Here is a 53,695-nt window from a genome sequence, read left to right as displayed (position 1 = left end):
GCGTCCCGGTGCCGGGCGGATGCCGGGAGTCCCGCAGCACGGTCCGTCTCCTCCGTTTCGTCGTCCGGGTGCGCGGCTCCGGGCCGGGATCGACCGGTCGGTGCGCTGGTGCCGTCCTCCTGCGAGCGGGTGCGCGCCCTCCCGAGCAGCCAGCCCACGCCGGCGCCGCACCCCATGCAGGCCGCGATCCAGAACAGCTGACGGGTGAGCGCGGCAACGACCACCCCGACGGCCAGCCCGCAGAGCAGGCCCGTCTGCAGCGGATCCAGGCGCCTGCTGCGCGGGGTGCCGGTCATGGATCCATCATCCGCCGCCCGCGCCGTCAGGTCACCACGCACCCCGGCCCGGAGAAGCTCCAGCGCGACCCCGACGAGGACGCCGAGGTCGATGGAGTGCCCGTTCCGGGTGAACAGCGCCAGCACCGCTCCGGCGGCAGCGCCGAACGCCGCACCGCGCACGACGTGCCGTGCGACCGGCACCCCGGAAGAGGTCCAGGGTGAATCAGGCCCCACGGGGAGTTCCCGGCAGCGGCGCGGGCGGCAGCCGGCCCGGACGCACCAGCGGCAGGGCGAGGATGAGCACCTCGAGAGCGACGATGCTGTCGTCGGGCACGTCGATCCCGTTCCGGGTGGGGCTCAGGCGCCGTCGGCATCCGGGTCGCGGTCCTCCCCGCGGGGACTGGGCGGGACGTCGTGCTGCCGGCGACGGGTGCGCAGGAGGATCGTGACGACCAGGCCGATCACGCCCAGGCTCACCAGGACGAACAGCACGATGCTGGTCGGTGAGCCGGGCTCGACGAGGCCGGCGGCGGCGGGGACGACGATGCTCATGCTCCGAATCTACTGCGGCGCCGGCGTCGAGGCACCCCGATCAGCGGACACCGGGAACCGTCGTGTCGACCTCGAACGGCCGGATGACGTGGACGGGGCGGGCGACCAGGGCACGGCCGAGCACCAGGGCGTTCGTCAGCCCGTGGGTCAGCCGGTGTCGCAGCGGCACGAAGCCGGCCGCCCCGTAGAAGGCCAGCAGCTCGTCGAAGCCCTCCCGCGGATCGGCGGGCACCGGCCGCAGCACCACCCAGGTGTTGCCGGCCGCACGTGCGGCACCCAGGAACTGCTCCAGCAGGGCCGCCCCGACGCCGTGGCCGCGGTGCGAACGGGCCACGACGAGGGTGTCGAGGTAGCTGCACCGCCACTCCAGCGGCGGCTCCGGCTCCACGACGAAACTCTGCCAGGTCGCCGAGGTGTGGTTGCCGTGGCACAGCCCGACGACGTCCCGGTGCGTCACCGCGACCGTGGTGGTCCCCAGCCACGCTGGGAACTGCGCGCGGGACAGCTCCCGGCCCGGGGCGACCTGCCGGTAGAGCTCGGCGGCGGCCGGGTAGTCGGCGGTGGCGGCGGGGCGGATGTCGATGCCGGGGGAGGACATGGGGCGATCGTAACGGCACCGGCCGCTGACCTGTAGGGGTCCTCGAGCTCTGCCGGCGGCCCCGGCGGCGTCAGTCCTCGACGAGGATGCCCAGGTGGGCGGCCAGCGCGGGGGCCAGCTGCTGCAGCTGCAGGTGGTTGAGCGCCGCGCCCTGCAGATGGGCCAGGCCGGTGATCTCCGGCAGGTCGAGCGCGCGCAGGTCGACGTCGACCAGTGTGGCGCCGGAGACGTCCAGGACCGCCAGCTCGGAGCCCGGGAACGCCAGTCGCTCAGCGCGTGCGCCGGTCAGATCCAGCTCGCCGATGACGCAGTCCTCGAACACCACGTCCCGCACCGTGGCGCCGCGCAGGCTCACGTAGCCGAGCTTGCACCCGGTGATCCGCACGGTGTCCCAGGTGCCCTCGATGCACTGCAGCACCCCGAGCCGGGAGTCCTCGAGCAGGACGGTGCGCAGCGTCGCGTAGGCGGCCGAGACCGTGGGGACGTCCAGGCGCGTGAGCTGCGAGTCGGTGATCCGGCCGTCGGTGAGCTCCAGCTCGTGGACGTTGAGCCGCGTGAACGAGCAGTCGGTGAATCCGACGTCGGACAGGTCCGTCCCGGTGAGGTCGTCATCGCTGAAGGCCAGCGCCTCGTAGGTGCCGTGGGCGAGGACCTCGATCCCGTCGGCGGCGGAGAGCTCCGGGAGCCGGGGCGAGCGCAGTCTCGGGGGAGCAGGGGTGTTCCGTCGGGCCATGCCGTTCACCGTAGTGCCTGCCGCGGCCGGTGTGGGGTGTCCGCCGCCAGGCCGCGGGACGACCGGCGCCGCGCCGTTCGAGGGCGGCGGCGAGCCGGCGTCAGCCGGTGGGCCGGTCGGCGTGCACGGCCGTCAGGTAGCGCTCGCTGCGGCGGGCCCGGACTGCCGGAACCAGCGCGATCAGCATCAGCAGGACGGCGGTCACCGCCCACCAGGTCTCCGCGCGGACGACCCAGATGCCGATGACCCCCACGATTCCGGCCAGGGTCAGCGCCGCCGTCTCCAGCTGCCCGCACGCCAGGGCGCCGGCGGCGGTGCGGGTGCGCGGGTCCGCCGGGAGCCGGCCGGAGTCGGAGGCGATCCGGATCCATCGCCGCAGCGCCGGCTGGTCCCGGTGCGCGTCGAGCCGAGGACGCGGTGCCTGGACGAGGTGCTGGACGAGCAGGGCCACGCCCATCAGCAGCGCCGGGGCGAGGGTGATCCATCCCGTGCGCGCGTTGCCGGTCTCGTCCACGCCCCAGTGCACCAGCGCCGGCGGACCGCCCACCAGCAGCGCGGCCGCCGGCAGCGTGCGTGCGAGGACCTGAGCGGCCGTGGGCACCGGGAGGCCTTCGTGCTGCTCGTGCTCGGGATGATCGGGACGACGTGTGCCATCGTGCATGTCTCGACGCTACCGCCGACAGCCGACGAGCCGGCCCAGGTCCGGGGAATCGGCGCGAGGCCCCCACCGCGCCGGGGCGCGGCCAGGGGCGTCGCGACCTTTACCCGGTCGAGCTCCTGGCCGGTCAAGCTGCCTGGCGCGCGTCAGGGCTGGCTGATCCAGGCCAGCGCCGCGGTGCGCTCGTCGAGGCGGAACCGGCGCGTGGGGACGTGGAGCAGCTCGGTGGTCCACTCGGAGACCTTCGCCTCCCAGTCGACGTCGGTGACCACCGCCAGCCGCTCGAGCTTCTTGATGTAGCCGGCCGACTTCAGGTCCAGCCACAGCGCCCTCGGGGAGATGTCGGCGAAGTCGATGTCGCCCCGGACCGCGACCATCCGCACGCTGTCGTGCTCACGGACGACCTCGTCGAGGACCTCGCGCATGTGCTGCATGTCCGCGGCGGTGATCCCGCCGTGGGCGTTGATCGTGACGATGTTGGTGCCGGACTGCACCGTGGTCTCCAGCATGGCCGGCTCTCCTCCCGGGTCGCGGCGGAGCGGATCTGCGGGTTCCAGGCTAGGACCGGCGGTGCCGGCGCTCAACAGATGGCCGAGCCGTGACGCCCCGGGACATGAAGGCGCCCACCGGTGGCTCGGTCCCGGCGGGCGTCCGGTGCGAGCAGCTTCCGCCGCTCATGGGTGAGGGCGCCGGCGTCCTCGTGGATCGCGAGGCGCCGGCCGGTGGGCACGCGGGCGTGCGGGCCGTGACCCGGGGCCAGCACCTCGAAGTCCACCCCGGAGAGCAGCGCGCGGCGCGGGGCAGGGGCTCCTTCGGGCCGATCTGCTCGCGGGCCGTGCCGGTGATGTTCGGGACCTCGGCGGCCGCGGAGTGCACGGGCACCCCGGCGGCGATGTAACGGTCGAGGGTGCCGATGTGGTCGCCGTGGGCGTGGGTGACCACCACGGCCTCGGGCAGACCGGTGGCGCCGGCGGCGTCGATGGAGGCGTCGACCAGGCGCCGGTCGCCGGGGTAGCCGCAGTCGATCAGCGTGTAGGACGCACCGTCGCGGAGGATCAGCCAGTTCCATGCCGGGCCGGGGACCAGGGTGGTGCCGGCTCCGAGGTCGTGGGTGTTGGCGGCGGTGGTCCAGCGGCTCATGGGGTTCGGGGCTCCTGGGGGACGACGGGGTGTTCCGGCTCCAGTCTGCGCCCCGTTCGCTCCTGCTGGCCGGAGGGCGCGTCGTCGGGAGGCTCGGCAGGCCGGCGGACCGGCCTCCCCGGGTCGGCCGGGACTGAGCGCTGCGCCTCGTGCGCACGCTTCTGGAGGAGTTGGCTCGGGCCCGCCGTGACGCTGCGGCCGGCGTGCGGCGGTTCCCGGCCCGGACTCAGGCCGTACGCCGCAGGGCGAGCACGGTGGAGTCGTCGTCGAGACCGGCGGACCTGGCGTAACCGGCGCAGCGCTCGACCAGCTCGGCGGCCGTGGCCGCCGAGGCGCTGGCCGCAGCGGCGCTCTCGATCGCCTCGTCGATGCCGGTGAAATAGTCGAGGAACCCGTCGGAGACCACCAGCAGGGTCTCCCCGGCCTCCAGCGCCGTGGTGTGGATCCGCCACTGCGCCCCGGGCACCGCGCCCAGTGGCGGTCCCGAGGTCTCCAGGCGCCTGTGGGTGCCGTCGGGGCACAGGACGAGCGCCAGACCGTGACCGGCGTCCACGTACTCGAGCACCCCGGTCGTGGAGGACAGGCGGGCGGTGAAGACGGTGACGAAGGCTCCGGCCTCCTCCAGCAGCGGGTCCAGGGCCCCGGTGGCCCGGGCGATTGCCTGAGCCGGCTCGTTGTACTGGAAGGTCCCGCGCAGCACCGCGCGCGCCGAGGCGGAGAGCAGCGCTGCCGGGATGCCTTTGCCCATCACGTCGGCCAGCGTCAGCTGCAGCCGGTCCCCGTTGCGGAACCAGTCGTAGAAGTCCCCGCCGATCGACTGCGCGGCGGTGCACCGCCCGGCGATCTCCCACCCCGGAAGCGCCGGATCGGTCTTGGGCATGAGCATCTGCTGGATCTGCTCGGCGCGGTCGAGCTCTCCCTGGGCGGCGAGCTCACGTTCGACCCATCCGGCCAGCTCGGCCAGCAGGCGCTGCTCCCGTTCACTGAGCTGCCGGGGCTGATGGTCGACCAGGCACAGCGAGCCCACGGCCTCCCCACCGGGGGCGTGCAGGGGCTGCCCGGCGTAGAAGCGCACCGGCGGATCGGCGGTCACGAAGGGATTGCCGCGGAACAGGTCCTCGGCGGTGGCGTCCGGGACGATCAGCGGCGCGTCACGGGCGACGGTGTGGCTGCACAGGGAATCGGTGCGCGGGGTGTGCACGAGGCCCGGCAGCCCGGCTTCGGCCTTGGTGAACTGGCGCTCCGCGTCGATCAGGTTGACTGCGGCGGCCGCCACCTGGAAGACCTCCTGGGCGATGCGCACGACGCGGTCGTAGCGCTCCTCCCGGGGCGTGTCCAGGATCTTGAGGTCGTGGAGAGCCGCGACCCGCGCCTGCTCCTGGTGATCAATGTGCATGTGCATACGCCCCACGCTACCGACCGATGTCGCGCGTGCCATGCCGCCACGTCGGCGTTCCCGGCATGGGCCTCGCCTCGGCGGCGCCGGCGCGCTGTCGTGTGCCACGTGGCCCGGGCGCAAAGCCCGGGCCGGTGTCGCACCCTGCGCTGTGAGCCGGACCGGCGGTGGGGTGGACGGTAGTTCGGTGTCACTGCTCTGGTGGTGACTGGCTCGACTCTCGCAGCCATGCCGAGGCGGCGGCCACGCTCCCGGCCGGGGAGCTTGGACGGCAGGTCGTGTTGATCCGAGGTGGTGATCTCGCAACTCGTGGGGTGCGAGACGTCTTGTCGAGCTTGAGGTGACCGTCCCACTGCCTTGGTAGTGGGACGGTTGGCGACGAGGTCCCATCTTGGGGACTGTGGATGGCGAATGAAGTCCCATAAGTCAGGCCCATAATGACGTACCGTTTGGGCCCAACAGAGCCGACTTTCGGTGCGCTGATGTTATGGATATGGGGCTGTGCACGGGTGTCGACGCCCAAACAGCACCTCGACCGGCAGATGGATGCGCTCCGGCAGGGCGGGGTCGCGGCGGAGCGGATCGATGTGGACGAAAGGTCCGGGCCACCACGCACTGGCCTGAACCGTTCTGCGTCTGCGTCACGGTGTGACGCCGGGTGTGATGTCGAGCATGCCTACTTAGTGGTGAATTCACGCAATTCCGATCCACTCCGGCGGCCGTCATGCCACCGACGTTGCCAGACAGGGGCCTGTCATGACTGCGCATCCCTCCACCCGCACGGCACGGATCGCTTCTGTCCCGGAGGGGTGGACGATCTACGACGAGCACGGTGAGCCGGCCCCCGAGGGATCATGGGCCGCTGCCGGCTCGCACCCCCTGGCGTGCCCGCTCTACGAACCCAGCAAGGACGGTCTGGTGGTGCACGTGGAAACAGTGGACCTGGATCGCCAGGGCGTGCTCGACCTCATCGGGACCTTGACGCGGTGTCTGGAAACAGCCGACCACGCCCATCAGTCACACGGATGGGCATGGGCCCGCTTCGACACCGAGTAGGCCCAACGGCGGCGGAGCGACTCCCATCTGCGCAGGCAGCGGAGGTCGGTGCGTCCCCCCCCCCGCTGGGCCGACAGATCCCACCGCACACCGGCAAGCTACCGTGGAGTGGAACGCATGCGGCGGTTACCCGTTTCGTTCATGGGGCCGGTGTGAGTACACGTGCGGGGAGAAGGTCGCCCCGGCCAACACCAGGTTGATCGCAGGAGGGGCGTGCTGCCATCAGGGCTGGTGGCGATACGCCCCTCATCCTCGCGGCCGCCCATCATTCGCCCCCGCCACGGTCGTTCCGCACCGTGGACAGGTGCCGAGAAGCCCTTATAACAAGCGTCTGTGCAGATTGCTTCACACATGGCCTCTGAGGGGCCTGCGAGCTGCAGGGAAGGGCGTGATCGTTCCGCCGGCCAGGGACCCGTTGCGCCGGTGACAGGTCCTTCGCACATACGCCCCGTCGGTGCCACACACGGCGTCGACGGGGCGCCCTGTGTGCGGGATGCCTGTGGGCGCCGGAGCCTGCTCCCGGTTGAGCTTGTCCTGGAGGGCGCCGGCGGCCTTCTCCACCCGGTTGGGCACCTCGGCGTTGATGTTGGCGGACATGTCCGCCAGCAGGTTCCCGGAGGCGGTGACGTAGGAGCCCGACCACGGGTTGCCCATCGAGTCCACCGGCCGTGCCCCGGCCCCGGCGACGATGGCGTGCTGCAGGTCGGTGCCGCCGATCACCGCCGCGACCGCCGGGTCGGACTGCACCGCCGCATGGATGCGGGTCGTTCCTTCTCGATCCGCGGCCATCGCAGGAAAGACCAGCGGGGGTGTTCCCATGGCGCTGGTCTGCGTTTCTCCTGCTGCACCAGTGGCAGTGAGTCGGGTTCTGTCTTCCAATGACAGGCGAGGGGATGAGGTGCCAGGTCGGGGCCGCGCACCGAGCTACTGGCGGCGCGTGGAGTCCCTCCTGCTCATCGGACACCTGCCCGGCCTGCGGGACGCCGCCCTGCGCCTCGTGGACTTCACGGTGCCGCGACCGGCGTCCGGAGACCGATGAATCACGACCGCAGCCGGGTTCGGGTGGAGTGCTGGGACCGCCGGTGCGGGGAGGGCCCTCGGGGGCCGCGCTGTTCCGTCGCGGGCGTCGTGGGCCGGTCCCGGGGTCTGCGTCGTCACGGCCGAGGGTGCCCGTCCGGCGGACGGGCACCCTCGTCAGTCACATCACTGACTCAGCCGCGGGGGCGGGGGTCCTAATCGTCGTCCTGCTCGAAGAGGACCTTGACCCCCTTCTTGTCGACGGTCTTGACCGTCTTGTCGGTCCGGTCGGTGTACTTGGCGTCGCGGTAGTAGTGGTGCCAGTCGCCGCCGTCGGCCTTGTCCTTGGCGATGGAGGCGGCCTCCTTCAGCTCCACGTCGTAGTACCGCTTGGACTCCCACTCACCGTGGTGGCGGTACTTCACGATGACGTCGACCTCGCCGTTCTTGCGCGCGTCGTCGTCGTCCTGCTTGAAGAGGACCTTGAGCCCCTTCTCGTCGACGGTCTTGACCGTCTTGTCGGTCCGGTCGCTGTACTTGGCGTCGCGGTAGTACTTGTGCCAGTCGCCGCCGTCGGCCTTGTCCTTGGCCATGGAGGCGGCCTTCTTGAGCTCGACGTCGTTGTACTCCCTGACCTTCCACTCGCCGTGGTGGCGGTACTTCACGACGACGTCGACCTCGCCGTTCTTGCGCTCGTCCTCGTCGTGGTGGCTGTGGCCGCCGTCGTCATGTCCGTTGTCGCCCCCCGCGAATGCCGGAGCGGAGAAGCCGCTCACCACGAGCATGCCCGCCAGGGCTGCGCCGGCCAGAGTGTGCCGCAGATCTTTCATGATTTTCCCCCTAGTTGATGAACCCGGTTCCCCAAAGCGAATCAGGTGGGATCAGGCTAGGAGCGGCACAATCATGTGCACAAGTAAAATTCACAAAGTTAAGAATTGCCTGTGCGAACACCGGAGGAGAGGTCGGGTAGGCCGGCGAGTTCCCCTGGTGGTTCGCCTCCGTTCCGGGGTCTGGCGGGCGCGCACGTGCCGCGGACGCTGCTGCAGGTTCCATCCGACGTCGCAGGTCGGAGAGGACTTCGGTGAGGGGGTGGGTCGTGGGAGGAAGCCGTCGGTCGTCGCGCCGGCCTCCTGACAGCAGTCCCGCGGCGTCGCCGGATCCCGTGCCGACCGGTGGCATCTCACGGGGAGAATGCGATGTCGTGCTGGGCGCGATGCCGCGTTCCGCTAATCACAAATGCAAATCCAGGAATTTGCAAAGAAAGCTGGCTCTTTGGCACGTGAAATATGCATCGTCCGGCTTCGGGTGCACGAGAGCCCCGTTTCCGGCATGGGAGCCGGAGGGGCTCTGATGTGTGGTGCATCCGAAGGTGTCCGGTGTCAGCGGATAGGAAACAGCTGCCCCAGGACATCGGAAACACCGCTCCTACCGTGCGGGAGCGGAGAGGAGCCAAGCGATCATCCTGGCGGTGGTCACCGGGACGATGGCCCAGGCCCAGCACGCCCGCTGGTTTTGGGGCAGCCGCTCCTGGGCGCCGAGACCGGTGGCCCGCTACCGCGCCGAGGGCCAGGCGGCTTTCAGGCCCGGCTCCCGGGCGGTCCAGCACCACCCCAACGAGGTCCCGATCCCGGCGGTGCAGGCGATCCTGTCCACCCGTCGGGCCCTGGTGGCCGCCGGTCATGACGCCGGCCCCAAGAGTCTCACCGTCCACGGGGTCCGGGCCGCTCGAGGCCGATATGCTGCTGCGCGATGCCGTGCAGGACGCCCGGCTGATCGGGTCTCCTAGGCCAGGGTTGGCTGGGCGTTGAACACCTCTCGGCGATGTGCCGACGAACGGTCCACCGACTGACCCTGCATCCGGTGAGGTTCATCCGCGGGCGAGACGGAGTCTTAGCAGCTGTCGGTGCGTTGGTGCGTCGCGCAGGCCAAGGGATGCGAGACGTCTCGTGCTAGAAATTTTGTCCCGCATGATTCCGCGGCTCCGGGTGTCTCGCATCCTTGTGCTTTATCCATGCCCCTAGAATCGATACTCAACGTCAGTTGCGAGACGGATGAGGTGGACGTGGGGAAGCTGATCGGGTATGCGCGTGTGTCGACGCGGCAGCAGGACGCAGACCGTCAAGTGTCTGACCTTCTGGCCGCTGGCGTGCGGCGCGATGACATCTATACCGACCATGGAGTGTCTGGGAGCCGTGCGTCACGTCCGGCCTTCGACAAGGCGGTGACAGCGCTCGAGGATGGTGACACCCTGGTGATCACCACGCTGGACCGGTTGGGGCGGTCAACACAGAACATGCTGGCTTTCGCCGAGGCGTTGCGGGGGAGGGGCGCCGGGCTGCGGGTGCTGAACCTCGGTGGGGGAGACGTGGACACCGCCACCCCGATGGGGTCGATGGTCTTCACCGTCATGGCCGCCCTCGCGCAGATGGAGCTGGAGATCAAGCGGGAACGGATCACCGACTCGGTGGCCAAGCGCCGGGCCGCCGGCAAGGATCTCGGCGGACGGCGCCAGACCTTCACCGACTCCCAGATCCGCAACGCTCTGCGTCTGGTCGAGTCGGGCGAGCCGGCCACCCAAGTGGCCCGGGACCTCGGCATGTCGCGGGCCACCCTCTATCGGCGGATCCGGGAGCTGCCGCAGGCGACGACTGTCTGAGTACGTCTGGCCTGTGGACATCGTGATGCGTATGACGCACCTGTGCGGACCTTTTCATCGCACGGGGTAAACGGGCATGACAACCACGCCTGGTTGCTTGAGCTCCGGGTGAGTTCATCCGAACCCGCTCGAGATCTCCTATGCGCCGCCAAGGGCGGTTATCTGCTCGTGTGTCCTTTTCGATGTGGCGAGCCGATAGATCGGCGGGTGTGCGGGTGGGTCCGCTGGCGCGCGACCCACCCTTCGCTGTTCCTGTGAGGCAAAGTATCGAGGAGAAGTACCCGCGGGTCGCCGCTGAGGGCGGTGGGGTCGCTGGGAGACTCCGGAGCATGAGTGACGCGCGGAAACGGCTCGGTCCGGTCCTTCGACGGGGCGAACAGCTTCGCTGGGTGGGACACCCCGATCCGACGGTGCGCTTCGCGCCGGCTGATGTCTTCCTGGTGCCTTTCAGTCTCTTGTGGGGCGGCTTCGCGATCTTCTGGGAGTGGCAGGTCCTCACCAATAGCGAGTCACTTCTCTTTGCCCTGTGGGGCATCCCGTTCGTGCTGGTGGGCCTGTACTTCATCGTTGGGCGCTTCATCTACAAGAAGCGCCGCAAGCTGCGGACGGTCTACGGGCTTACCGATTCTCGGGCGATCGTGTCGACCAGTGAGCGGTCTTTCGATGACACCCCGGTCAAGGACGTTGCCGTGCGCGTCAACCGTTCGCGCGACAACCGCCATGCCACCGTGGTCTTCGGCGGGGGTGGCCGCCAGGCCGTCTACCTCAACACGGGCATGGACTTCTTCGCTTTCGGTCAGGCCCAGGGGATCGGATTCTTCGACGTGGCCGACCCAGAGGCGTTGCTGCGCGAGCTGGACCGGGTGCGCTGAACCCACGGCGCGGGAAGGGCGGTGCTCCCGCAGTGATGCACCTTCGGTTCTTCGAACAGGCAAGGCCCTGTCCCCACAAGCGCGCACGTTATGACCGTCGACCGCGCGGCTTAGCATGTGCACATTAAGTGCCGTCAGGGCCGTAGGGGGAATGGGCGCAGCATCGTCCAAGGCAGGGGAACTGGATGGATAGGCCCGAGCGGGACCGCGGCAGAGGACTTCGGCTGACCGGCGGGGTGGTGACCACGGCAGCCGGGGTGGCTGCCCTTCTGGCCATCTGGTTCCTCCCGCCGGCTGTTCCCGTGGAGGACCGGATCGCGGGGTGGGTGGGGGCCTTCGCAGCCCTGGTGGCCGTGCTGCACGGAGTGCTGTTGCTGGTCGGCTGGTCCAACGGCCGGCGCATGCGGCTGACGCGCGCACGGTGGCGGTACTGGTACACGCCGGTGGCGCTTCTCCTGGCGGCTGGGACACTGTGGATCGCGACGTTGCTCTCCGACCCTCAGCTGATGATCGGGTTGTCGGCCTTGTTCGTGGGCAATGCGTTCTTCATGCTCTTCGCCCCGGACACCGATCCCCAGTGGGCCACGAAGGTCACCCCGGTCCAGCAGCAGCGGTGGCGGCGGATCCTCGGTGTCCTGGTCGTCGTGACCGTGGTGTGCGCGGGGGCCGCGGTGTGGGCGCTGGGCGCCGAGGCCTTCGGCGCGGCGGTCATGATCATCATGATCGGTGTCATGGCGTTGATGTTCGGCGCGCTCATCGCGGTGCAACTGTTCCGGTTACACCGGATCAGGAAGACAGCTCACCAGTGAGGCGCAGTCACCCGCTATCAGGCGCCAGACCGCAGAAAAGAAGCATCCCGGCCACCGGAAGAGCTCCGATCAGCGGCGGCTTCGCGATCGTGTGTGTCCTCTGGTTCCTGGCCATGGTGGTCATCGCGATCGTCGAGGGCGACTCCTGGACCACGGCGCTGAGCAGCCTCGGTCTCGTGGCTGTCGCACTGGTCAACTGGCGCGGCTTCAAACGGCACGACCGGGAGTGCCGAGAGCGCATGGAGCGACTCGACGAGCGTCTGGGGCGTATCCCGTAGCGCGAAGCTGGGCACCACCGAGGCCTTGGTCGGCTGCTGTGCATGCACCGGTGCAGTTGGGGTTCCCGTCTCGGTAGTCCCGATTCTTGGTGCAGGCAGGGCCGAGCTACTTCTTGCGCTGAATCCCGACCAGCACGATGAGCAGAGCCCACAGGAACCCACCGGCGAGCATGGCAAGCCCGATCGCGAACAGCGCTCCGGCGCCGATGTTGGCCCCGCCCTCGCAGCACGAGGCGATGTTCCAGATCCAGGCGCCGGCTCCGATGACAGCGCCCAGGGTGATCACGAGCAACGGAAGGCGTAAGAATCGTCGAGCGTCTTTGGAGAGTTTCATCGGCTGTCCTGGATCGACGGGGACCGCAGTGTTGCCCCGAGGGATGCGGCGTGGGGGTGTCGGCTGCTCGAGGGGCCGGGGCCCATCACTGATCCTGATCGCACGGGGTGTCAGGCACTTCTAGGAAGCCTCTGCGCACCGAGATGGGCTCCACATTCTCGGTGCTATACGTCAACTGGGGTCGTCGTGAGCCTCACGCCCATGCAGGCGGTCGTACTCGGCTTTGGCTGCCATGGCTTCGGTGGTCCGGCCACGCTTCACGGCTTGCCAGCCGGCATAGACCAGGCCCAGGGACAGTGCGGCAAGCACCAGCCCCAACAACGAGTATCCGGCCGCGAAACAGCCAGCCGCTGCCAGAGCCGTCGGCGCGGCCATGCCTAGGAGCATCCCCTGTAATCCCGATCCCCGCATGTGGGTCCTCCTGCGTCGTCTCATGTTCTGCGGTTCAGGCAATCAGGTGCGACTGCAAAGAGGAAGAGGTCACCACAGATGTGTACGCGTGAGCCATCACAGCCGAAGGGAGGGGCTGTTGAGGTTTCGATTGACCACTGGGCTTCTGAGCCGCGGTAGGGGGTCACCCGACGGCGGCCGGCTGCCGTCCTCGGCTCGGAGCTCTACGGTGGGGCCATGGCATCTGTGCACCCATTCCGAGGCGACGGTTCGCGCACTTCGAGTGAGCAGGAGTTTCTCGAGGCCCTTGCCGCGTACGTCTCCGAGTGGGCCGTTCCCGGGGTGTCCGCGCGATTCTTTGAGGTGGTCGCTCGGATGCATCCCTTGGTGGTGATGACCGAGGTTCCGGGACTGGACGTGCCCGCGGGGCGGTGCACCTCGCAGATCGGGTACTGGGACGACCGTCGAGGATGCCGGGCCCTGGAGGGGGAGTGGGGGGATGAGTACCTGCTGGACAGCCATGTGTACAGCAGTGATGGGCTGACCGTCTTCGGTCTGCACGAGGAGCCGGGTGCCTACGGGACCTTGGCCGGGAAGTGGTTGGAGCGCCAGCTGCAGCGGCGGGTGGATCGTCAGGACTGGATCCGCAACGGCAAGCTCGTCCGGTCCCGGTGGGTGCTGCCGGACACCGGGATGCGGGTGGCGCAGACGATCAGCACGAACTGGTTTGTTCGTGGCGCCCCGGACCGAGCCACCCGCCTCCGCTGAGCTGAGGGCTCGCCCCCGCGCGGCAACGCAGGTGAAGGTTCCTCACTTATGCGTCGTGGCCCCGCGGGCAACCTCACCGCTAGCGTTCGACCATGGGGGAGCATGGGTGCCGGCAGAACGCCGGGCTGCAGCCGAGGGAGAGCGCCCCGACGGGCGGCTCGGGCCCTGCGGGAGAGGGTCCTCGAGGACCGGGGGTCAGTGCGGAGACCCTGTCCCGCCGCGGGGCCCGCATCGGGGGGAGGCGGGCATGAAGCCGGATAGGTCGCTGCTGTGGTGGGGCCTGGTCCTCACCGGGGCCGGTGCCGTCATCGCCTTGGCCGTGCCCATGTGGCTGGACAGCTCCCGGTTCTTCGGCCCGTGGTCCCCGTACCCGATGGTGATCGACGGAGCCGGGTGGATGCTGGTGGTCTGCGGGGTGCTGTTGCTGGTCATCGACGGTCTGCTCCGTCTCACCGCACGCCGCCGCCGGCCCGGCAGGAGAGCTCCCCGATCGTTGCGTCGGGTGGCTCTACTCGTGACGGTCATCAGTGGTGGCATCACCGTGGTCGCCGGCACCGTGACCTGGGTGGTGGAGAAGATCGACTACATGCATCCGGCGGCTCAGGTGGGGTGGCTGGCGTTCCCGGCAGGCATGGTGGCCGCCGGCGGGCTGATCACCCTTCTCGGTGATGCCCTGCGATCCGCCGCGGCCGGATCCTCGAAGCAAGAAGCGGCGGGCCCGCATCGGCCGGGCACCTCCCGGTCGCGGGCCGTCGGGAGGATGGGCATGGTCGCCTATGCGCTCTACCTGCTCGTGGCGGCACTGGGTCTGGTCATCTATGCGGTCTACCTCGGGGGCTGGAGCGCCTTCTCCGAAGGCCTTCCCGTCTTGTCGCCGAACCTGTTTATGCTCCTGTGCGCCGCGGTCTTCTGCTGGGCCATCTGGCGGCCACCGAAGGCCTCACAGTCTTCCGGGGAGCAAGCACCCACCGGACAGGGGCCCGACCCCAGCCCCGGTCGAGAGGGGCGGAGCCCATCGACGCGTCAATGGGCTTTGGCCTTCACTGGAGGCGGAGCCGGCATCGCCGTGACCATGCTCCTGGCCGGGATCCTCCTCGACCTGCTCTTCAACACCGGGGTGGCCATCGGCCTGGGCATCTTCTACATGCTCGCCCTCCCCATCGCTGCCGCCGGTCTGGTCCTGCTGCTCATCGACGCCGTGTCCCGTCGCGCCGGTCACCGTCACTGAGGGCCTGATCCTCAAGATGGGGACAGCGGACGAAGCCACTCCGTCCCTACCCTGTGTACGGATGCGAACATCACAGGGGGAGATGTAATGAGCAGTGGCGATCCGCACGACGGCCGGCACTACCCACCGGCAGGCGGCGACACCGGGGCCCAGCAGGGGCAGGCCCCGGGACCGTACGGGTACCACCAGCACGGGCCCGGGCCCTATGGGCGCCAGCACCCGGTCCGGGTGGGTCCCCAGCCCGGGGTGCACGTGGGCTTCGGGGCGGCGATTAAGCGCTACTACGCCAAGTACGCCCAATTCACCGGGCGCGCCAGCCGCTCCGAGTACTGGTGGGTCGCCCTCTACCTCGCGCTGATCACCCTTCCGCTGGAGCTGCTCATCAGCTATCCGGGCACGGAACCCTCCGGGGAGCTCAACGGACTGGGAGTCGTGCTGTCCTTCGTGTACTTCGGCTTCATGCTCGCCCACTTCATCCCGTCGCTGGCGATCGGGATCCGTCGACTGCACGACGTGAACCTCTCGGGATGGTTCACCCTGATCGGCCTGATTCCCCTGGTGGGCTGGATCGTCATCGTGGTGCTGGCCGTGCTGCCGCACAAACCCGAAGGCGCCCGCTTCGACCGGTGACCTGACCCGGACTGCTCCTGCGGGACGCGGATCTTCCCTGAGGTAGCGCAACGAGGTGCGGTTGCCGCTCCCGTGGCGGCGAGGAGTTCCTGGGTTCCCCGGAGACGCCCGGAACAAGACCACTGTCCACCGGGGTCCCCGTCACCACATCATTCGCTTGCGCACACGGCTGGGTAGGGTGGAGCTCACCAAGGCAGGGGGTGGGATCCATGACCGATGGTGTGCGCCGTGGCATCGGCGGGGCGCTGGTGGGGGCCGGCGGGGTGGCCATTTTTAATGCAGCCGAGGCGTTCGCCTGGGCTCCCTTTTGGTGGGGCGGGATCTTCCTCGTTGGCGGGGTGGTGCTGTTCTGGCTGGGGTGGCGGATGATCCGCAGTGGTGCACCGGGACTTCCGCAGCGCAATCTCGCCCCGGAGGACGCCCAACGTCGCCGGTGGGAACAGATGGAAGAACGCGACCGGGCCCGGCGTGAGGCCAAGCGACGCCGGCGTGGCGAAGACCCCGGCGATCCGCAGGACAGGTCGTAGAGCAGTCTTCGGCGGGGAGGCAACATGAGTGCCAGGAGCAACGGGGCGAGGCGCCTGCTCCAAGGATGCGGGATTCTCACCATCGGCATGGGGCTGGTCCCGGTCTGCTGGTACCTCCTGGGATGGAATCCAGCCGACCGCAGCGAGGGAGTCGCCACCGCGGTGCGCATCGGATTCGGCCTGATAGCCGTGGGCTGGGGGATGACCCTGCTCAACTATGCCCGCACTCGAGAGATCGGGATGGCCCGGTGGCGGTACGGGCACACCGTGGTGGCGGTGCTGGCCAACGCGGCCGTGCTGGCCCTGCTGGTGACAGCCGGCCCTGCCACCGCGGAAATCGCCCTGACGAGCTTCCCGATCCTCTTGGGCTTCTGCCTCGCGATGGTCTTCAACATCAGCCCTCGCCCCGATTGGCAACCCTTGGGTGATGCCGAGTCGCAACGCCGCACGCTGCGTCGGCTGGCCTTGGCGTACGCAGCGATGGCCGCTTTCCTGGCCCTGATGGTCGTGACCGGGGTCCTGCTCGGAGGCCTGGGCTTGACGACCTTCTCGTTGCCCATGGCGGGGATGTGCCTGACCCTGGCGCTGCTGAACTGGGCTGAGACCAAGAACCCCACACCCTGGACCAGCGGCACCCCCGACGAGCGACCCGCCCACGAGCTGTGACCACGCCACGGCGCTTCGGGCACGTGCCGGAGGTGCCCCGGAGTCACCCCACTCCCTGACCTGCGCTATGGCCCGCTCGAACAGCGGGGCCTCAGCCGGTGCGGTCGCCGGCGTGCAGCAGCTGCAGGTAGTTCCAGCCGCGGCGGGCCCGGATCACCTGGACCGTCCAGATCAGCACGATGAGGGCCCCGACGATCGCCCACCAGGGGCTCGAGCGGATGATCGCCGTGGTGATCAGGCTGGCCACGCCCGCCAGCATCAGTACTGCCGCCTCCAGCTGCTGGCACGCGAAGGCGCCGGCGGTGATCCTGGTGCGCGGATTCTCCGGGAGCCCGCGGGAGACGGCGGCGAACACCAGCCACCGCTGCATCGCGCCCCGATCGACGTCCACACCGAGTCGCGGCCTGGGAGCACGCACGAGGGCGTGCAGGACACTCGCCACCGTGATCAGCGCGATCAGGGGGAGATGACTCCAATCCCCGAGCACATCGCCGTGTCCGTCCAAGGTCCACTGCACCACCAGCGGAACACCGGCCGCCAGCACGAGCACGGCCGGCACCGAGTGCGCCAACACTTGGCCCACGGTGGGCACCGGGACGGCGTCGACCTGTCGGAGGCCACCATCTACAGCGAGGGCATGGGCGCGGGCATGTAGGGCCTGGTAATTGGCCCAGTGACGGCGCAGCTGCAAGGCGGCAACTACCGCGAGTCCCACCGCTCCACCACTGGCCGCGAACCAGGAGTAACCGGGCCGGACCCCGGCGCCGAGAGCCATGCCGACAAGGACCGCACCCAAAAACACGAGAGCTGCAATGTTGTTGCAGGCCGACACGACCACAGCGCGGCGCACCAGCGGGTCGTCCGGGACCGGGCCCTTCCGGGGAATCGCGGACAGCGCCCGTTCCATCTGCTTGCGCTCGGTACGGGTCCTGCCCTCCGGCGGCGTGGCCCCGGCGTAGTGACCGAGCAGGGCGACCAGGCCGACCAGCGCGATGACCGGCACCGGCCACCAGCCGACCCGCGCGTCACCGGCCTCGTCCATCAGCCACCAGGCCAGCAGTGGAATGCCCAGCACCGCCACCACAGCCCCGGGCAGCACACCCACGACTACCCGGCCGACGAAGGGCACGGGCACATCAGCGGTCTGCTGGGCGGGCGGGTCCATGACGCTGACGCTACCGGCCGGTACCGCCTGAGCACGCGGGGCATAAGAGGGGAACGACGGGGCCGGCGCCGGCGTGCCAGGATGCGAACACGCTGACATGGACGGGGGCTAGCTTGAGGCGCAGGAGACGGTGGGCGATCGCGGCCTGGACCGTGGCGGTGCTCGCCGTCGGGATGTGGCAGATCGGGGGGGGCAACGGCGTCTACTGGACCCTTTTCACCGTGACGTTCGTGGGCGGCTACCTGCTGCTAATGCGTCTCAGCGACCGGCGCGACCGGCCATAAGCGCTCGTGCCCCTCGGCACCGGGCGCCGCAATCGGTGCAGGCGCGCTGGTCTGAGTGGCAGGGCGTGCCCGCCCTGCTCGCCTTCCCCTTCCTGCTCGCGTTCCTGATCTGGTTCGCGGCGCGAACCGACAACGTGGCACTGGCGATCGGGATGACGATCAGCGCCGTGGTCGGAACGTGGTGGCACGACAAGCGCAAAAGCCGTGCGAGACAACGCCGAAACGAAGCCAACTACCCCTGATGCACTAGGGGTTGGTATCTGGTTTGGCCCTGCCGTGGTGGGCTTACGCCGGGTCAGGCACTGGATGGGTCCGAGGCGGCTTGAGGCCGGCGACCTCCAGCACGGCTGTTTCGTAGTCTCCGCCGAAGCTGACCTGGGTGACGTCCTTGAGTCGGACCTCGTCCATGCGCTGCTCCCAACGGCACTGGGGCGTGATGGGCAGCAGCCACAGGCTGTTCTTCCTCCACTCGACCGGCACGCCGATCAACAGTTTCCCGGGCCGTTTCGCCTCCCGATACACGCACACCACCCCGGTCGCAGACACAGCGTCGGTGATGATCGTGCGCGGATCCAAAAGCGCGAACCCGGTGGAGGGACGAGCCGGGGGCCAGGCATTGTGCTGGTGCAAGAAGGGCAGGAAGGTGGTTTCCGGTTCCGCCTGCACGAGGTCTGTCAGGCGGAGCACCCGGTAGCCGTCGAGGTAGGCCCCGTCGCGGATATCAGCCAGCAGCACCCACTCTTCCGAGAGCTCCAGGACCATCCCTTGCAGCACCTCCTCGGGCTCCACCGCCCGCTGGATCCGCACCGGGGTGGCCGTGGCAAGGGACTCGCGCAGAGTCGCGAGCAGCTTCTTCCGGGACTGGCTCTTCTTGGTCACGGCACATTCTGACACCGCCCCTCCGGCGCCCGGCCATGACACGGCACCATCGCAGAGGTCAGCGTTCTCCGCTCCTCCCTACTGGGCGGATCCACGCCTTCCAAATGCCGGCCCCTGCCGTTGCCGTGGGGGTTCGCCAGCGTGCCGTGGGGCGGGAACTACCTGCGAGGCTCCCCTCATGACCATCGACATCAAAGCCATGCTCTATCGAGTCGTTGCTGAGGTGTTCGACGAGACGTTCGCCGTGACGACCGTGAGCTCCAGCGATGATGTCTGGCTGCACGGGGTGCAGGTGAGTTGCCGCGCCGGTACTGGCCGCGCAGCCATTATCCGGGCCAGTTACGAGTGGATGGATGCCTTTGTCCCTGAGCTGGAGGTTCAGGTCACCCTCTTCGACTACGACGACGTGGAGGCGGAGAAAGAAGCCGAGCTGCGACGGCTCTGCCTGGTTATGCGCGCCTACCTTCAAGGGGAAGGACGCATCGAACAGCGACGGCGGCTGTTTCGCCGGGGTACGGTGCCAGCCCTGAGAGTCGACGTGGACGGCCTTGAATGGCGCCTCGGTCGGCATTTTTCCTCGGTGCCCTACCCATAGAGCTGGCTCGTCCGCCCCGTCGCCCACGCCCGGCTTCCGGGCCCGAAAGACAGACCCTCTCGGAACTGCGATTGGGATGCCCGATGGCGGTGGCCTTGCTGGGTCACCCGTGGCGTGCCGGACGTTGGCCGGCCGGACGGTGCATAGGCTGTCCGGATGGATGAGACACCGCCGGCCGGTTCTCAGCGCCGGCTGTTGTCCCAGATCCTTCTCCACAGCGGCCCGCTGGCACCGGTGCTGAAAGAACAGCTCGATTCCTTGATGATCACCGAGACCCGGGACTGCGGTTGCTTCGACTTCACCGTGGACCCGACCACGCCCCGGCTGCCGGAGAACACCGAATATCCGCTGTGGTTCCACGCCGTCAGCGACACCACCCCGGTCGAGGCCCTGGGCGTGTATCTGTGGCACGAGCAGGGCCACGCCGGCGGGGTGGAGATCACCTGGGCCAACGCCGATCACCACCCACCTCTGGCGGAGTTGCGCATCGAGGATGCGTGAGGCCCGCCCAGGGCAGTCAGTTGCCCGTTCCGTCGGCGCCTGCTGGGTAGGGTGCGGGAATGAGGCTCTCGTATCCGGTGTGGATCCGGTTCAACGGTTGCGACCGTGCACTGATCTGGCAGACCGACGACGGCACCCCGGTCACTGACGAGGACACCGACGCGGTCCTCGTCCTGGACGGGAGAATCGTCATCGCTTCCACCACCGAGGACCTCACCACCGTGGCCGCCCGGCACGGCCTCGAGCTGGAGGACAGCGATGAGGCCGTGCAGGTCCTCGACGACGTCGAGGACCTGCTGGAGCTTCCCGCCTCTGAGGCGATCTGTGCGCAGGTGTTGGATGCGTGGAATCTGTTCGCCGACATCGCCCGCAGCGTCTCGGCCACCCTCGATGACACCGGAGAGGCGTGGCAGCAGTGCTACGACAAGCTGTTCTTCGGCAATAACCTCCCCAGCGTCACCCCTGCCGGGGAGCACGACCGGCCCTGCTTCACGGTCGAGGAACAACGGCTCATCCGAGAGGTCTTCATCCGTGGCCGCGCTATTCTCGCCACTCACCTCCGAGCCAGGGCACGCCGCGCTCGGTGCGCATCCACGCGGTCCCGGATGGGCGCTGCCCGAGGGGTGGAAGGCACGGTCTTCCGCCGCCGGGGTGATCCGGGGCAGAATCTGATCACTCGAGGACCTCGTGAGCGCTGTCGCCCCAGCGCGGCGGGGTCCTCGGCCAATCCCGATCCCGATCCCGGTACCTGGCCGGAAGAAAATCCGAAGGAAGGAGCTGCAATGAACCCCGATGAGTGCCCGGCCTGTGACACCGGTGTCCTGGCCACCTGGCAGGTGACCGCCACGAACGAGACCATCCGAGTGTGCGATGAGTGCGACGGCGTGTGGGAGGCCACCGACGAGCTGCCGGGTCCACCCCTGATGACCATCGAGCAGTTCCTCCTCCTGCGTAGCCGGCCGCCGCTGTGGAGCGAGCTGCACCGCCTCGACGAGGCGCCCGCCTCATGAGCAAGCCATGGGCGGCCACCACGGGTGACTCGGCGTGGGTGCGGTACCAGCGCACTGCGCGGCTGAGCAGCACCACACTGATCCTCAAGGGCGGACCAATCCTTGACCCCGCCAAGGTGGCCGCCAATCCTCAGTACTACCTGCTGGACATTTTCGAGCACGAGGCCGAGGCCGCCGCGCTGTGGCAGTCCCGCCGGCGCCGGGACCGGGACTGGAGCGGGGGCGAGATCCGGCTGCGCTACCAGGGCGTCGAGCTGCTGCCGTTCGGGGCGGTGGATCACGTCTTGGCGCTGTGGTGCTACCTGCTCCATGTGGTCGAGGAGTTCCTGGACACCGGCCGCGGGGAGACCTCCTACCCGGACCAGCCGCTGCCGGTGGTGTTGGAGACGGTCAAGGGCAAGGTGTTCTTCTCCACTGACGAGACCCGGGTGATGGTGGAGCCGGCCCCGTTCCTCGATTCGCTGCTCGATGAGGCGCAGCGGTTTTTCGCCTGGGCCGAGCGCAACCTCGCTGAGCCGTCGATGGACCGGGAGATCGCGCAGCTACGGGAACGGCTGGCTCAGCTGTAGGGCTTGGCGTCGAGCAGCAACTCGACCGCAGCATCCTTTCCAGCGGCCGCACCGACCTCTCTACTCACCCCTGATGCCAACCGTTGAGCTGGCCAGGAATTGCTTTACATATGGCGCGATAGCGGACACCAAGCTAGCTTCGGTGACACCTATCTGATGCGGCAGTTCCGGCGCGAGGCTTGACCCGAATTAGCGACGCGGTAGGCGCTCCCTTGCCGCGACTACTAATGACCGACTGTTGTCGTTAGTAGTCGCGGGTGCCGCGGACAGCCGCCCGTCTTGCCTTGACGAGGGCTTCTTTGAGCAACGGCTCGTAGATCTCTATGCCGCGTTGGCCCAGGAGGGCGATGTCCTCATCGTCAGAGTTGGCGAGGTCTCGAAGATTGTCGAGTTTGGCTGCGTACCGTTCGTGGTCCTCGCCTGTAAAGGTTCCGACTTCAAGGGTGTGGAGGAGATCGTCGGGTTCTGGACGAAGTGGTCGGAGCATGGTGGCGAGGGTGTCGAGTGGATAGCGGTGTCCGAACTGGAACTGGAGTGCGCCAAGGAGGTTACGGACGGAGATGTTGAAAGTGGGTTCGCTGACGGTTCCGGTGATCCAGTCGGTGTCGTTGCCTGCGATGACCCAGAAGAGTTCGCGCGCTAGTTCGGTCTCTCTGACTTGCTGCCAGAGCTTGTCCCGTTCGGCTGGAGCAAGGAGCCGGACCGGCTCTTTCCATTCGTCGAAGTCTCGGTAGCTGCTGCGCATCGTGGTTGTGGCGTGCTTGATGAAGAGTTCGATGAAGACCTTGGGTGACGCCTTTGCGAGTGCATTGAGCGCTTGGGTATGCATGTGGTCGTGTCTGCTGTTCTCAGGGATGGTGTACGACTTCATGGCGTTGAGCCAGTCCGGGTCAGCCGGCATGGGATCGGTGTCGTAGGCCCATTCGGCGGCCCAGAGTGCTGCCGCGGTTCCGCGGACTTCGTCGCTCGGGTGTGTGAACAACGCGTGCCTGGTGGGTTCGAGTGCGTCTTTCAGTGCGAATGCTGACTCGAGTTGTTGGACGTCACGGGGGGCTAGTTGGTCGACGACCCTTTGAATGAGAGCCGAGTTCGTCGATTGGCCGATGACGGCGCTGATGACGCCGTGTCGGCCGTTCGGGTCTGCGAGTAGTCGGTCGGCGATTGCGTGGGTGAGTTGGTCGGTGCGGGCGCATACGTTGATGAGCGCTGAAGCTGATCCTGCAATGCCGTGGTCGATAGCCACGGTAAGCCACTTAATTGGTTCCGGGTCCGGCTGGTACGCGAGACGCGCAAACACTTGCCAGGCCCCGGTGGTCATTTGGCCTGCGGTCGCGAGCTCGGGCTCGTGGGCCTTCAACCAGTCCATTAGAACGGCGGGTGCCTGTTGCTGGAATGGAGCGAGAGCTTTGTCGAGTGCGGCTTCTTTGCGGCGCATGATTACGTCGTAGGCGGTCAGGTGTTCGCGTTCGTGCGTAAGGGCGGCGAACAGCTTGTCTGGTTCATCGAGTCGGATCTTGAGAGTGCTTGCCGCCTGGTTGAATCGGAATCTCACGCCGGGGGTGGTGATGACTGGGGCGAGGGTGTTCGCGATGCTCGTCGCGATGCGTTTGCCGGCTTTCACTTGGGCGTTGTTGGTCTTGCCTCCGAATGGGAGGTCCCATCCATTCGCGATTCGCACCCATTTCTCGAGGAGGGCGATCAGTGTGAGCTGGGCGGCGGGTGTTAGTCCGGGGGCGCGAGTTGCGAGTTCGGGCCGAATGGCGTCGTACAGCGTTTCCATGTGAGCGGCGGGCCATGTAAACGACTGCAGGATGAACTGGTGGAGGACCTCGGGGTTCATGTAGTTGCCGTCGAACGTCGGGGCGAGGATTTCGCACGTGAGCGCTGCCCAGACAGTGTCGATGAGTTCGGCGTTGGGCACGGTCTGGAGTGCTTCGACGAGTTTCAAGAGACCGGCGAGCTGGGGTTGGTCGCCGCTGCGTGCGTTGCGGACTTCTTCGACGAGCTCCTTGACCGCCGGTTTGATGTCGCGGTCTGCGTCTTCAAGAACGGAGAGCGCTTGGACGAAGGTGCTAACGACGCCGGGGATGTTGTCTTCCACTGCATCTGCGACGCGTGCGGCTAAGAGCTTCGCTTCGCTCTCGGCAGTCGTGGGATCCCCGGCATTGAGCGCTGTGGTGACGCGGGCCAGGTAGATGTCTACGACGGCTTGTGATTGCTCGGGGCCGAGTTGGCCGAAGCTTCGTAGAAGTTCGACGCCCTTCGTGGAGGCGGGTAGTACAGCGATGAGTTCGCCGGTGGTCGGCACTCTTGGGTGCGTTGCGCCGAGGAGTTTCGTGTAGATCTGGATCTGCATGATGTCGGCAGCCAGTTCAGGAAATGTGTCTTGGACGTCGCGCAGTCGGACGGGTGAGGCGGTGCCAGAAAAGTAAATCTCGGAGGCGACGCTGGCGGCGATGATGTGCGGTTGGATGCGGTAGGTCTGGGTGTGCTCGATCTGTTGGGTCTCATGGTTGTACCGCTTGTGGTCCTGAACATCGACGAGGCCGGCGATCGCGACGGATCGGATGAGCCGGATCAGTTCGGGCTGCCGGATCTGGAGGAGGTCGGCCAGGCGGCGCAACTGGTCGTCGTTGACACGGCCGAGTAGTGCCAGGGTGCCGAGCACATCGATTGCATCTTCCGATGCGTTGGACATGCGTAAGAAAGCGAAGATCTGTTTTCGCAGCGCGTTGCCGGTCCATACGGACGTCCAGTCATTTTGATGAATGAGGAGGTCGGCAAGGTTCAGTGCCCAGGCTGGGCGGCCGTCGGCTTGTGTGAGGAGGCGCACGATCACCGCAAGCCGGGTGATGCCGCGTTCGCGAAGTATCGCTCCGAGCTCTTCGCGAGTGAGGAGGTCGACCTCGAACTGGAGCGAATTGGGAAGGTGGTCTGCGACCCGATCTGTCTCGTGCGGCCAGCACGTTGCGACGATGCGGTAGTTGAGCTTCTCCGCGTCCCTCAGTTGTAGGAGGAGGTCCACGTCTTGGAGCCGTGCACCGGAGTCGTCGACCACGACCAGGGCGGGCTTGGTTTCGATGAGGTCATCGAGAAGTCGTTCGGGCGTGGGATGCCGTTCGAGGAACAGGGCGCCGTCGAGTTTGCTGGCTACGTGACTCTTTCCGACGCCTGGAACTCCGAACAGGGTCACGTCGGAGTTGGACCCGTTTACTTCGGCGATGAGGGCGTTACGTCCGATGGTCGATAGTTGTTGTTCGTCGGGGCGTGCTCCGCGGGGTTGACGCGAGAAGCTGAACGGTCCGCCTTCGATGTCGAGGATCTTGCGTCGCCAGTCGGGGTTCTCTCGGAACTGGTTCGCGAACCATGCTCGGTCGAAGACCTGCACGAGTTCACAATCGAATTCCTTCGCGATGTCTTTGAGCTTCTCGCGCTTCGACCTGTTCGCTTCGGCGAGGTTCACCGCGACGACACGCTGGACGGGGATGTGGTTCTTCCGCATCGACCGCAGGCTGTCTCGCAGGCTCCGCTTCGCGCCGTCCCAACTCCGCGAGGACGTGATGATGAGGCCGGTGATCCGCGAGTCTTCGGTGATCTCTGCGTCAAGACCGAAGTCGGAGCCTCCGGTGATCGGCACGAGCCCGGGGTGGATAAGACTGAGCAAGGAGGTCGCGCAGTCTTCGAAATCGTGCGGGTTGATCCGTGCACGCGTATCGGAAAGGCGTTGGTCGATGCGGTCGAGCAAGTTCACCACAACCACCTCGGTGCTGACCAGCATTCGAACCTATTGAGGGGGCGCATGGGGCGAGTGTATTCGCGAGTGACGACGGGCCCTGACCCTGAATCATGGACACGCGGAATCCAGCACGTGGCTGGGGAAAGCGAGAATGCGCGGAGGAAGGAAGAACTACACCGACGAGTTCCGTCGGCGGGCGGTGGACTTGTACGAGTCCACGCCGGGAGCGACGCTGAAGGGGATCGCGGCGGATCTGGGTGTGTCCCGTAGAGGGGTCCCTGGGGTTCCTGATGCGGACCTTCGGTTCTCGGTTCAGGCAGGGGCTGAGCTACTTCCCGCGCTGGAGCCCGACCAGCACGATGAGAAGCGCCCATAGAGATCCCCCGACGAACATGGCAAGCCCGATCGCGAACAGTGCTCCGGCACCGATGTTTGCCCCACCCTCGCAGCACGAGGTGATGTTCCAGATCCAGGCGCTGGCTCCAATGACGGCGCCTAGGGTGATCACGAGTAATGGGAGGCGTAGGAATCTCCGGGCTTGCACGGAGAGCTTCATCGGCTGTCTTTTGTCGAAGGCGATTGCAGTGTTGCACCTGGGGTGCATTTGTAGGCTAGGAATTTTTATGGCCGTCTTGCCTCTTGTGCTTATTTCTGCTGGTGATGATGTAGGTAATTAGCAATACCACGCCACAGATGGTCAGTACTGAGATTACCCACCTGTTGCTAAATCCGGTTATATATCCCGTGGTCACCACAGTTGCCAGCGCAATCAAGTAATAGATCACCTGCAAATTCTTTTTGGGCACATTGAGCTCCTATCGCGTGATGCTGTTGACTGGATTTTCACATGCTGGCTCCAAATTTCGCGGTCATCACTTCTGAGGTGCGGGGTTGTCTGTGGCCGCCGACGACTCGCATCTTCGCTGTGCTTATGCCCATCATGTTCAATCCACTCGCTGGGCCTACCGGGTCGAGGGATCAACCAATGCGGTTGGGGTTGCTCTGCGGGCACCTGTTGCGTCCCTCGGGGGCGCCCTATGAGCAAGGCAGCTCAGTCCCCACCATAGGAGTGGACCTGTGACTTTGGCGGAGATCGGGGCAGGCACAGACCTACAAGAACAGTCGCTCTCGGTTGGCCAACCACGTGTCGAAGTTGAGGATCAACAGCTTGTGAGCAGCGTGCGGATCGTCGTACCAACGGGAGAATCGGTCCACCAGGTAGATGAGGTAGGCGTCGGCGTTGTCCCACCACAATTGGCTGTGCTCTGAGACATCAAAGTCAGCGTCTTGCGGGTGGAAGTTAGACCACCCCACCGCACCAAAGAGCTCACCTAAAGCGATGGCAACGCTTTGCCTAACGTGTTGGCCCTGCCTCGGGATGCGAGTCGCGTACTTGCGATAGACGGTCTCCCACGAGCCGACCGCTTCGGAGATGGTCTGGGGGCGCACGGGTTGGATGCCCGAATGCTCCACGACTCGTCGGATGTTTTGTAGGGCCTCAGTCAGTGCTGAGGCCGCCTCACGCTGAACCGCGCGTTGGTCAGCTCGGTCCTCGCGTCTCACAGTTAGTCGATGGGTCAAGAAGCTGGATGCCAGAAGTGTGATCGCCGCAATGACCGCTGCGATCACCGATCCGGTGAGTACCTCATCCAACGTGCCTCCAGCCACTTATTCTCAGGTGTTCGCTAAAGCGTATGCGGGTCTACTGACAGGCTTAGGTTGTCGAATACTGCGCTGCGGGTTGGTGCAAGAAGAACTATGAAACCCGATCGTCCCAGGCCGCACGCCGTTCCACTGCCCCCAACAGGGCCCGAAGATCCCTGGCTCCTTGCCCGTAATCGGTCACCATGGTGCTCAGCTCGGGTTCGGCGCGTGCCGTGATCACTGTCCGATTGGGGGCTACTGACTGGAACTCGAAGATGATGCGCGCGCCCCACGTCCAAAAGCTCGTCGAGCTGTCGAACTCCGCACCGGCAGCGGAGAGCTTGGTCCGTCGGGGCTGCCGGAGGGTATGGGATGCGTCGTCAACGACCCGCACTACTCGGTCCAGGGGCAGGTCAAGGGTCAGCGTCGCTTCGCTGTAAGCCCCTCGCGTGGTGATGCCGTAGGCGCCGTCGCGCGCCTGGGTCTTTCTGTATCCCAGCCCCACCGTGAGCAAGAGCAGGGCGACCGGAATGGCTACCAGCACCGCCGTTTCCCGCCCCGGCAGATCCGCCCACAGGCTGATCCCCAGCATGCCGAGGAAAGTCGGAGTCCAAAGCAAAAACAAGACTCGCCAACGGATCGCTGGCCTTGGGGCCGTAGAGCGGTTCATCGCCCTCACTTCCATGGAGTTTTCACTCCACGATACTGGCGTGTGTGCTTATGAGAACGGCAAGGTGGTGGCGCCTGGTGTAGCCATTTGAGAGGCGCTATTAGCCCAATCGAGCCAGCTCCCTCCGACCCTCGAATGCAGTAGGGGTTCCCCGGTAGACCGGACCGGCAGATGAAGGAGTGCTTTCCTGTCCTCCTCAGTGGTTTTCGCCGCTGTGCTTCCGCCGCGTTCGGTGTCGAAGGACGATGGCGAGCAAAGTGGCCAGGGCGAAGACTGCCAGGGAGGCCCAGAAGATCCAAGGCCCGGTGGGGTACATGTCCACGTAGACCGTGGACTGCGGCTCCGCCTGGGCGGGATAGGCACAGACGAACGTGGGCGGGAAGAACGTACTTTCACCGGAGACTATCCCTTGGCTTGATGCACCCAGTGCTCGAGCGCTGTCTGGTACTGCATCTCTCGCGCAGACGTACTGCGGGCCTTCCCTGACTGTCACCATATGTACGACTTGGTTGAGCACCCAGAGCAAGGAGGCGGCGATGGCAATGAACCAGGTGATGAAGAGCCAGTCGCTGCTCTGCATGCCGGGTTTCGAGGTGCTTGAGGTGCCCGGGGGGAGAGAGTCCGGCGCAGGGGCGTTCATGGCTGGAGCTTAGGCCCTGAGCATCCGCTTCCCTGGTTGCTCTGCCGAAGCGGTAAGCCTGTACAGACCCCAGCTCTCGGATGCCTCGGCAAGGGTTTCCCTCGCGGTGGTCGCGAGACGCGCCCTGACGACGGTCTCGGAGGTTCTGTGCCTACGGTGGGAGCCCGGTTGAAAGGTGATGCTTGGTGAGACGAGTCCTGTGCGTGCATCCGCTGAGCACCTACCTGGTGTTCCAAGCACTGACCGCAATGGTGGCACTGGCCTACACCGGTGTCCTGTCAGTGGACGGCATCGGATGGATGACCTGGGCCGGGTACTGGGCGGTGCTGGGAACGGTCGGGCTGGTGTGGACCCAGCTGGCGTGGGGGCCGTGCTGGAAGGCCGGGGCCGACTACGGGCTGTCTACGGGTGTGCGCATCGCGTTCATGGCCGTCGCCGGCGCAGCGCTGCTGCTACCGTTCCTGGTCTTGAACGTGATCCTCGACTCGGCGTGGTTCTTCTACGCCCTGTTCCTGGCTCCCTACGGGGCGATCGTGGGCCTTCTGGGTGGAACGGTCCTTGCGGTCCGGGATCGCAAAACCATGGCCGCTGTCCGTGCGGATCACGCCCAGGCGCCCCGTCCACTGGAAAGCTGACGCTTGCACGGCCGTGACCGCTCTCTGCACGTGCGTTAGAGGTTCCTGAATAGGTGTTTGCGAGGCCGAACCTTGCCCTGGGCGGCTATCGGGGGCGGAGGTGATCTCGATCCAGCTTGATACCTCCGGCCCCAAGCAAGAGCCCGAAGAAGATCATCGAGAGTCCCTTGAGTAGCTGCCCCTCGAACAGGTCGAAGAAGCCCGTCACGATAATGCTCAGCACCCCTACGCCCAGAACGCCGAGGATCAAAAATCGACTGATCTGGTCCATGCCTCGACGTTAGCGTGTGGGATGAGGAAGCGTCCTGACGCTCTAAAGGGGACCCCAATGAGCCCTGGGCCCGGTGAGCGAGGGTTGCAGCCAGGGTTGCTGATCGACGCCTACGGGAAGCCCTACGAGCTGACGGAGTTGCTGGTGGCGGTGGCGGCACGGCTGGAGGAACTCGCGGTGTTCACCGACGGGCGAGTTGTCGAGCCCGGCCGAGAGGACTTTTGCGGGCACGCCGCGATGTGTCGCCGCGATCGTGACCGGGTGCTGGCCACGGGGGAGCTTTTCCCGGCGGCCTGTCGCCGGCAGCGGTGATCGCTGTTAGGTTCCCCAACATGAAGACTGCGTGAGTGCCTGCCCTGTGATCGACGAATCCCCGACTGCGTCAGGAGCACCACCATGTCTCGCCCTTCTTCCGCGCGCCCGCTGCAGGGCAGAACCGCCCTGGTCACCGGGGTCTCCCGCCGCCGCGGCATCGGCTACGCAGTGGCGGTCGAACTCGCCTCCCTGGGGGCCAGCGTGTTCTTCCACCACTACAGCCCGCACGACACGGATCAGCCGTGGGGCGCCGACGACCTGAACGCCGTGCGCGCCGGCATCCGGGCGGGCCTTCAGGACGGGGCGGTCGCCGGGGACTTTTCCGCAGACTTGCGGGACGCCGACGCCGTCGAGGACCTCGTGGCCCAGGCTCACGCCCTGACTGGGCGCTTGGACATTCTGGTGTGCAACCACGCCCGCAGCGGTGGGGACGGGTCCATCCTCGATATGACCGCCGAGACCTTGGACGCGTTTTGGGACACCAACACTCGGTCCACACTGCTGCTGACTCGTCACTTCGCCCAGCGCCACACTGCCACGGATGCTCGGTCGGCACCGGCCCGGCCTGGGCAGCGCCTCGGGGGCACCGGACCCGTCGAGGAACGGGCGGCGGGCAGGGTGTTCTGGATGACCTCGGGTCAGGGCGATGGGCCCATGCGCGGTGAGGTCGCCTACGCGACGAGCAAGGCGGCTCTGGCCGGGGTGACACCGACGGTGGCCGCGGAACTGCTTGAGGTGGGCATCGTGCTGAACACCATCAACCCGGGACCGGTGAACACTGGCTACCTGGACCCGGAAACCACCGACCGGTCCCTGGTCGAGCTCGAGGCGTGGCGGCGGGCCACCCCGTTCGGCCGCTGGGGGCGGCCCACGGATCCGGCGCGGTTGATCGGGTGGCTGGCCACCGACCATGGGGTGTGGGTCGCCGGTCAGGTCATCACCACCGACGGGGGCCTGAGTCTGACCTGACCGCGCAATGAGACCCCACTGCTCCCCGAGGACGGGAACAGCCGTCCTGCGAGACGAATGATCCCCTACGTATGGTCCACGACCAATGCGGTGCAGTGGGGGTTCGAAGAGAGCCCGAATCCCGGGGAGCTCACCGTGCGCCCCGGCAGCGACGTGGGCGTGGAGCTCGAGTCGGTCCCCGGTGCCGGGACACAGTCGCCGGGGTGCTCGGCGGGGTGCCAGCTGCTGGGCTACCGGGTGCGGCTGGAGGTTGCCGCCGACGCGTAGCTGCTGGCCTACCTAGCCGGCCGCGGCCCTGGTCAGGGAGAGCAGGAGCTTGTTCATGGCTCCACGCTACCCAGGGGTGCGGCGCCGCTGGTCCACAGCCGGTGGGCTCGATGGTGTGCAGGGCGCGCAAGTAGGCCCAGGCCCGGGGAGCCCGGACGGCGTTGATCACGGTGAGGATCACGAGGGCCCCCAGTGCACCCAGCCACGGGAAGCCAGGGGCGGCCAGTGCGCTGAGGGCGACAGCCACGACCATGGCGACGCCTGTCACCACTCCTTCGATGTTCTGGCAGGCGACGACACCGACCGCGACCCGCACCTCGGGGTACTCGGGCAGAACCCCGGTCTTCGCAGCCGCAGCGAACGCCGGCTTCCATTGCGCCTCACCGACCCGTTGGTCGTATCGGGGGCGCGGAGCCTGGGCGTAGCGGTCGACGAGCATGACCAGACCGGCGAGGGCGAGCAGCGGCACCGGCCACCAGGGAGTGCGTGTCTCACCGTTCTCGTCCAGCACGAACCGGACGACCAGTGGCAGCCCGATGACCATCACCGCCGCCTCGGGCAGTGTGCGCACCAGGACCTGACCGGCCGTCGGCACGGGCACCGCTGTGGTCTGTTGGTTTGCTGCGGATATGGCGCTGACCGCACCTGATGGCGTTGGCCGGCCAGTGGAGTGCGTGGCGTGCAGATAAGCCCAGCCGTGGCGGGCTTGGCGGCCCGCGACCACGGTAGCCGCAGCGCAGAGCGCCGCGAGCACCAGCCACAGCCACACCGCACGAGTCGTCCAGGTGATGGTCGCACCAACGGCAGCGGCGCCGACCAGCACGGTCTTCTCGACCTGCCAACAGGCCAGGGCCGCGGCTGCCTGCGCCGGAGATCTCGGTGGAAGTCGACCGCTCTCGGCCGCGATCGCCAGGTCCCACTTCAGCGGTGCCAGCTCGGTGTCCGGTGACAGCGCGGGGCGAGGCGCCTTCGTGAGGCGATGGAGGAGGAGGGCGGCCGGGACCAGCAGTCCCGGGAGGAGCAAGAACCAGTCGGCTCGTGCGTCGCCGTTCTCGTCCAGACCCCACAGCGCCAACCCCGGAATACCGATGACCAGCGTGAGCGCGGCAGGAAGTGTGCGCATCAGCACCTGCCCGGCACGCGGTAGGGGCACCTCGTCGGTGCGCTGGGCGGGCTGGTCCATGGTGGTGACGCTACCGCCCGGTGCCGGCGCACCGCTTGGGCTATAAGAGGGGAACGACGGCGCGATGGCCACCGTGCCAGGATGCGAGCACCGGGGATTGCAATAGAGGGATGAGGCGACGTGCTAAAGCGGATCGAGTGGCTGATCGTTCTGTTGGCCGCGGTCACGCTGCTGGGCGGCAATGTGTTCCTGCTCCGAGGCAGCTGGGGCGGGTGGGTAATGGTGGCAGGTTCGGTGCTGCTCGTGGTGATGCTTGCACTGGTCATCCGCCAGCGGCGACGGGGCAGTCGGTGAGCGCGTTCGGGCCCCGGCACCGGGCGCCGCAGTCAGCTCAGGCGCGCCGGGCCGAGCGACAGGTCGTCCTCGCCCTCATCGCTCTCCCCATTCTGCTCGGCCTCCTCATCTGGTTCGCCGTGCGTACCGACAATGTGGTGTTGCTGATCGTCTCGGTCATCGGTGCGGTGATCGGGACGTGGATCGGCGACAAACGCAAGGCCCGAAAGAAGGCCAAGGCCGACGGCAACTGAGCGCAGTCGCTGGGAATTGATGCGGCGCCGGCTCAGCGTTGCGGTTGCTCGAGCACGTGGCGCCGGCCGACGGCGTTGACTGTCTCTGGCTGGCGGTCAGGATCCTGGAGGGCTGCTCCGCCCGAGTCTCGGTCTCTTGTGCATGGCCGAGGTCGTGCCCGGTGGCGTGTGGCGTCGTTCGTGGCGGATCGCCCACCAGATCACCGCGGCCATTGCCGCGACGAAGCCCAGCACGAGGGCGACCTGGAGACCGGTGGGGAGGGTGGACCACCAGTCACCGAAGGGTTGGAGCCCCAGGTCGAGCATGGAGCGGCGGGTTCCGTCGAATGCCGGCGCAGTGGGGGTCGGTGTCGTCATCGTGGGTGCCCGTTCTTCCGGTGGACCCGGGTCTAGTTGCGCCGGGTGGCGTCGTGGAGGCTGGGATCAGGCGGCCGTCGCTGGATGGGATCCTTGCGCTGCTGCCGTTCGATCCACGCGGAGGCAATCCACACCCCCAGGGCTGTCGTCGGCGCCATGAGGTTGTCCGTGCTCAGGATGAAGACCACCATCACCACGAGGAGCACCAGGGCTATCCCGCGCAGGCGCACCGTCCTCCGACGGTCGTGCACGCCCGCTGTGCTGGAGGTGGTGGCCTGCTGGTCCGTGGCTGTTGGAGACATCGACTCTGCAGCCGCGCGGTGACGTCTGCTGTGGTGCCGGTGAATCCAGAAGAGGTTGAGAGCCACCCAGGCTCCCATCGCCACCGCGGCCACGGTGTGCTCGTCCGTCCACCCGTGCAGCACGGCGTGGATCAGCACGGTGAGAAGGATGGTGCCCCAGATCGTGACGTCCCACCACCGGGTGCTCCACCCCGATGCGCTGCTCTCACCCACTGGTCCCCTCCGTCGCTATGGGACTCCAGCCAACCAGCTGCCGGTGCGACAGGGAATGGTCACGCTTGTGGACTCTTCAGCGGTGCCATCGGGCGGCCGTTCCACAGGGCCGCGCCACTAACAGGGTCCCTACCCCTGCATGATTTGCCACCGCACATGTGTGTCTGGTGGGTCCATCTTCTCGTTGATAGGCAGAGAGGATGAATCTTCCCTGTGCTGCCGGGCCGATCGGTGCGGGCCGATGAGTGAGAAGCCGCGCACGCCCACCGCGGCGGTCATTGTCCTGGTTGTCGTCCTCGTGGGGGGTCTTCTGGCGTTGCGCCTGGTGGAGATGCCCTGGTGGGGGTGGGTGCTGGGCTTCGCGGGCCTGGCTGTGGCGGGATGGGTGTTCGCCCGCTTCGCCGCACACGCGCCCCGGCACGAACGGTTCGTTCTTGAGGACCGGTGGGCTACTGCGCTTCCGGTGTCTGAGGCGCTGGAGCGTATCAGCGCACACTTCGCCGGCGAAGGCGCAACCGTCCACGAGAGCCAGGACGGGATCACCGTGGAGATGGGCTCGGACCGGAAGTTCCGGTTCCTCGGGGTTGAATCCGTCCGGGGCCGCCGAGCCTTTCCTGCCGTCCTCAACATCGCTGCTAAGCCCTCAGGGACGGGGGTGGCGCTCTCCGCACGGGCTCGGGACAACCTTGGGTGGTATCTGTTCATGCGCCCGGGTGTTCCGCGGTGGGCGGCCGAGCGCAACGCCCACCTGATCGACACCTGCCGCTCCCTCACCCGCACGGAGGACGCGGAGAGCCAGGAACCCGGGGGCACCCATCTGGGGCGTCTGACCGAGCGGGAGCCTGATCCCGGGCCGGGGCCGATGGACGCGCTGAACATCTCCAATCTGGTCAAGATCTGGATGGCCTGGCTGATCCTGACGGTGCTGGCGGTCTTCGCCGGGCTGGAGCTGTCCCTCGGGACGTACGCGGCGTTCACCGGGATGGCCGTGGTCGTGACGGCCGGGATGTGGTGGGCCGAACGCCGCCGGAAGAGCAAATGGGCCGCCCGGGATCACGATCTGCGATGAGACCAATACATCGTGAGCCATCTGGGACGGGGTTCCACCGATCCGGGGTGTCCCGGACCTACCACCGCCCCGCACTCCAGGGTTTCGTCAGCACCGTCACCGCACCCTTCAAGGAGTCCCGATCGTGAGCACCCCATCGGAGAACCCAGGACACCACAGTCGCCCCTACGAACCCACTCGCAGCACCCCGCCCCGGGCCGCTTCGGCCGAATGGTCCTCAGGGGCGGGCCCTGGTCAGCAGCGCGGTCCGGTGCCGGTGCCGGCGCCGCGGCAGCTCAAACGGCTGCTGGGTCTGACCATGGCCTCAGGCGTCCTGTATACGGTCCTCGGGGTGGTGGTCACGGTTATCTTCGCCACGACGGATTTCGCCGCGATGTACCAGCGGATGGGTGTGCCGGCCGAGGACTCCGGCCAGGTCGGCGCCATGATGGGGCAGATGCGCGGCTTCTCGATCGCCTCCGGGGTGATCGCTATCGTGGTGCTGGCGGGCCTCTACGCCACCGCCTACGTGTTTCTGCGCAAGGGCGCGAACTGGGCACGGATCACTTGCACCGTGCTGGCGATCCTGAGCTCCCTGGGCTTCCTGGGGAATCTCTTCGGGTTCTGGCTCTACGGGCAGTGGGCGATCGTGCTGATCGCCCTGGGGGTCGCTTTCATCGTGGTCAACATCGCCTGGCTGGTGACCGCGTTCCAAGCCCCGCTGCGCGCCTGGTTCACCCAGCCGCGCTACCCCCGGTGAGGTCCATGCCTGTCCTCGGCCTTCGCCGCCTCGATGCCTGAGAAGTTCAGGACGGCCTGCCGGCGAACGTGCGACTGGACCGGGCTTGCCCTCACCGGCAGCGGCTCGAGGAGGAGACGATGAACTGGATCGCCCTCGGGATCCTGATGACCGGGGGCCTGGCCAATGTGGTCCTCACCCTCGCCCGGGCCCCGGTGGCTGCCCGGCTGGCGAAAACCCCCCAGGACGTTCCGCGGGTGGCCGTCTCACTGGCCGTGACTTCCTTCCACCTCGCGATGGTCGCCATGAGCCTCTTTCTGACCTTCATCACGACCGTCCAGGTCCTCTACGCCGACCCGGATCCCACGGTGGTCATCGCCCCGATCCTCGGGGCGTTGTTCTTCGCCTATGCCTACCTCATGGCCCGCTACCGCAGCCACTACCTGGGTCGGCTCTCCTACCAGCAGTGGGTGGGGGCAGCCGCGGGGGAGACGGCGGAGCTGTACGCGCAGGCCTACCGGGAGCGAGCCTGGATCGTGGGCTGGGCCGTGGCCCCCTTGGCCCTGGTGCTGATCGCACGGCTGGTCTTCTTCGGGGCCCTCGGAACCGTTGACGAGATGCCGGCGGGGATGCACTGGAGATGACGCCTCACTCGGCTGCGCGCCCACCTCGTCCGCAATGGCTCTGGCCAAGCATTGATGGCGCTGCAGGCCGAGAGACCGCGATGGCCCACCGGCCCAAGGACTCACCAGCACCCCGGGCCGGTGCACCAGCCGGGCCGTGTGAACCTCGGCCTGCCTCACGTCTCCGACGATGCAATAAGGGTTGTTGTCACGGGCGGCGTACGGCGGCCAAATGGCACTCGGGGAAGCGGTGCAGCGGGTCGGTCCGGCTGATCGTGCGCCAAGCCTCATCGAACCCGGCTCGGGCCAACTGTGCGCTCATCTCGTCTGGGTGCCAGCGCCAGGCCGGTGCCACCGCGTGATCGAAAGGCGCCACCGGTCGCCCTTCGTCATCGGTGCTTTGGAACGCTAGGAGCACCACGCCGCCGGTCGGCATGCGCTGGGCCCAGGAGGCGAGCACGCCACCGATCCGGTGGGGATCGACGTGGATCAGGCTGAATCGGGCCAGTACACCCCGCAGCGGAGCCAGCTGATCGGTCAACTCAACGGTGTCGTTGAGGTTGGCCTCACCGCGCCGAAACGCCACCTCTGGGTGAGACTTTAGGGCGATGCCGAGCATGGCTTCTGACGGATCGATGCCCACGACCTCTAGACCACGGTGGGCGAGGTCGGCGGTGACGTGCCCGGTCCCGCACCCGATGTCCACCACGGTTCCTTCGCTGTGGTGTTGCAGGACCATGTCCGTGAAGGCGGCGACCGCATGCCGTTCCAGGGGTGTCTGGAACGGGTCCGGGAAGGTGAGTTCGTACTGTTCAGCCAGTGCGTCGTAGCCGGGTTGGGTTCTCACGCCGGCCAGCCTCCCACACCGCGCTATCCACCGGGCGCGTCGCCTGCACTCGAGGTGATGGATCGACCGCCGCCGGCAGGTTCAGCAGCACCCCGGTAGGTGCCGGCAGCCGTGCAGCACATTCAGGAGCACAGAAACCCTGGGCCCGCAGCCGATGTGGTGCAGTTGGGTTTCCCTAGAAGCGTCGCCCAGTGAGGCGAAAGACGCCGTCGAGTATGAGCGTCAGCACCCCGCCAATCATCAGGGCGCAGGCTCCCCAAAGGACCAGGACGGGAAGAATGGGAACGCCCAGGTTGTACACGTCGGCAATGATCCAGAGGGCCAGCATGAGCAAGGCAATGACGGCACCGAGCCCAGTGATAAGAAGGGCCCACCGATGTAGGGACATGGTGGGTTTCATGGTGATCTCTGGTCTTGGGCTCGCCCGTGGTGGACCGGAGCCTCACGGCGGATCTCATGCTCGGATCGTCGCACGGTCAAGACGCCATCGGCTGTCCCATCTTGTGCAGCTGTGCAGCTGTGCGGCTGTGCGGCTGTGCAGCTGTGCGGCTGTGCGGCTGTGCAGCTGTGCGGCTGTGCGGCTGTGCAGCTGTGCGGCTGTGCAGCTGTGCGGCTGTGCGGCTGTGCCGGCACCGAGGGCACCAGCCTCACCAACGAAATCCTCACCGTCGACGAGCCTCCCGAACCACCGCTGTGACCCGGTAGGGGTTCTGAAGCGACACCACGAGTTCTGTGCGCTGTGATGCCGCCGGCTCGTGGTCGACTGGGGCTCATGTTCGATCCGCCTGACCCGCTTGCCGGGGTGTGGCCTCGGCACACCGGCCGATGCCTGCTGCGTCCGGTGCAGGCCGCCGACCTCGACGCGATGCTCGTCTACCGGGGTGATCCGCACGTCACCGAGCATCTGGGCCACGCCCCGTTGTCGCGCGATGAGGTGCAGCAGCGCATCCAGGTCCGCTTGTCCGGGCAGGATCCTGTGCCGGGGTGGTTCGTGCGCGGGGTGGCGATCGTCGTCGATGGCCGGTCGGTTGGGGATGCGATGCTGCGTCTTCAACCGGGGCCAGGGAGGCAGTCCTGGCAGTTGTGGATCGGCTACGCGTTGAGACCCCAGGTGTGGGGGCGTGGCCTGGCGACCGAGGTGGCCACTGCCCTGGTCGGCGTCGGTGACGAGTTGGGCCTACCGGTCTGGGCGGAGACGTTCGCGGAGAACGTCGCCTCGCAACGTGTCCTCGAGAAGGCAGGGCTGGAACTTGTGGATGAGGTCGTGGCCGAGGGCCGGCTGTGCCGGATCTTCGCTCGGCAGGGTTGAAACCTTGGGCGCGTGGTGAAGCAGCCATGGCCCGGTTAGCGATGGCCTATGACCGCAAGCTTTCGGCCCGGTCGCCGTGCTTCTGTACGTAGTCCTTGATGCCGGCGGTGACACCCTTGCGCACCACCCAATAGAGCAGCCACAGGGTGATAGCGACCATGAGCAACCAGATGAACAATCCAAGGAATGCTCCGAAGCTGGCGACGTCCATCATGAAAGACCTCCTGGGTTGGGTCCTTCCACGCTATAGAGGAATGGCTCAGTCCTTTGCCTCCCGCCCGTAGCGTGCGTGTCGGCCGGGCATCCCGTGTTCCACCAGCCATGTGCCTGCCTCACATCCTGGCACCGTGGTTTCACCAAGGACCCGAAACGAAGTCCTCACTCGTGGATGCCCACCACCGTGGTGCCAGCCGCGACATCGGAGCTCACCACCGCGCCGGCGCCGATCTTCGCCCCGGCCCCGATCGTGACCGGACCGATGACCTTCGCCCCGGATCCGATGAGCGCCCCGTTCCCGACGAGGGCGTGGCGCCGGCCCGGGGTGCCGTCGCCGACGAAGCTGGCGCCCTGGTAGATGGTCACGTCGTCGCCGATCACGCTGGTTTCCCCGATCACAACCTCGCTGCCGTGATCGATGAACAGCCGGTGCCCGATCACCGCACCCGGGTGAATGGTGATCCCGGTGGCCTTTGCTGAGGCGGTGGCGATGGCCTGAGCGGCAGGTTTGCCCCACCGGGTGGACCACAGGCGGTGGGCGATCCGGTGGGCAGCCACCGCGTGCAGACCCGGGTAGCTGAGCAGGGTGGCCGCGGTGCCCTGCCCGGCGGGGTCGGCAGCGGCGATCGCGCGGGCATCTGTCAGGACACTGGGGCGGGTGGAGGCGGCCATGGGCACACCTTAGAAGACATCCAGTCGGGGTAACGCGCCACCCGCTTTACATATGGCCCGGTTAGCGGCGGACCGTGCGGCGGTGGAGGCCGCTCTGTCGTGCGGTGCGTCCCGGGGTGTGGCCGCCTGAGTGGGTCGTGGAGAGGATGTGGCGACGATGGCCTTCTGACCGGGCGGTGCTGGTCCTTGCCCAGGCCTCGTACAGGTCATGCGGGTGCCGACGTGCCGTCCGGTGACCGGCTGCTTGATCACTGGACGGCAAGCCTGCGCCCCATTGGACACCCTCATCTGCCGGCGGCAGAAACCGACTCGGCAGCGGTGCGGGGGCGGGTGGGATCAGCGGTTGAAGTGGGTGGTGGCGGGGCCCTCGCTCACGGTGGCCACCAGCTCCGCGGCCAGCTCCCGCAGTTTGATGTTGCGGTGGTTGGAGGCGCTCTTGAGGATCGCCACGGCCTCGTGCTGGGGGCAGCGGTTCTGGGCCATGATGATCCCGACGGCCAGGTCGATGGTGGTCCGTGAGGTCAGGGCCGCGGCTAGGTCGGCCGCGGTATCGCGGTGGCCGGCCAGGCGCACGGCCAGGCGCAACCCGCTGGAGGCCAGGCCCACCTGGTGGACCACGGCCTCGATGTCGGCCTGGTCATAGGCCTGGGGCCGGCTGGAGTAGATGTTCAGCGCCGCTTTCGCCTCGCCCTCGAGCTCGAAGGGCACCCCCAGTACCGAGCCGATGCCGGCGGCGACGGCGGCATCGGTGTAACCGGGCCACCGGTTCTCGGTCGTCACGTCGGGGACGTGGACGAGGGTGTGCGTGCGGGCGGCGGTCATGCAGGGGCCGTCCCCGTAGGTGTACTGGATTTCGTCCAGCGCCGCGGCCCGGGGGTCGGAGGAGGCCGCTGTGGCGGCTTTCTTCTCCCGCAACAGTGTCACCGCGCACCACGCCTCCTCCGGCCCGCGCGCGAGGGTGGCGGCCATCATCTGGGTGAACTGGGTCAGGAAGGCGGTGATGTCCGGGCTGTCCAGCAGCAGCTCGTGCAGCACATCGCGGGCAGATTCCCGCGCGTGAAGGTCAGTCATGTGTCGTGTTCCGTGGTGGTGAAGGGCGCAGCACGCCGCAGGGGAGATCGCCAGGAGCATCTGCCGGCGATCCAGGGACAGTCCTCACTGCGCTGCCAGGACCCGGTGACGCGGGCCCTGGTCTCCCACGGTGGGCGGGAGCAGATGAGGTTCGGCGGCACGGAGGTGCCGCCCGGCAGCCGGCTGCTTGACCACCGAACGAAGATCCTAGCCTCCGGACGGAACCGCCTTGTGCCCTAAGCCACCCACCGTCGGGCGCCCCGGAACCGGCCATGACTCCGGCCGAGTGCTGGTGGCGACGTCGAGGCGTGCCGCCACCACACGGTGCTCGTCAGCGCGGTGGAGAGGGTGCAGTGGTCGACCCGGAGCAACGACCGGGGCGGGCGCCGGTCGATGGTCACCGAAGCTGCGGGAAGTAACCGAGCAGCTGACTGTCGGTTCCGGGAACCCTGCCCACCACCGGTTAAGGCCGGCCCCGCACTTGAAGGTCGGCGAACCGTCGGTCTGCCAGGCCCTCGGCTGGGACGGCAGGACTGCTGCCGGAACCGGGTGAGGGGATTGGGTCGCCGTTACCCCTCCACCTCTGGCCAGCTGCCGACCCTCACCAGCGGCCTGCGCGGGCTGATGGACGGGCTCCTCGCGGTTCGACCCATGTCCCATGGGTTGCAGACTCGGGCGCCTTCGGCAGGCTCGCCCTGGACGCTCTCACGGCCCTGGGACGATTGCTCGCCACCTTCCGCGACGACAACGGCGACGTGGCCGTGATCGGCCTGGTGGACTCCGGGCCCCGCGGTGGAAAGGGACGAGGCGCGGTTTCGCGTGGAAATCGCCGTTCCGGAACCGATACGGCTGGCTGGGGTCGGATCCCCCACGGTGCGGCTGCGGATCAAGCCGACCCTGGCCATCGGCGGCATCGACGCTCCGGGCGGGCCCGCACACCCGCAGGTGCCGAGGCCCACGCCGTCGTGTCGCACGACAGCCGAGAAGACTCAGCCTTCGGGGTCGGTGCAGTACGCCAGGCAGCCCTTCTCGGGAGGGGCTAACCGAGGGGCGGTGGTAGACCAGGAAGCACAGGCACGGATGAACCGACCGGCCTGCTGCGGCAGCACGGCCATGGTGAGCGTCTCATGCGCCAGGTCAGCGCCGGCTACTTGCCGGCGCGATAGCGAGATCGGGGCCGCTCAGGCTGGTGGGATGTGGTTCCATGGTGCGCCCAGGCTCGTGGGCATGGGCGGTAACCGGTGGACCTCGCTGTCGATGACTTCGGCGGCGATGGCGGCCACCGGCTGGTGGCTGTCCCGGCCGGCGCGGCGCAGCAGCTCCAGAGCCTCGTCACGGGTGCTGCCGTAGCGGGCCATCAACACACCTACGGCCACGCCGATCTCCCGGGTCCGGGGCAGGCTGCGCTCGAGGCGGGCGGCCTGTTGCTCTGCGAGCTGGGCGGACACGGCCAGGGCGCCGTGGGCGCCCAGCAGCCCGGCGCCCCAGGCCGCCGACTCCTCGAAGGCGTCCGGGGCGTCGGAGTAGAGGTTCAGGGCCGCGACGGTCTCCGGCTCCCCGGCCAGGTGCAGGCGGTGGGTGAGCAGGCTTCTCAGCCCGAGCCGGTGATGCATCCGGGGTCCCATCCCGGACCAGCGCCGCTCCTGGAGCAGATCCTGGCTGACCTGGAGCATCGGGGCCGGGTTCGGGGCCATCGCCGGGGCGGTGAGGTCCTCCTGCAGGGCGTCGGCGTGTTGAGCCACGGGCGCGGAGGCGGCCAGGGTGCGCAGCCGGGAGTGGGCGGCCACGGTGACGCTGGCCCACCGGGCACCAGGGATGTGGGCGGCCGCGGCCTGGGCAACGGCGGCGACCATGGACCCGTGCGTGGCGGAGCTCTGTTGGCCCAGCCCGATCACCACGCGGGCGAGCTCGGCCAACTGGGTGGTGGAAGCTCCCACGTCAGGATGTGTCATGGCCGCGCGCCCTCGCTGGGTCGTGCGCCGGGGCTGGCCCCGGCAGGCGGCTCCACCCCCGCAGTGGGGAGCAGGAAACTGACGGGCCGCGATCCGTTGCAGGAATTCTCGTGCTCGGCGGCCCAACGCAGCAGATCCACGGTCGAGGCGGTGGCGATCCGTGCGCAGGACAGGTCCACAAGCACAGTGGTCTGCGAGGTCAAGGCGCGGGCCCGGCGGATCAACGGGTGCAAGCACTGCTGATTGGCCTCGGTCAGGCACCCGGTGACGACCAGGCGCACGTGCCTGCCGTCGAGATCGATCTGCACGAGCACGGACAGCTGCAATTCCATGACGCCGGCCCTTTCGCTGCGAGACATAGTGGCAGCCGGCTGCTCGACCTCCCCACAGAGTAAGCCAGCATGCTTACTGATGACCAGTGGTTCCGATGTTTCCCTGCGTTCTTCCCCGGCTTCACTGCGTCGAGGGGATCGATGGCTGCCCCACGTCCACCTGGCATGCGGCACGTTGTTCGGGTGCGAAGGACTGGCAGCGGCAGGGGAGGGCCAGCCCCTTGTCGGCAGGGTGGTCGCGGGGTTTGGGTTGCCTGATGTGATGATCGTCCTCATGGTGCCGGTGGGTCATCGATGGATGCTCTGCGTCTGATCCATCGGGTGGTGAGCGGCGCGGGTCGAGGCGGCGGGGCGGGTGCCCCCTGACCGCCGGGCACTTCCTGGGCCAGCGAGTCCGTCTGGCCTACGACGACTTGGCCCGACCGCTCCGTCTGCTCGCCGAGCTGTCCGTGCTGCCGCTGCTGCTCCGGGCGGTGCGGCGCCCGGGCCGGCTGGCGGTCGCCGGGGTGGCGGTGTGCGCGGTGGCCGAGCTCGGCCGCCGCCGGGCCGGGGGGCGCAGTGTCTGCCCGGCAAGCACGGTGCTGTGGGCTCCGGTCTGGGTGCTGGAGCGGTCGGTGTGCGTGTGGGCGGCCGTGGCCGTCCGGTCCCGCGGTGGGGTGTCATATGCCGGGTCCCGGCTGCACACCGCCGGGTACACCCGGGCCGAACTGCGCCGACGCCTGCGGAGCCGGCCCCCGGTACCGCTGCCGCTGCCGCTGAAGGACACCGACTCGCGGCGGGCCACAGACCACCGATGAGCGCCAGGGGAACGGGCCACCGGCGCGGACCTGGTCATCACGGGCGACCTGAGGCGGCCCGTCGCGGCCTCGACCCCACAAGGGCCGTGCCTTTCCAGGACGGAGGTGGCAGATCCACGCTTCTCTCAGCCGCCCCGGAGACCTTCCGGGGCGAAGAGTGGGAGCACGCCCGGTGCCGTCGGGCTGCAGAGACATCACCGAGGGTGTGTACTGAGGTCATGAGCATCGACCCCACCGCCGCTGACAACCCCTACATGCTCCAGGAGACCGACCACCCCGTCGAGGGCTGGCATGACGAGCGGGGACACCTCAGCTGGCGCACCCTGTTCTCCGCCGGAGCGACTCCCAGCGACACCATGGTCACCGGGGTGGCCGAGCTCCCGGAGGGCGGTTTCCTCGCTCTGCACCGCCACGACCAGGCGGAGACCTACTACGTCCTCTCCGGGGAAGGCGTGGTCAGCCTCGACGGGGTCGAGCACCCGATCCGTCCCGGCTCCAACGTCTTCATTCCCGGCGGCCTCGAACACGGCGCCCGGAACACCGGAAACGCGGTGCTGCGCGTGTTCTACGTCCTCGCCGCCGACGACTTCGCCGAGGTCGAGTACCACTTCTCCTGAGGACTCCCCGTCAGCGAGCTCCGGAAGCCGGGGCCGGCCCGCAGGACGAGCAGACGCGGACCCACCTGCTGCTTGACAGGTAGCCCCTACCGGCTTCTTTCCACAAGAGCGAGGTGCAGGGAAGACTTGCTCCGGGTGTGCGCAACCGATGGCGGGTCAGTGACGCCTGACGCGTGGCGGTGGCTATTCGTGGATGATCTCCTGGGCGGCACGGTCGAGGAGTTCACGCTCGAACGCGGGCAAGTGCAGAGCCTGGTGGAGATAGGCGTCGATCTCGAGTTGCTGGACGCTCCCACCGATACTGATGAAGCGCCACCACAGCTGGTCGACCGTGATACCGGCATGGCCGACGGCGTGGTGCAGTATCCGAGCCTGTTGGATTTCTCGGGCCTCGAGCACGCCAAGGCTCCTTCCCCGGGGAGACCGCATGGCGGTCTTGGCGGTGACAAGGAGGGGCCGGCTGCTGGACCGCTCCCGTGGCACCAGAAAATAATCCTGATCACGGTTCTGGCGCGCATCATTTGCGCTTTTCGGACTGCTGCCTGAAATGCCACATCGAACCCGCAACGGTGTTGGGCGGCACCCGCGCCCGCCCCAGGCCGGCGGCAGACGATCACCCAAGCATTAGGGTGCAGCCGTGTCCCCCGGGACCGACCCCCACTCGGGGCGTCACAGCCACCGAAGCCTGGGGCACAGGGCCGCCTCCCATGTCGGTCTGAACGTGGCCCGCTCCGGACGCAGCGGCCGAACCGGGGGCAACGTAGCCCAGCTGCAGCGGGGGCGGTGGCCGGGCCATGCTCAGCATGATCCTGTTCCGGGTGGGGCTACCGGGTGGGGTGGCAGGATGCCTCGTCCCGCTGAGGCATGTGGGTGGCTGAGGGCGACAGGCCGATCAGGACTTGTCCGCCCAGATGTTGCGGGGCGCAGGCACCCACCCAATCAAGCAACCGATGATTGTCGTGGGCCACGGCGGCCACACCACGGACTCCGGGGAGGTTTTCGGCCAGGGCCAGCATCGCTTGATCGGGGCAGAAGGCGATCACCATGCCATGGAAGCTACGGGCGGAGGAGGCTTGGGCCGGAGTGCCCATGCGTGCTCCGCGGCGCTTGAGCCGGTGCAGGGAACTGAGCCGGCTGATCATGGCCGGATCGTGCACCAGTACGGCCAGATCCCTCCAGGTCAGTTCCCGGTCCTGCTCGAAGGCCCAGGTCATGGCAGAGACCAAACCGATCACCGGAGCCACGCATCGGCCACATCAGCGCGGGGATGATCGCGCATCAGCACGGGCTTCGCAGAGGCAGCGCTCTTGCAGCAGAAAGGTGAATGACGACGGGGGCCAGCACCGGATCGAGGCGGTCCGTGCCGGGGCTGGTGCCGCACAGAGTAGTGCTTGATCCAGCCGTTGGATATGCCCGTCATGCCAGCACTGGTCACCACATCATGGGCGTCGGCCGCGATGCTGGTGCTCGGGCGGGGCGTTGGGTGGCTTACCCGATCACGGTCACAGCCGAGGGTGCGGACTCGACCCGCACGCCGGTGTGGGCGGGGGCGGAGTGAACTTCGCCGTCGAGCTGGTAGGGGATGGGTTTGAGGGTGGTGAAGTCGTAGCGGGCCACACTGGGCTGGTCCCCCAGTCCGGTGGTGGCCGCGCGGGCGGCTTTGAGCAGCACCTTCCACTTGGCGGTGTGCGGGAAGAGGATCACTTCGAACTTCCCGTCGGCCGGGCGGTCCTCGGCTTGACTGAGGGTGGCGTACTTGGCCATCTGCGGGATGTTGGCGAAAACCAGGCTGTCGAACTTCCGCCGGACCCCGTCGGCGTGCTGGATCCGGAAGGGGCGGTACTTCGCGAAGGAGCGCACCACGGAGATCATCTCCTTGAGCGCGCCCTTGTTGCCCTTCTCCATGTCGATGGCCACCACCGGGGTCAGCCCGAACCCGATGTAGGAATGGGCGTACACGGCGCGGGCCTCGGGCCCCTCGCCCACGGTGATCCGCAACAGGTCCATGGCCCGTGGCCGCCCCTCGGCGATGGCTTGGGACAGCGGCTGGCGGGCGGTGGTGCGCTGGTGGTCGTTGGCGTTGCCGGCGGCGAGCACCGCGCACACGGTGTCGGTGGTCCCGGCGGCCATGACCCCGTTGACGACCTCGTTGTAGCCCCCGTCCCCGCTGACCGAGACGACCAGGGCATTCGGTGTTCCTGCTGCTTCCCGGGCCAGGTCCACGGCGTGACCGGCGTGGGCGGTGGGCAGCATCCGGATCTCCGGGGTGTAGGGCAGCTCTTCGATGAGTTGATCGCGCAGCCGGGCCGCCAGTTCGGGAGCATTGCCGGTGCTGTGCGGGTTGAAGATCAGGCAGATGGCATCGAACCGGCGGGCAGTACGCTCAGTGGTGTCGGTGGGGTCTGTGGTGGTCATGGGGTGCCTGTCTGTGCTGGTCTGAAGAAGGTTCATGCGGCGTCGCGGGTGTTCAGTTCCGCATCGAGTTCCTGGCACCGGTCCAGGGTGCAGCAATGGGGTCCGTCCGGGTCGGTGCGGTAGTCGTGGTCGAGCTGGCGGGTGATCCGCGAATGCAGCACCTGCAGCGCCGCCATGTCCAGGGCGGTCAGATCCTCCGGAAAAGCATCCTGCGGGCCCAGGCGGCTGCCCGGCGTCCTGGTAGGCGTCGCGAGGGCTGCGGCGAGGTGCTCCTCAGGCGCACCGGGGGTGGGGCGGTCCTCAGGTGTGGTGTGGTCGGAGGAAGCGGCGACGGTCATGAGAACTCCTCTGCGGTAGGTCGTCAGGCATCGAGCCGGTCGGAGGGCTCCGATCGGTCCGGGGCCTGGTGGGAAGTGTGTTCGGGTATGCCCCGGGTCGGGGTGCTGGATGTGGCGGTGGTGTGCAACTGGGTGGTCAGGCCGGTGAGCAGGATGGTGATGCCCGCCTCCAGCTCACCTGCCCCGTCGTAGTCGGCCAGCGCCGGGGCCAGGGCGCGCAGGTGCGGGAAGGAGCGGGCGGGCAACCGGTGCAGGCCCAGACGCAGCAGGTCCTCGTTCTCCTCCGGGTCCACCACGAACTCCTGGAGCTCGTTGAGGATGTGCCCGTAGAGGAACCCGTAGTAGGCCCGGTAGACGTGCAGCGCATCGGCCGGAGCGAACCCGGCGTCGATGAGCAGGGCCAGGATTTGCTCCAGCGGGCGCAGGGTGCCCAACGGGCGCAACCCCAGCGGGGTGGACAGGGGTCGGGTCACCAGCAACGGCACCACGTGCGGGTGGGCCAGGGCCAGGGCGCGGAAGTCGTGGGCGGTGGCTCGCAGCTGCTCCTGCCAGTCCACCCCCTCGGCGGGAATGACCAGCTGCCCCAGCACCAGCTCGGTGATCCCGTCCAGCAGATCCGCCCGGTTGGTCGCATAGCGGTACAGGCCCATCGGATCCCGGCCCAGCACGGCACCCAGCCGGCGCATGGACAGCGCCTCCAGGCCCTCGGCGTCGACCAGGGCCAGGGCCGCGGTGAGCACGACCTGTCGGCTCAACCGTCCCCGCCGTCCCCGGCCGGTGCTCGCCTGGGATGCTGCGTCCCCGACGGGGTCCTCGGCGGCGTCGGGGCCGGCATGGCGGGTGGGGGAGGGCATGGCGATCAACGTCCTTTAATAAGTGAGCTTTGCGTTTGTCGTAGTCTACACGTATGGTCTACGGCGTAGGCAATGCGTAGAGCCCACTGCGTCCCCCGCCTCCCCTGATGCGACGCGACGGCGATCTGCTGTCCGGCGTCCTGCCGATCCGGCACCCCCCTTGACTTCTCCAGGAGATTCCCTTGACGAACACTGCCTCCCACACCGCCACCACCACCACTGCCACTGCCACTGCCGAGCGTGGGGTGCGCCGGGCCACCGAGACCAAGTCCGCGACCAAGACCACCGAGCTCATCGCCTACCTGGCGGTGCTGGTGGCCATCGTGATCACCGCCATCCTCGTCGGTGACGGCGGGGCCGAGGACGGTGCCGATCTCTTCGACGCCCGCCAGGCCATCGAGTACATCACCTACCTGACCATCGGCTACCTGGTGTCCCGCGGACTGGCCAAGTCCGGCAGCCGCGAGTACTACACCGCCTGAGCGCCCATCGGCTCCGGCGCCCCCTTCCCGCATCACAAGGCGGGGGCGCTGGGGCGCATGAGGCGACTCGGACCGCACCAGGCGAACAGGAACCATCATGACCAGCACTGATTCATGGATCCACGATCTGGCCGGGGTGCACCCCGGAGACCGAATCGAGGTGTGGGACCAGCACCACCCGCGCCACACCGGCACCGTCAGCCAGGTGGCAGCCCACCTGGGAGTGCTTTGGGAGCGGGAGGCCAGCAGCGGACTGCCGAAGCTGATCCCCGCCCAGGAATACCGCCTGCGCCACACCCCCACCGCCCCGACCGCCCAGGCCGCCTGAGGCGACCGGAGGCCCCTGCTGTTGCCCGCGCCGCCCCGCCCGGGCAGCCGCCGGTGAGGTGACGGTCCCCAACGACCCGTGATGCCCGTCCCGGCGCAGCCACCCTGCGCCGAGACGGGCATCCTCACGTCGAAGCCCACCCGCGCCTCGTGCCCCTACGCCCACTGGCTCCCACGGACGCTCCGAGCTGCTCCGCCTCCCACACCCCCTACTCATGGCCGGGCGGAGGCTGATCGCTGGGCGAAATCGTCGAAACGATGCCAGACCCCTGGACCAGCGTCGGCCGGTGCCCTGCGACGGATCGGATCAGGGGTCACCGGCTGCGCAAGAACCGAGGCCACTCCACGGTGTGCTCGGGCGGATGCGGTGGGTGCTCACCCGGGCCAGTCCCTGGTGAGTTCAGAGCAGGCGTGCTCGAGCATGAGGCGATCGACGCCGGACAGGTGCAGCGCCTGGTGCAAATAGGCCTCGACCTCCAGGGCGCCGGTCTCACCGCCGAGGCTGAAGTAGTGCCACCACAACTGGGACACCGACAGACCGGCTCGGGTCGTTGCGTGATGCAGCCGGCGGGCTTGCTGGGCTTCCAGGACGTCAAGCACGGGCGTGCTCCTTCGGCATCGAAACCGGGCAGCGGCCTGCAGGGGAAACGGGGCGGCTGGCTGCTCAACCACCCCCGAGACACCCGACGGAAGTGCCAGCAGGGTGCTGATGCACACGCCCGTCGTCTTCCGGACCACCCCATCCGGCGCCGCACCCGGTGAGCGCACCACCGGGCCACCCGTACAGTCCGGGAACCGCAGTGTGAGAATCGAGGCCGGTGGTGGCTCAGTCGCTGGGCTGGAGCACCGGCCCCGCCCCGGCAGCGACCGGTGTGGCAGCCAGGGGATAGACCGGCACGACGTCACCACCCAGGTGTTGGGCGGTGCAGGCGGTCGCCCACGCCCGGAGCTCATCGTTGTGAGCGGCGACCGCGGCCACCGCCCGGACCCCGGGCACGGCCTCGGCGGCAGTGAGCATCGCGGCGTCGGGGCAGTAGACGATCAGCACCCCGTGGAAGGACCGGGCCCGACACTCCTCGACGACGCAGCAGCACCACCCCAGGTGCGGTGGTGGCGCCCAGCGTACAACCGGCCCGGCCCCTACCGGACCACCCCGGTCCCGACTCGAGCAGCGGCCGATGCCCTGCACGGATCGCCGCCGGTGACCGGTCCCACCCCCGGAGATCTGCCCCGGGCGAATCAGGAGCCGGATCGACACGAGAGATGCCGGGGGCGAGACGGGGATGAGGCGGGGGCAGGCCGGTGGTGTGCGGGCCGTGCGGCGCGGCACCGGCGTCTTGTGCGGCGACGCGCCGCGCGCTCCGGGGCCCGCCCTTCGCGAGCCGCGAGGGGCGCGGCACCGCAGAGGCGAAGGACGGGACAGACCCACGACAACCAGTGCCATGAGCCCCGTGACGCACCGGACCGAACCAGACGCGTCAGTATCCATTCTACGCACCGTGGGACAGATCACGCACCGGCCGACGAGGGTGCCAGATGACCGGGCGGGACGCCCCCGCGGCGAAGGCCTCGCCGCGGCCGGCCCCCCACCGGCCGGCGCGGGTCGCCTGCGAGACGGCGGCACCGGGGTACGGCGACCGGCCACGGCGCGCGAGGCAGGCGGGGCCGGGCGCCGATTTCCGGGCGGCCGGGCCGCTCCTATCCTGAGCCGAACAGTCCAGTTGCGGATCGAACTGGTGCGCGATCCGACCTGTAGGAGGCATCGACCCCATGACCACCGCAACCCCGGCGAACTCGCCCCTGGGCGCCTCGGGCCCCCGGCATCTGTCCTTCACCACCTCCGACCCGGAGGCCGGCATCGAGGTCCTCGAACGCGTCTACGCGATCCGGCAGATCGAGATCGACCGCACCACCCCCTTCCGGATGTCCCAGGCGGTGCGCGGGGTGGAGGGGCTGCACCTGGAGCAGGCCCGGCTGCAGGGTGCTCCGACCGGGGCGCTGGTCGATGCCACCGACATCGTGCGCATCGGCCAGGTCTACGACGGGGGACTGGCCTTCACCGACCACACCCACACCCGCCCCGGGCGAGGGCCGTTCCTGTTCCCGGTGCGCCCCTACGCCTGCCGCTGGGACGAACTGGGGCTGCTGAGCCTGTCCCTGGACCGCACCGCCGTCCAGGACCACGCGGCCGCGCTGCTGGGCCGGGAAGGGTTCCAGCTGCGCTTCCACTCCGGAAACCCGGTGAGCGCTGCGATGGCCCAGTACCTGGCCCGGCTCATCACCGCCCTGGGCCGCGACCAGCTCGACAGCGAGGCCATGTCCCAGCCCCTGCTGCGCCAGGAGGCCTTCCGGTCGGCGGCGACCGCGGTGCTGCACACCTTCCCCAGCACCTTCCTGGACCAGCCGCCCCAGCCGGCGGACTCCGACCGGGTCCCGGGTGGGGTGCGCCGGGCGATCGCGCACATGGAGGAGCACTTGTCCGACCCGCTGACCCTGGCCGAACTGGCGGACGCGGCGCGGATGAGCCCACGCGGGCTGCAGGCCGCCTTCGCCCGCCACCTGGACACCACCCCCATGAACCATCTGCGCAGCCTGCGGCTGGCCGCCGCCCACACCGAGCTCGTGGCCTCAGACCCCGCCGCGGGTGCGACCGTGGCCGCCATCGCCGCCCGGTGGGGCTTCCCCCACCCCGGGCGCTTCGCCGCCGAATACCGGGCCGCCTACGGTGTGCCGCCCAAGACCACCCTGCAGCGTTGAACACCGTCAGCAGTCCACCGCTGGGACCGTCTCACGGCCTCAGTGCACCCCGGCCCCTTCCCTTCCAACCGTCGGACTCCAGGACTGGGGGCCGCCGCCGGAGCCGGACAAGGCGGTGAGGGGCCTCCACCGCTTCACAGATGGCCGGCTACCGGTCACGTTCCACGAAAGCGACGTTGCAGGAGGGGTTCCTCTCACGTGCATTCACCAAACTGAACCACATCGAGATGTGTCAGTGAGTCAGGTGTCGGTCCAAGCGTGCGCCGCAGCGCGGAGGTGCTGACAAGCGGAGTGCTGACGGGTGGTGTTGTTGCCACCGTGGGGGTAGCAGGCAACTTCGCCAGGATGTCGGGATCAGTTCTTAGCGGTCATCAGGCTGGCCGCGCGGTGCCCATTGCGGCCGTTGCCCTGGGTGGTCAGACGTCGATGACCTCCCAGGGGTGACATTGTCCGGCCCCGGGGGCAGCGCGTAGCGTTCGGGCTCTCAGGCCTCGATGGACCATGTCACCGCCTCGGGGCGCCGCACCTTCCGGGAGTGAACCATGGAACAGGACCCGACCACAACGGACCCCCAGCTCTACCGGGTGGTGTTCGAGAACGAGCGGGTGCGGGTGCTGGAGTACCGCGACCACCCCGGGGACAAGACCCATGAGCATCACCACGGGGACAGTGTGATGGTCACTCTCAGCGCGTTTCAGCGGGAGATCACCGTCGATAGCACTGTTCATCCGGTCGAGTTGGCCGCCCACCACGTGCAGTGGGTACCGGCCCAGAATCACGTCGGTCACAACGTGGGGACCACTGAGACCCATGTGCTGTTCGTCGAGCTGAAGTGACCCGAGTTCACGATGACTGGATGGGTCGGTGTCGGACAGTCGATCCATGACCTGGCCTCGAGAACCGACCCGTCCTGCCCCCACGGCTGGCAGTCACCGCACGAGAAGGCCGGTTACCGGCCGGTGTCCGCAGGCTTGAGCCTTGACGTGCTCGTGCCGGTTGAACGGTCGCTGATGAACAGGCCATGCAAGAGCCGCTCGCCGCTTACCGCTTCACATGAGGCCCATTGTCGGCGGCGCACGCAGTATCCACACTCCTCAGCGGGCCCTCGATGCGATCTGGGTGATCGATGGTTGCAGTGTGTCTTGCGCACAATGTGCGGCGCATTGCACTGAGCGCGCCTATCCTCTGGCCCATGGGAGACCGACTGTACGAACTGATGGACGCCCGTCAGGCCGCTGATGCGCTGGACGCCTATCTGGCCGAACGGGCCCCGGCGCTGCGACGCCTGCGCAAGACACTGGTCGACCACGGTCTGGACCCGGAGGAGATGCTGGACGGCTCCGTCTACTCCGTCTCCCCGCTGTGGGCGTGGATCAGCGCCCGGGCCACCGAGTGCGGTGTGGCCCAGCACCCGCTCACCGAGGACCCGACCCGTCACTCCTGGTCGTCCTGGGCACGGCACGGCCGGCTGGTGGACCCGCACCCAACCGTCGGGACCCTGCGGCTGGTGGACGGCTTCGTCTCCTATCTCGGGCAGATCCTGTGCGCCGCCGTTCCCGGGGCGATCTGGGTCGTGGGGGAGCACCGGATCGCCGCCCACCCGCTGCTCAACCGCCCGGTGCTCGCTGCCGGCCACCACCAGATCTTCCTGCCGCTCTTCCCGCTCTACGGCGCCTATCAGTGCGCGTACCAGAGGTTCCCGATGTCCGGGACAGAGATGCTCGCCCACACCCGACGCACCATCCACGCCCTGGAGGGAGGCGGTACAGAAGCCGCTGATCTCGAGGAGCCGATGGTGACCGTCGTCGCGGAGGTCGGCTGCTTCGACGTCGGGCTGCGTGAGGACGTCGCTGCGCACCCCGGCCTGGTGGAGCAGCTGGTCGCCGAGCTCGCCGACCGCGACGGCATCCTGTCGGTCTACCGCTACGGGCCCGCGGCCATCGTCGTCGACTTCCCCGACTGGGACGAGCTGCAGCTGGACCTGTGGTGCACGCTGTGGTTGCAGCGCCACTTGCCGCGCTGAGCCGCCGGCTGTACGCGGGGCTGGTGGTCACCCTCGCCGTGACTCGTGGCGGTGCGCGCCGGCGTCCGCAGGTCGCGGCATGCACATCGGTAGCCCGCCGGCAGATGCCGACTGCCGAGATCCGGGCGGCGACTGACCCTGAGCTTGTGGCCTCACCGGGGTGCGGCGATCAGGCCTGGGCGTGTGGGTCTGGCCGAGGCCTCGGTAGGGCGCCCCAGGCGCCCGTGGGTTCCCAGGACCACGACCACCGCCAGCAGCGCCCACCGCTGGCCAGGGTCCCGGTCCGCGGCGGCACAGGCTCCGCCGCGCAACCCCACGGTGCGGCGGCGCCTGCGGGGTGCTCGTCGTCGGTGGTGATGTCAGCGGCGCAGGGTCTCGGCGGGTGTCTCCCCGTAGTGGTCGCGGTAGGCGGCGGCGAAGCGGCCGGGGTGGGCGAAGCCCCACCGGGCGGCAACCTCTGCCACGGTCTGCGCGCCTGAGGCGGCGAGCAGGTCGGTGTGGGCGGCGTCGATTCGGGCGGTGCGCAGGTAGCCCGTCGGCGTGGTGTCGAGGTGGCGGCGGAAGGCCGCCTGCAGGCCCCGCGGGCTCAGCCGGGCCGCCGCGGCGATCTCGGGCAGGCCGATGGGTTCGGCCAGGTGGGTCTCGCCACATAAGGCCGGGTAGAGGAACCCGGTGTGCTCATCGGGCTGGTTCAGGGGTGCTCTCAGCAACGACCACGTTCTCCGCGGGCCGTGTTCCCGTAGGAGGGCCGACTGGTCTGTGGCGGTGTCCGGCGGTCAGTCGGTGCGGGTGACGGTGGCGTCGGTGAGGATGAGTTCCTCGCCGCGGTCCACCAAGTATTGCGCGGTCTCCTCATCGGTGACCTGCTGCAGGGCTTCGAGGTCGTCGATGGTGAAGACGTCGCGTTGGGCCACGGTGCCGGTGACCTCCACGTCGTCGCCGAGGCCCAGGCCCTCAG

The 53,695-nt window shown here is 68.0% G+C and carries 67 protein-coding genes and 2 pseudogenes (2 of these 69 cut by a window edge); 34 read left to right on the top strand and 35 right to left on the bottom strand.

Going from position 1 to position 53,695, the window contains the following annotated elements; genetic code table 11:
- The 8 genes from GMA12_RS11935 to GMA12_RS11900 all read right to left on the bottom strand — a co-directional run.
- On the bottom strand, positions 1-479 hold the 5' portion of the coding sequence (locus GMA12_RS11935) for a hypothetical protein (protein ID WP_156269731.1). Its footprint begins 364 nt before the window's first position; only the first 479 of its 843 coding nucleotides appear in the window; it begins with the start codon at positions 477-479; the stop codon falls past the left edge of the window.
- A gap of 156 nt (positions 480-635) precedes the next feature.
- On the bottom strand, positions 636-830 hold the full coding sequence (locus GMA12_RS11930; RefSeq protein WP_156269730.1) for a hypothetical protein: 195 nt from the start codon (positions 828-830) through the stop codon (positions 636-638).
- A 40-nt stretch (positions 831-870) separates the two neighbouring features.
- Complete coding sequence (locus GMA12_RS18290) at positions 871-1,428, bottom strand: GNAT family N-acetyltransferase (protein WP_162459772.1); 558 nt, start codon at positions 1,426-1,428, stop codon at positions 871-873.
- A 70-nt stretch (positions 1,429-1,498) separates the two neighbouring features.
- Positions 1,499-2,161, bottom strand: a complete 663-nt coding sequence (locus GMA12_RS11920) for a pentapeptide repeat-containing protein (protein WP_156269729.1) — start codon at positions 2,159-2,161, stop codon at positions 1,499-1,501.
- A gap of 100 nt (positions 2,162-2,261) precedes the next feature.
- Positions 2,262-2,822: a hypothetical protein gene (locus tag GMA12_RS11915; RefSeq protein ID WP_156269728.1), complete on the bottom strand. Its 561-nt coding sequence runs from the start codon at positions 2,820-2,822 to the stop codon at positions 2,262-2,264.
- A gap of 143 nt (positions 2,823-2,965) precedes the next feature.
- On the bottom strand, positions 2,966-3,328 hold the full coding sequence (locus GMA12_RS11910; protein ID WP_156269727.1) for a SpoIIAA family protein: 363 nt from the start codon (positions 3,326-3,328) through the stop codon (positions 2,966-2,968).
- Between the two features lie 49 nt (positions 3,329-3,377).
- Positions 3,378-3,959, bottom strand: a complete 582-nt coding sequence (locus tag GMA12_RS11905; protein ID WP_156269726.1) for an MBL fold metallo-hydrolase — start codon at positions 3,957-3,959, stop codon at positions 3,378-3,380.
- 226 nt (positions 3,960-4,185) lie between these two features.
- Positions 4,186-5,355: a PP2C family protein-serine/threonine phosphatase gene (locus tag GMA12_RS11900; RefSeq protein WP_162459771.1), complete on the bottom strand. Its 1,170-nt coding sequence runs from the start codon at positions 5,353-5,355 to the stop codon at positions 4,186-4,188.
- 756 nt (positions 5,356-6,111) lie between these two features.
- Here GMA12_RS11900 and GMA12_RS11895 point away from each other — a divergent pair.
- Positions 6,112-6,411, top strand: a complete 300-nt coding sequence (locus tag GMA12_RS11895) for a hypothetical protein (protein WP_156269724.1) — start codon at positions 6,112-6,114, stop codon at positions 6,409-6,411.
- Between the two features lie 549 nt (positions 6,412-6,960).
- On the opposite strand, the pseudogene GMA12_RS11890 reads toward GMA12_RS11895, so the two are convergent.
- Positions 6,961-7,161: pseudogene (locus GMA12_RS11890) on the bottom strand (manganese catalase family protein); the annotation flags it as partial.
- A 482-nt stretch (positions 7,162-7,643) separates the two neighbouring features.
- Positions 7,644-8,258 carry a hypothetical protein gene (locus GMA12_RS11880; protein WP_156269723.1) on the bottom strand — a complete coding sequence of 205 codons (615 nt, stop codon included), beginning with the start codon at positions 8,256-8,258 and terminating at the stop codon, positions 7,644-7,646.
- Positions 8,259-9,490: 1,232 nt separating this feature from the next.
- Here GMA12_RS11880 and GMA12_RS11875 point away from each other — a divergent pair.
- From GMA12_RS11875 to GMA12_RS11860, 4 genes are all read left to right on the top strand, one after another.
- Positions 9,491-10,084: a recombinase family protein gene (locus tag GMA12_RS11875; RefSeq protein ID WP_162459770.1), complete on the top strand. Its 594-nt coding sequence runs from the start codon at positions 9,491-9,493 to the stop codon at positions 10,082-10,084.
- 329 nt (positions 10,085-10,413) lie between these two features.
- Complete coding sequence (locus GMA12_RS11870) at positions 10,414-10,956, top strand: hypothetical protein (protein WP_156269721.1); 543 nt, start codon at positions 10,414-10,416, stop codon at positions 10,954-10,956.
- 257 nt (positions 10,957-11,213) lie between these two features.
- Positions 11,214-11,765, top strand: a complete 552-nt coding sequence (locus GMA12_RS11865) for a hypothetical protein (protein ID WP_156269720.1) — start codon at positions 11,214-11,216, stop codon at positions 11,763-11,765.
- An 89-nt stretch (positions 11,766-11,854) separates the two neighbouring features.
- Entirely contained in the window at positions 11,855-12,043 is a 189-nt protein-coding gene (locus GMA12_RS11860) for a hypothetical protein (protein ID WP_156269719.1), read from the top strand.
- A 106-nt stretch (positions 12,044-12,149) separates the two neighbouring features.
- Here GMA12_RS11860 and GMA12_RS11855 read toward each other — a convergent pair whose 3' ends face one another.
- Both GMA12_RS11855 and GMA12_RS11850 read right to left on the bottom strand, forming a co-directional pair.
- Positions 12,150-12,377, bottom strand: coding sequence for a hypothetical protein (locus GMA12_RS11855; RefSeq protein ID WP_156269718.1), 228 nt, complete (start codon positions 12,375-12,377; stop codon positions 12,150-12,152).
- 171 nt (positions 12,378-12,548) lie between these two features.
- A complete protein-coding gene (locus GMA12_RS11850; protein ID WP_156269717.1) occupies positions 12,549-12,752 on the bottom strand; it encodes a hypothetical protein in 204 nt (67 codons plus the stop codon).
- Between the two features lie 408 nt (positions 12,753-13,160).
- Here GMA12_RS11850 and GMA12_RS11845 point away from each other — a divergent pair, with 408 nt between their 5' ends.
- From GMA12_RS11845 to GMA12_RS11825, 5 genes are all read left to right on the top strand, one after another.
- Complete coding sequence (locus GMA12_RS11845; protein ID WP_156269716.1) at positions 13,161-13,535, top strand: hypothetical protein; 375 nt, start codon at positions 13,161-13,163, stop codon at positions 13,533-13,535.
- A gap of 247 nt (positions 13,536-13,782) precedes the next feature.
- Positions 13,783-14,763 carry a hypothetical protein gene (locus tag GMA12_RS11840; protein ID WP_156269715.1) on the top strand — a complete coding sequence of 327 codons (981 nt, stop codon included), beginning with the start codon at positions 13,783-13,785 and terminating at the stop codon, positions 14,761-14,763.
- Between the two features lie 87 nt (positions 14,764-14,850).
- Positions 14,851-15,393 (top strand): DUF805 domain-containing protein, encoded by a 543-nt coding sequence (locus GMA12_RS11835; RefSeq protein ID WP_156269714.1) that lies wholly within the window; start codon positions 14,851-14,853, stop codon positions 15,391-15,393.
- A 209-nt stretch (positions 15,394-15,602) separates the two neighbouring features.
- The gene (locus tag GMA12_RS11830; protein WP_156269713.1) at positions 15,603-15,920 is read left to right on the top strand and encodes a hypothetical protein; all 318 of its coding nucleotides are present in this window, start codon (positions 15,603-15,605) and stop codon (positions 15,918-15,920) included.
- A 24-nt stretch (positions 15,921-15,944) separates the two neighbouring features.
- Complete coding sequence (locus tag GMA12_RS11825) at positions 15,945-16,586, top strand: hypothetical protein (protein WP_156269712.1); 642 nt, start codon at positions 15,945-15,947, stop codon at positions 16,584-16,586.
- Positions 16,587-16,677: 91 nt separating this feature from the next.
- Here GMA12_RS11825 and GMA12_RS11820 read toward each other — a convergent pair whose 3' ends face one another.
- Complete coding sequence (locus GMA12_RS11820) at positions 16,678-17,751, bottom strand: hypothetical protein (protein ID WP_156269711.1); 1,074 nt, start codon at positions 17,749-17,751, stop codon at positions 16,678-16,680.
- A 113-nt stretch (positions 17,752-17,864) separates the two neighbouring features.
- Between GMA12_RS11820 and GMA12_RS11815 the strand changes: the two genes are divergently transcribed.
- The gene (locus GMA12_RS11815) at positions 17,865-18,035 is read left to right on the top strand and encodes a hypothetical protein (RefSeq protein ID WP_156269710.1); all 171 of its coding nucleotides are present in this window, start codon (positions 17,865-17,867) and stop codon (positions 18,033-18,035) included.
- 65 nt (positions 18,036-18,100) lie between these two features.
- On the top strand, positions 18,101-18,277 hold the full coding sequence (locus tag GMA12_RS11810) for a hypothetical protein (protein ID WP_156269709.1): 177 nt from the start codon (positions 18,101-18,103) through the stop codon (positions 18,275-18,277).
- Positions 18,278-18,320: 43 nt separating this feature from the next.
- On the opposite strand, the gene GMA12_RS11805 is transcribed toward GMA12_RS11810, so the two are convergent.
- Positions 18,321-18,914 (bottom strand): hypothetical protein, encoded by a 594-nt coding sequence (locus GMA12_RS11805; RefSeq protein ID WP_156269708.1) that lies wholly within the window; start codon positions 18,912-18,914, stop codon positions 18,321-18,323.
- A gap of 178 nt (positions 18,915-19,092) precedes the next feature.
- On the opposite strand from GMA12_RS11805, the gene GMA12_RS11800 reads away from it, so the two are divergent.
- From GMA12_RS11800 to GMA12_RS11785, 4 genes are all read left to right on the top strand, one after another.
- Positions 19,093-19,509 (top strand): hypothetical protein, encoded by a 417-nt coding sequence (locus GMA12_RS11800; RefSeq protein WP_156269707.1) that lies wholly within the window; start codon positions 19,093-19,095, stop codon positions 19,507-19,509.
- A 156-nt stretch (positions 19,510-19,665) separates the two neighbouring features.
- Positions 19,666-20,010: a hypothetical protein gene (locus GMA12_RS11795; RefSeq protein WP_156269706.1), complete on the top strand. Its 345-nt coding sequence runs from the start codon at positions 19,666-19,668 to the stop codon at positions 20,008-20,010.
- Positions 20,011-20,069: 59 nt separating this feature from the next.
- Positions 20,070-21,020 (top strand): hypothetical protein, encoded by a 951-nt coding sequence (locus tag GMA12_RS11790; protein WP_156269705.1) that lies wholly within the window; start codon positions 20,070-20,072, stop codon positions 21,018-21,020.
- Positions 21,017-21,589: a hypothetical protein gene (locus GMA12_RS11785; protein ID WP_156269704.1), complete on the top strand. Its 573-nt coding sequence runs from the start codon at positions 21,017-21,019 to the stop codon at positions 21,587-21,589. The genes GMA12_RS11790 and GMA12_RS11785 overlap by 4 nt, the downstream gene beginning before the upstream one ends.
- A gap of 244 nt (positions 21,590-21,833) precedes the next feature.
- Here the strand turns inward: GMA12_RS11785 and GMA12_RS11780 are convergent, their stop codons facing one another.
- Positions 21,834-25,367: a hypothetical protein gene (locus tag GMA12_RS11780; protein WP_156269703.1), complete on the bottom strand. Its 3,534-nt coding sequence runs from the start codon at positions 25,365-25,367 to the stop codon at positions 21,834-21,836.
- A 109-nt stretch (positions 25,368-25,476) separates the two neighbouring features.
- Between GMA12_RS11780 and GMA12_RS11775 the strand changes: the two are divergent.
- Positions 25,477-25,608, top strand: a pseudogene (locus tag GMA12_RS11775) (transposase); the annotation flags it as partial.
- 827 nt (positions 25,609-26,435) lie between these two features.
- On the opposite strand, the gene GMA12_RS11770 reads toward GMA12_RS11775, so the two are convergent.
- The 3 genes from GMA12_RS11770 to GMA12_RS11760 all read right to left on the bottom strand — a co-directional run bounded on the left by GMA12_RS11770 (position 26,436) and on the right by GMA12_RS11760 (position 28,219).
- A complete protein-coding gene (locus GMA12_RS11770; RefSeq protein ID WP_156269702.1) occupies positions 26,436-26,978 on the bottom strand; it encodes a hypothetical protein in 543 nt (180 codons plus the stop codon).
- A 103-nt stretch (positions 26,979-27,081) separates the two neighbouring features.
- Positions 27,082-27,561, bottom strand: coding sequence for a hypothetical protein (locus GMA12_RS11765; protein WP_156269701.1), 480 nt, complete (start codon positions 27,559-27,561; stop codon positions 27,082-27,084).
- Positions 27,562-27,835: 274 nt separating this feature from the next.
- The gene (locus GMA12_RS11760) at positions 27,836-28,219 is read right to left on the bottom strand and encodes a hypothetical protein (RefSeq protein WP_156269700.1); all 384 of its coding nucleotides are present in this window, start codon (positions 28,217-28,219) and stop codon (positions 27,836-27,838) included.
- 245 nt (positions 28,220-28,464) lie between these two features.
- Here GMA12_RS11760 and GMA12_RS11755 point away from each other — a divergent pair, with 245 nt between their 5' ends.
- Positions 28,465-28,914, top strand: coding sequence for a hypothetical protein (locus GMA12_RS11755; RefSeq protein ID WP_156269699.1), 450 nt, complete (start codon positions 28,465-28,467; stop codon positions 28,912-28,914).
- A gap of 85 nt (positions 28,915-28,999) precedes the next feature.
- Here GMA12_RS11755 and GMA12_RS11750 read toward each other — a convergent pair whose 3' ends face one another.
- The gene (locus tag GMA12_RS11750) at positions 29,000-29,185 is read right to left on the bottom strand and encodes a hypothetical protein (protein WP_156269698.1); all 186 of its coding nucleotides are present in this window, start codon (positions 29,183-29,185) and stop codon (positions 29,000-29,002) included.
- Between the two features lie 96 nt (positions 29,186-29,281).
- On the opposite strand from GMA12_RS11750, the gene GMA12_RS11745 reads away from it, so the two are divergent.
- Together GMA12_RS11745 and GMA12_RS11740 are read left to right on the top strand one after the other, a co-directional pair.
- A complete protein-coding gene (locus tag GMA12_RS11745) occupies positions 29,282-29,497 on the top strand; it encodes a hypothetical protein (RefSeq protein ID WP_206064692.1) in 216 nt (71 codons plus the stop codon).
- An 84-nt stretch (positions 29,498-29,581) separates the two neighbouring features.
- On the top strand, positions 29,582-30,469 hold the full coding sequence (locus GMA12_RS11740) for an SDR family oxidoreductase (protein WP_156269697.1): 888 nt from the start codon (positions 29,582-29,584) through the stop codon (positions 30,467-30,469).
- 130 nt (positions 30,470-30,599) lie between these two features.
- Here GMA12_RS11740 and GMA12_RS11735 read toward each other — a convergent pair whose 3' ends face one another.
- The gene (locus tag GMA12_RS11735; RefSeq protein ID WP_156269696.1) at positions 30,600-31,919 is read right to left on the bottom strand and encodes a hypothetical protein; all 1,320 of its coding nucleotides are present in this window, start codon (positions 31,917-31,919) and stop codon (positions 30,600-30,602) included.
- A gap of 120 nt (positions 31,920-32,039) precedes the next feature.
- Here GMA12_RS11735 and GMA12_RS11730 point away from each other — a divergent pair, with 120 nt between their 5' ends.
- Together GMA12_RS11730 and GMA12_RS11725 are read left to right on the top strand one after the other, a co-directional pair.
- Complete coding sequence (locus GMA12_RS11730; protein WP_156269695.1) at positions 32,040-32,213, top strand: hypothetical protein; 174 nt, start codon at positions 32,040-32,042, stop codon at positions 32,211-32,213.
- The gene (locus GMA12_RS11725) at positions 32,210-32,446 is read left to right on the top strand and encodes a hypothetical protein (RefSeq protein ID WP_156269694.1); all 237 of its coding nucleotides are present in this window, start codon (positions 32,210-32,212) and stop codon (positions 32,444-32,446) included. Before GMA12_RS11730 ends, GMA12_RS11725 begins: the two co-directional genes overlap by 4 nt.
- A 389-nt stretch (positions 32,447-32,835) precedes the next feature.
- On the opposite strand, the gene GMA12_RS11720 is transcribed toward GMA12_RS11725, so the two are convergent.
- The gene (locus GMA12_RS11720) at positions 32,836-33,318 is read right to left on the bottom strand and encodes a hypothetical protein (protein WP_156269693.1); all 483 of its coding nucleotides are present in this window, start codon (positions 33,316-33,318) and stop codon (positions 32,836-32,838) included.
- Positions 33,319-33,559: 241 nt separating this feature from the next.
- Between GMA12_RS11720 and GMA12_RS11715 the strand changes: the two genes are divergently transcribed.
- The 3 genes from GMA12_RS11715 to GMA12_RS11705 all read left to right on the top strand — a co-directional run bounded on the left by GMA12_RS11715 (position 33,560) and on the right by GMA12_RS11705 (position 35,749).
- A complete protein-coding gene (locus tag GMA12_RS11715) occupies positions 33,560-34,387 on the top strand; it encodes a hypothetical protein (RefSeq protein ID WP_156269692.1) in 828 nt (275 codons plus the stop codon).
- A gap of 331 nt (positions 34,388-34,718) precedes the next feature.
- Positions 34,719-35,126 (top strand): hypothetical protein, encoded by a 408-nt coding sequence (locus tag GMA12_RS11710; protein WP_156269691.1) that lies wholly within the window; start codon positions 34,719-34,721, stop codon positions 35,124-35,126.
- 119 nt (positions 35,127-35,245) lie between these two features.
- Positions 35,246-35,749: a hypothetical protein gene (locus GMA12_RS11705; RefSeq protein ID WP_156269690.1), complete on the top strand. Its 504-nt coding sequence runs from the start codon at positions 35,246-35,248 to the stop codon at positions 35,747-35,749.
- Positions 35,750-35,936: 187 nt separating this feature from the next.
- Here GMA12_RS11705 and GMA12_RS11700 read toward each other — a convergent pair whose 3' ends face one another.
- Entirely contained in the window at positions 35,937-36,575 is a 639-nt protein-coding gene (locus GMA12_RS11700) for a class I SAM-dependent DNA methyltransferase (RefSeq protein ID WP_162459768.1), read from the bottom strand.
- 772 nt (positions 36,576-37,347) lie between these two features.
- Here GMA12_RS11700 and GMA12_RS11695 point away from each other — a divergent pair.
- Positions 37,348-37,884: a GNAT family N-acetyltransferase gene (locus tag GMA12_RS11695; RefSeq protein WP_162459767.1), complete on the top strand. Its 537-nt coding sequence runs from the start codon at positions 37,348-37,350 to the stop codon at positions 37,882-37,884.
- A 46-nt stretch (positions 37,885-37,930) separates the two neighbouring features.
- Here GMA12_RS11695 and GMA12_RS18450 read toward each other — a convergent pair whose 3' ends face one another.
- The 5 genes from GMA12_RS18450 to GMA12_RS11675 form a co-directional block, all read right to left on the bottom strand.
- A complete protein-coding gene (locus GMA12_RS18450) occupies positions 37,931-38,098 on the bottom strand; it encodes a hypothetical protein (RefSeq protein ID WP_170301048.1) in 168 nt (55 codons plus the stop codon).
- Positions 38,099-38,262: 164 nt separating this feature from the next.
- Positions 38,263-38,772: a serine O-acetyltransferase EpsC gene (gene epsC, locus GMA12_RS11690; protein WP_156269687.1), complete on the bottom strand. Its 510-nt coding sequence runs from the start codon at positions 38,770-38,772 to the stop codon at positions 38,263-38,265.
- A 336-nt stretch (positions 38,773-39,108) separates the two neighbouring features.
- Positions 39,109-39,843: a GAF and ANTAR domain-containing protein gene (locus GMA12_RS11685; RefSeq protein ID WP_156269686.1), complete on the bottom strand. Its 735-nt coding sequence runs from the start codon at positions 39,841-39,843 to the stop codon at positions 39,109-39,111.
- 1,181 nt (positions 39,844-41,024) lie between these two features.
- Positions 41,025-41,780 (bottom strand): ANTAR domain-containing protein, encoded by a 756-nt coding sequence (locus GMA12_RS19565; RefSeq protein ID WP_156269685.1) that lies wholly within the window; start codon positions 41,778-41,780, stop codon positions 41,025-41,027.
- A gap of 11 nt (positions 41,781-41,791) precedes the next feature.
- On the bottom strand, positions 41,792-42,127 hold the full coding sequence (locus tag GMA12_RS11675) for a hypothetical protein (protein ID WP_156269684.1): 336 nt from the start codon (positions 42,125-42,127) through the stop codon (positions 41,792-41,794).
- A gap of 413 nt (positions 42,128-42,540) precedes the next feature.
- Between GMA12_RS11675 and GMA12_RS11670 the strand changes: the two genes are divergently transcribed.
- The 3 genes from GMA12_RS11670 (at position 42,541) to GMA12_RS11660 (ending at position 44,087) form a co-directional block, all read left to right on the top strand.
- The gene (locus GMA12_RS11670; protein ID WP_206064691.1) at positions 42,541-42,924 is read left to right on the top strand and encodes a hypothetical protein; all 384 of its coding nucleotides are present in this window, start codon (positions 42,541-42,543) and stop codon (positions 42,922-42,924) included.
- Between the two features lie 218 nt (positions 42,925-43,142).
- Entirely contained in the window at positions 43,143-43,541 is a 399-nt protein-coding gene (locus GMA12_RS11665; RefSeq protein ID WP_206064690.1) for a cupin domain-containing protein, read from the top strand.
- Between the two features lie 189 nt (positions 43,542-43,730).
- A complete protein-coding gene (locus tag GMA12_RS11660) occupies positions 43,731-44,087 on the top strand; it encodes a hypothetical protein (RefSeq protein WP_156269683.1) in 357 nt (118 codons plus the stop codon).
- Positions 44,088-44,365: 278 nt separating this feature from the next.
- On the opposite strand, the gene GMA12_RS11655 is transcribed toward GMA12_RS11660, so the two are convergent.
- From GMA12_RS11655 to GMA12_RS11640, 4 genes are all read right to left on the bottom strand, one after another.
- On the bottom strand, positions 44,366-44,755 hold the full coding sequence (locus GMA12_RS11655; protein ID WP_206064689.1) for a hypothetical protein: 390 nt from the start codon (positions 44,753-44,755) through the stop codon (positions 44,366-44,368).
- 274 nt (positions 44,756-45,029) lie between these two features.
- Complete coding sequence (locus GMA12_RS11650) at positions 45,030-45,956, bottom strand: diacylglycerol/lipid kinase family protein (RefSeq protein WP_156269681.1); 927 nt, start codon at positions 45,954-45,956, stop codon at positions 45,030-45,032.
- Positions 45,957-45,988: 32 nt separating this feature from the next.
- Positions 45,989-46,294, bottom strand: a complete 306-nt coding sequence (locus tag GMA12_RS11645) for a hypothetical protein (RefSeq protein ID WP_156269680.1) — start codon at positions 46,292-46,294, stop codon at positions 45,989-45,991.
- A gap of 23 nt (positions 46,295-46,317) precedes the next feature.
- A complete protein-coding gene (locus GMA12_RS11640) occupies positions 46,318-47,148 on the bottom strand; it encodes a TetR/AcrR family transcriptional regulator C-terminal domain-containing protein (protein ID WP_156269679.1) in 831 nt (276 codons plus the stop codon).
- 182 nt (positions 47,149-47,330) lie between these two features.
- On the opposite strand from GMA12_RS11640, the gene GMA12_RS19305 reads away from it, so the two are divergent.
- Both GMA12_RS19305 and GMA12_RS11630 read left to right on the top strand, forming a co-directional pair.
- Positions 47,331-47,630, top strand: coding sequence for a hypothetical protein (locus GMA12_RS19305; protein ID WP_156269678.1), 300 nt, complete (start codon positions 47,331-47,333; stop codon positions 47,628-47,630).
- A 97-nt stretch (positions 47,631-47,727) separates the two neighbouring features.
- The gene (locus tag GMA12_RS11630) at positions 47,728-47,958 is read left to right on the top strand and encodes a hypothetical protein (protein ID WP_156269677.1); all 231 of its coding nucleotides are present in this window, start codon (positions 47,728-47,730) and stop codon (positions 47,956-47,958) included.
- Positions 47,959-48,332: 374 nt separating this feature from the next.
- Here GMA12_RS11630 and GMA12_RS11625 read toward each other — a convergent pair whose 3' ends face one another.
- Positions 48,333-48,557, bottom strand: coding sequence for a hypothetical protein (locus tag GMA12_RS11625; protein WP_156269676.1), 225 nt, complete (start codon positions 48,555-48,557; stop codon positions 48,333-48,335).
- A gap of 226 nt (positions 48,558-48,783) precedes the next feature.
- Positions 48,784-49,005, bottom strand: coding sequence for a hypothetical protein (locus GMA12_RS11620; protein WP_156269675.1), 222 nt, complete (start codon positions 49,003-49,005; stop codon positions 48,784-48,786).
- A 722-nt stretch (positions 49,006-49,727) separates the two neighbouring features.
- Between GMA12_RS11620 and GMA12_RS11615 the strand changes: the two genes are divergently transcribed.
- The 3 genes from GMA12_RS11615 to GMA12_RS11605 all read left to right on the top strand — a co-directional run bounded on the left by GMA12_RS11615 (position 49,728) and on the right by GMA12_RS11605 (position 52,737).
- A complete protein-coding gene (locus GMA12_RS11615) occupies positions 49,728-50,714 on the top strand; it encodes a helix-turn-helix transcriptional regulator (RefSeq protein ID WP_156269674.1) in 987 nt (328 codons plus the stop codon).
- 542 nt (positions 50,715-51,256) lie between these two features.
- Entirely contained in the window at positions 51,257-51,550 is a 294-nt protein-coding gene (locus GMA12_RS11610; protein WP_156269673.1) for a cytoplasmic protein, read from the top strand.
- Between the two features lie 356 nt (positions 51,551-51,906).
- Positions 51,907-52,737, top strand: coding sequence for a hypothetical protein (locus GMA12_RS11605; RefSeq protein ID WP_156269672.1), 831 nt, complete (start codon positions 51,907-51,909; stop codon positions 52,735-52,737).
- A gap of 359 nt (positions 52,738-53,096) precedes the next feature.
- Here GMA12_RS11605 and GMA12_RS11600 read toward each other — a convergent pair whose 3' ends face one another.
- A complete protein-coding gene (locus GMA12_RS11600; protein ID WP_156269671.1) occupies positions 53,097-53,447 on the bottom strand; it encodes a helix-turn-helix domain-containing protein in 351 nt (116 codons plus the stop codon).
- Between the two features lie 66 nt (positions 53,448-53,513).
- A protein-coding gene (locus GMA12_RS11595; protein ID WP_156269670.1) for a hypothetical protein crosses the window boundary here: on the bottom strand, positions 53,514-53,695 show its 3' end. 232 nt of this gene lie beyond the right edge of the window; 182 of the gene's 414 nt are visible here — the last part of the coding sequence; the start codon falls outside the window, past its right edge; the stop codon is at positions 53,514-53,516.

This window comes from Kocuria sediminis (assembly GCF_009735315.1).
In the GTDB taxonomy this organism is placed as follows: Bacteria; Actinomycetota; Actinomycetes; order Actinomycetales; family Micrococcaceae; genus Kocuria; species Kocuria turfanensis.
Note: the sequence above shows the minus strand (reverse complement) of the source record. Positions and strands in the feature narration are given on the sequence as shown.

Coding starts and splice junctions, on each gene's coding strand:
- GMA12_RS11930 (WP_156269730.1), bottom strand. CDS start 830: ATGAGCATCGTCGTCCCCGCCGCCGCCGGCCTCGTCGAGCCCGGCTCA.
- GMA12_RS18290 (WP_162459772.1), bottom strand. CDS start 1,428: ATGTCCTCCCCCGGCATCGACATCCGCCCCGCCGCCACCGCCGACTAC.
- GMA12_RS11920 (WP_156269729.1), bottom strand. CDS start 2,161: ATGGCCCGACGGAACACCCCTGCTCCCCCGAGACTGCGCTCGCCCCGG.
- GMA12_RS11915 (WP_156269728.1), bottom strand. CDS start 2,822: ATGCACGATGGCACACGTCGTCCCGATCATCCCGAGCACGAGCAGCAC.
- GMA12_RS11910 (WP_156269727.1), bottom strand. CDS start 3,328: ATGCTGGAGACCACGGTGCAGTCCGGCACCAACATCGTCACGATCAAC.
- GMA12_RS11905 (WP_156269726.1), bottom strand. CDS start 3,959: ATGAGCCGCTGGACCACCGCCGCCAACACCCACGACCTCGGAGCCGGC.
- GMA12_RS11900 (WP_162459771.1), bottom strand. CDS start 5,355: ATGCACATTGATCACCAGGAGCAGGCGCGGGTCGCGGCTCTCCACGAC.
- GMA12_RS11895 (WP_156269724.1), top strand. CDS start 6,112: ATGACTGCGCATCCCTCCACCCGCACGGCACGGATCGCTTCTGTCCCG.
- GMA12_RS11880 (WP_156269723.1), bottom strand. CDS start 8,258: ATGAAAGATCTGCGGCACACTCTGGCCGGCGCAGCCCTGGCGGGCATG.
- GMA12_RS11870 (WP_156269721.1), top strand. CDS start 10,414: ATGAGTGACGCGCGGAAACGGCTCGGTCCGGTCCTTCGACGGGGCGAA.
- GMA12_RS11855 (WP_156269718.1), bottom strand. CDS start 12,377: ATGAAACTCTCCAAAGACGCTCGACGATTCTTACGCCTTCCGTTGCTC.
- GMA12_RS11850 (WP_156269717.1), bottom strand. CDS start 12,752: ATGGCCGCGCCGACGGCTCTGGCAGCGGCTGGCTGTTTCGCGGCCGGA.
- GMA12_RS11845 (WP_156269716.1), top strand. CDS start 13,161: ATGACCGAGGTTCCGGGACTGGACGTGCCCGCGGGGCGGTGCACCTCG.
- GMA12_RS11840 (WP_156269715.1), top strand. CDS start 13,783: ATGAAGCCGGATAGGTCGCTGCTGTGGTGGGGCCTGGTCCTCACCGGG.
- GMA12_RS11835 (WP_156269714.1), top strand. CDS start 14,851: ATGAGCAGTGGCGATCCGCACGACGGCCGGCACTACCCACCGGCAGGC.
- GMA12_RS11830 (WP_156269713.1), top strand. CDS start 15,603: ATGACCGATGGTGTGCGCCGTGGCATCGGCGGGGCGCTGGTGGGGGCC.
- GMA12_RS11825 (WP_156269712.1), top strand. CDS start 15,945: ATGAGTGCCAGGAGCAACGGGGCGAGGCGCCTGCTCCAAGGATGCGGG.
- GMA12_RS11820 (WP_156269711.1), bottom strand. CDS start 17,751: ATGGACCCGCCCGCCCAGCAGACCGCTGATGTGCCCGTGCCCTTCGTC.
- GMA12_RS11800 (WP_156269707.1), top strand. CDS start 19,093: ATGACCATCGACATCAAAGCCATGCTCTATCGAGTCGTTGCTGAGGTG.
- GMA12_RS11795 (WP_156269706.1), top strand. CDS start 19,666: ATGGATGAGACACCGCCGGCCGGTTCTCAGCGCCGGCTGTTGTCCCAG.
- GMA12_RS11790 (WP_156269705.1), top strand. CDS start 20,070: ATGAGGCTCTCGTATCCGGTGTGGATCCGGTTCAACGGTTGCGACCGT.
- GMA12_RS11785 (WP_156269704.1), top strand. CDS start 21,017: ATGAGCAAGCCATGGGCGGCCACCACGGGTGACTCGGCGTGGGTGCGG.
- GMA12_RS11780 (WP_156269703.1), bottom strand. CDS start 25,367: ATGCTGGTCAGCACCGAGGTGGTTGTGGTGAACTTGCTCGACCGCATC.
- GMA12_RS11765 (WP_156269701.1), bottom strand. CDS start 27,561: ATGCTGGGGATCAGCCTGTGGGCGGATCTGCCGGGGCGGGAAACGGCG.
- GMA12_RS11760 (WP_156269700.1), bottom strand. CDS start 28,219: ATGCAGAGCAGCGACTGGCTCTTCATCACCTGGTTCATTGCCATCGCC.
- GMA12_RS11750 (WP_156269698.1), bottom strand. CDS start 29,185: ATGGACCAGATCAGTCGATTTTTGATCCTCGGCGTTCTGGGCGTAGGG.
- GMA12_RS11740 (WP_156269697.1), top strand. CDS start 29,582: ATGTCTCGCCCTTCTTCCGCGCGCCCGCTGCAGGGCAGAACCGCCCTG.
- GMA12_RS11735 (WP_156269696.1), bottom strand. CDS start 31,919: ATGGACCAGCCCGCCCAGCGCACCGACGAGGTGCCCCTACCGCGTGCC.
- GMA12_RS11715 (WP_156269692.1), top strand. CDS start 33,560: ATGAGTGAGAAGCCGCGCACGCCCACCGCGGCGGTCATTGTCCTGGTT.
- GMA12_RS11705 (WP_156269690.1), top strand. CDS start 35,246: ATGAACTGGATCGCCCTCGGGATCCTGATGACCGGGGGCCTGGCCAAT.
- GMA12_RS11695 (WP_162459767.1), top strand. CDS start 37,348: ATGTTCGATCCGCCTGACCCGCTTGCCGGGGTGTGGCCTCGGCACACC.
- GMA12_RS18450 (WP_170301048.1), bottom strand. CDS start 38,098: ATGATGGACGTCGCCAGCTTCGGAGCATTCCTTGGATTGTTCATCTGG.
- epsC (WP_156269687.1), bottom strand. CDS start 38,772: ATGGCCGCCTCCACCCGCCCCAGTGTCCTGACAGATGCCCGCGCGATC.
- GMA12_RS11685 (WP_156269686.1), bottom strand. CDS start 39,843: ATGACTGACCTTCACGCGCGGGAATCTGCCCGCGATGTGCTGCACGAG.
- GMA12_RS11675 (WP_156269684.1), bottom strand. CDS start 42,127: ATGGAATTGCAGCTGTCCGTGCTCGTGCAGATCGATCTCGACGGCAGG.
- GMA12_RS11665 (WP_206064690.1), top strand. CDS start 43,143: ATGAGCATCGACCCCACCGCCGCTGACAACCCCTACATGCTCCAGGAG.
- GMA12_RS11655 (WP_206064689.1), bottom strand. CDS start 44,755: ATGACCTGGGCCTTCGAGCAGGACCGGGAACTGACCTGGAGGGATCTG.
- GMA12_RS11650 (WP_156269681.1), bottom strand. CDS start 45,956: ATGACCACCACAGACCCCACCGACACCACTGAGCGTACTGCCCGCCGG.
- GMA12_RS11645 (WP_156269680.1), bottom strand. CDS start 46,294: ATGACCGTCGCCGCTTCCTCCGACCACACCACACCTGAGGACCGCCCC.
- GMA12_RS11640 (WP_156269679.1), bottom strand. CDS start 47,148: ATGCCCTCCCCCACCCGCCATGCCGGCCCCGACGCCGCCGAGGACCCC.
- GMA12_RS11630 (WP_156269677.1), top strand. CDS start 47,728: ATGACCAGCACTGATTCATGGATCCACGATCTGGCCGGGGTGCACCCC.
- GMA12_RS11615 (WP_156269674.1), top strand. CDS start 49,728: ATGACCACCGCAACCCCGGCGAACTCGCCCCTGGGCGCCTCGGGCCCC.
- GMA12_RS11610 (WP_156269673.1), top strand. CDS start 51,257: ATGGAACAGGACCCGACCACAACGGACCCCCAGCTCTACCGGGTGGTG.
- GMA12_RS11605 (WP_156269672.1), top strand. CDS start 51,907: ATGGGAGACCGACTGTACGAACTGATGGACGCCCGTCAGGCCGCTGAT.